57 protein-coding genes, 1 tRNA gene and 1 pseudogene (1 of these 59 running past the window's edge) are annotated in these 56,522 nt (G+C 60.3%); 26 read left to right on the forward strand and 33 right to left on the reverse strand.

The genetic code is table 11. The features are described 5' to 3' along the window. Positions 1-88: 88 nt before the first annotated feature. Both HYT87_15670 and HYT87_15675 read right to left on the reverse strand, forming a co-directional pair. Complete coding sequence (locus HYT87_15670) at positions 89-1,024, reverse strand: hypothetical protein (protein ID MBI2061178.1); 936 nt, start codon at positions 1,022-1,024, stop codon at positions 89-91. A 169-nt stretch (positions 1,025-1,193) separates the two neighbouring features. Then, the gene (locus HYT87_15675) at positions 1,194-1,547 is read right to left on the reverse strand and encodes a DUF4236 domain-containing protein (protein ID MBI2061179.1); all 354 of its coding nucleotides are present in this window, start codon (positions 1,545-1,547) and stop codon (positions 1,194-1,196) included. Between the two features lie 135 nt (positions 1,548-1,682). Here HYT87_15675 and HYT87_15680 point away from each other — a divergent pair, with 135 nt between their 5' ends. From HYT87_15680 to HYT87_15700, 5 genes are all read left to right on the forward strand, one after another. Then, the gene (locus HYT87_15680; protein MBI2061180.1) at positions 1,683-1,895 is read left to right on the forward strand and encodes a helix-turn-helix transcriptional regulator; all 213 of its coding nucleotides are present in this window, start codon (positions 1,683-1,685) and stop codon (positions 1,893-1,895) included. A gap of 872 nt (positions 1,896-2,767) precedes the next feature. Beyond that, positions 2,768-3,727: a protein rep gene (locus tag HYT87_15685; GenBank protein ID MBI2061181.1), complete on the forward strand. Its 960-nt coding sequence runs from the start codon at positions 2,768-2,770 to the stop codon at positions 3,725-3,727. A gap of 281 nt (positions 3,728-4,008) precedes the next feature. Further along, positions 4,009-4,194, forward strand: coding sequence for a hypothetical protein (locus HYT87_15690; protein MBI2061182.1), 186 nt, complete (start codon positions 4,009-4,011; stop codon positions 4,192-4,194). A 3-nt stretch (positions 4,195-4,197) separates the two neighbouring features. Continuing rightward, positions 4,198-4,455, forward strand: coding sequence for a hypothetical protein (locus HYT87_15695; protein MBI2061183.1), 258 nt, complete (start codon positions 4,198-4,200; stop codon positions 4,453-4,455). 31 nt (positions 4,456-4,486) lie between these two features. Continuing rightward, positions 4,487-4,687 carry a helix-turn-helix transcriptional regulator gene (locus HYT87_15700; GenBank protein ID MBI2061184.1) on the forward strand — a complete coding sequence of 67 codons (201 nt, stop codon included), beginning with the start codon at positions 4,487-4,489 and terminating at the stop codon, positions 4,685-4,687. Positions 4,688-4,726: 39 nt separating this feature from the next. On the opposite strand, the gene HYT87_15705 is transcribed toward HYT87_15700, so the two are convergent. Then, a complete protein-coding gene (locus tag HYT87_15705) occupies positions 4,727-5,005 on the reverse strand; it encodes a hypothetical protein (GenBank protein MBI2061185.1) in 279 nt (92 codons plus the stop codon). A 19-nt stretch (positions 5,006-5,024) separates the two neighbouring features. Then, positions 5,025-5,198 (reverse strand): hypothetical protein, encoded by a 174-nt coding sequence (locus HYT87_15710; GenBank protein ID MBI2061186.1) that lies wholly within the window; start codon positions 5,196-5,198, stop codon positions 5,025-5,027. A gap of 52 nt (positions 5,199-5,250) precedes the next feature. Between HYT87_15710 and HYT87_15715 the strand changes: the two are divergent. Continuing rightward, positions 5,251-6,321: pseudogene (locus tag HYT87_15715) on the forward strand (site-specific integrase). Positions 6,322-6,478: 157 nt separating this feature from the next. After that, a tRNA-Leu gene (locus tag HYT87_15720) sits at positions 6,479-6,561 on the forward strand. Between the two features lie 276 nt (positions 6,562-6,837). On the opposite strand, the gene HYT87_15725 is transcribed toward HYT87_15720, so the two are convergent. Continuing rightward, complete coding sequence (locus HYT87_15725; GenBank protein MBI2061187.1) at positions 6,838-9,051, reverse strand: GAF domain-containing protein; 2,214 nt, start codon at positions 9,049-9,051, stop codon at positions 6,838-6,840. A gap of 395 nt (positions 9,052-9,446) precedes the next feature. Continuing rightward, entirely contained in the window at positions 9,447-9,815 is a 369-nt protein-coding gene (locus HYT87_15730; GenBank protein MBI2061188.1) for a response regulator, read from the reverse strand. Positions 9,816-9,976: 161 nt separating this feature from the next. Between HYT87_15730 and HYT87_15735 the strand changes: the two genes are divergently transcribed. From HYT87_15735 to ftsY, 8 genes are all read left to right on the forward strand, one after another. Then, on the forward strand, positions 9,977-10,663 hold the full coding sequence (locus HYT87_15735; protein MBI2061189.1) for an endonuclease III: 687 nt from the start codon (positions 9,977-9,979) through the stop codon (positions 10,661-10,663). A 121-nt stretch (positions 10,664-10,784) separates the two neighbouring features. Beyond that, complete coding sequence (gene maf / locus HYT87_15740; GenBank protein ID MBI2061190.1) at positions 10,785-11,405, forward strand: septum formation protein Maf; 621 nt, start codon at positions 10,785-10,787, stop codon at positions 11,403-11,405. Between the two features lie 11 nt (positions 11,406-11,416). After that, positions 11,417-12,256 (forward strand): YggS family pyridoxal phosphate-dependent enzyme, encoded by an 840-nt coding sequence (locus HYT87_15745; protein ID MBI2061191.1) that lies wholly within the window; start codon positions 11,417-11,419, stop codon positions 12,254-12,256. Beyond that, complete coding sequence (gene proC, locus HYT87_15750) at positions 12,253-13,071, forward strand: pyrroline-5-carboxylate reductase (protein MBI2061192.1); 819 nt, start codon at positions 12,253-12,255, stop codon at positions 13,069-13,071. Before HYT87_15745 ends, proC begins: the two co-directional genes overlap by 4 nt. A gap of 1 nt (position 13,072) precedes the next feature. Beyond that, a complete protein-coding gene (locus HYT87_15755) occupies positions 13,073-13,369 on the forward strand; it encodes a YggT family protein (GenBank protein ID MBI2061193.1) in 297 nt (98 codons plus the stop codon). A 28-nt stretch (positions 13,370-13,397) separates the two neighbouring features. Then, entirely contained in the window at positions 13,398-13,904 is a 507-nt protein-coding gene (locus HYT87_15760) for a DivIVA domain-containing protein (protein ID MBI2061194.1), read from the forward strand. Between the two features lie 137 nt (positions 13,905-14,041). After that, on the forward strand, positions 14,042-14,698 hold the full coding sequence (gene tmk, locus HYT87_15765) for a dTMP kinase (protein MBI2061195.1): 657 nt from the start codon (positions 14,042-14,044) through the stop codon (positions 14,696-14,698). A gap of 8 nt (positions 14,699-14,706) precedes the next feature. Beyond that, complete coding sequence (gene ftsY / locus HYT87_15770) at positions 14,707-15,618, forward strand: signal recognition particle-docking protein FtsY (GenBank protein MBI2061196.1); 912 nt, start codon at positions 14,707-14,709, stop codon at positions 15,616-15,618. On the opposite strand, the gene HYT87_15775 is transcribed toward ftsY, so the two are convergent. Beyond that, entirely contained in the window at positions 15,615-16,133 is a 519-nt protein-coding gene (locus HYT87_15775) for a TraR/DksA C4-type zinc finger protein (protein ID MBI2061197.1), read from the reverse strand. The genes ftsY and HYT87_15775 overlap by 4 nt on opposite strands. A gap of 159 nt (positions 16,134-16,292) precedes the next feature. Between HYT87_15775 and HYT87_15780 the strand changes: the two genes are divergently transcribed. After that, the gene (locus HYT87_15780; GenBank protein ID MBI2061198.1) at positions 16,293-16,958 is read left to right on the forward strand and encodes a methyltransferase domain-containing protein; all 666 of its coding nucleotides are present in this window, start codon (positions 16,293-16,295) and stop codon (positions 16,956-16,958) included. A 6-nt stretch (positions 16,959-16,964) separates the two neighbouring features. Here the strand turns inward: HYT87_15780 and HYT87_15785 are convergent, their stop codons facing one another. The 4 genes from HYT87_15785 to HYT87_15800 all read right to left on the reverse strand — a co-directional run bounded on the left by HYT87_15785 (position 16,965) and on the right by HYT87_15800 (position 22,341). Beyond that, positions 16,965-18,428 (reverse strand): DUF342 domain-containing protein, encoded by a 1,464-nt coding sequence (locus HYT87_15785; protein MBI2061199.1) that lies wholly within the window; start codon positions 18,426-18,428, stop codon positions 16,965-16,967. Positions 18,429-18,869: 441 nt separating this feature from the next. After that, positions 18,870-20,270: a hypothetical protein gene (locus HYT87_15790; protein ID MBI2061200.1), complete on the reverse strand. Its 1,401-nt coding sequence runs from the start codon at positions 20,268-20,270 to the stop codon at positions 18,870-18,872. Next, the gene (locus HYT87_15795) at positions 20,267-21,784 is read right to left on the reverse strand and encodes a GMC family oxidoreductase (GenBank protein ID MBI2061201.1); all 1,518 of its coding nucleotides are present in this window, start codon (positions 21,782-21,784) and stop codon (positions 20,267-20,269) included. Before HYT87_15795 ends, HYT87_15790 begins: the two co-directional genes overlap by 4 nt. Beyond that, entirely contained in the window at positions 21,781-22,341 is a 561-nt protein-coding gene (locus HYT87_15800; protein MBI2061202.1) for a hypothetical protein, read from the reverse strand. The genes HYT87_15795 and HYT87_15800 overlap by 4 nt, the downstream gene beginning before the upstream one ends. On the opposite strand from HYT87_15800, the gene HYT87_15805 reads away from it, so the two are divergent. After that, positions 22,340-23,362 (forward strand): polysaccharide deacetylase family protein, encoded by a 1,023-nt coding sequence (locus HYT87_15805; GenBank protein ID MBI2061203.1) that lies wholly within the window; start codon positions 22,340-22,342, stop codon positions 23,360-23,362. The genes HYT87_15800 and HYT87_15805 overlap by 2 nt on opposite strands. Before the next feature lie 24 nt (positions 23,363-23,386). Further along, entirely contained in the window at positions 23,387-24,766 is a 1,380-nt protein-coding gene (glmU, locus tag HYT87_15810; GenBank protein ID MBI2061204.1) for a bifunctional UDP-N-acetylglucosamine diphosphorylase/glucosamine-1-phosphate N-acetyltransferase GlmU, read from the forward strand. Positions 24,767-24,893: 127 nt separating this feature from the next. Here the strand turns inward: glmU and HYT87_15815 are convergent, their stop codons facing one another. Next, positions 24,894-25,583 carry a hypothetical protein gene (locus HYT87_15815; GenBank protein MBI2061205.1) on the reverse strand — a complete coding sequence of 230 codons (690 nt, stop codon included), beginning with the start codon at positions 25,581-25,583 and terminating at the stop codon, positions 24,894-24,896. A gap of 59 nt (positions 25,584-25,642) precedes the next feature. After that, the gene (locus HYT87_15820) at positions 25,643-26,725 is read right to left on the reverse strand and encodes a LytR C-terminal domain-containing protein (protein ID MBI2061206.1); all 1,083 of its coding nucleotides are present in this window, start codon (positions 26,723-26,725) and stop codon (positions 25,643-25,645) included. Positions 26,726-26,753: 28 nt separating this feature from the next. On the opposite strand from HYT87_15820, the gene thiL reads away from it, so the two are divergent. From thiL to HYT87_15835, 3 genes are read left to right on the forward strand one after another with little or no spacing between them, the layout of a single operon-like run. Further along, a complete protein-coding gene (thiL, locus tag HYT87_15825; GenBank protein ID MBI2061207.1) occupies positions 26,754-27,740 on the forward strand; it encodes a thiamine-phosphate kinase in 987 nt (328 codons plus the stop codon). Continuing rightward, complete coding sequence (locus tag HYT87_15830) at positions 27,728-28,825, forward strand: DUF21 domain-containing protein (protein ID MBI2061208.1); 1,098 nt, start codon at positions 27,728-27,730, stop codon at positions 28,823-28,825. The genes thiL and HYT87_15830 overlap by 13 nt, the downstream gene beginning before the upstream one ends. After that, positions 28,822-30,075 carry an HlyC/CorC family transporter gene (locus HYT87_15835; GenBank protein ID MBI2061209.1) on the forward strand — a complete coding sequence of 418 codons (1,254 nt, stop codon included), beginning with the start codon at positions 28,822-28,824 and terminating at the stop codon, positions 30,073-30,075. The genes HYT87_15830 and HYT87_15835 overlap by 4 nt, the downstream gene beginning before the upstream one ends. On the opposite strand, the gene HYT87_15840 is transcribed toward HYT87_15835, so the two are convergent. From HYT87_15840 to bioA, 7 genes are all read right to left on the reverse strand, one after another. Then, positions 30,050-30,859: a hypothetical protein gene (locus HYT87_15840; protein MBI2061210.1), complete on the reverse strand. Its 810-nt coding sequence runs from the start codon at positions 30,857-30,859 to the stop codon at positions 30,050-30,052. The genes HYT87_15835 and HYT87_15840 overlap by 26 nt on opposite strands. 206 nt (positions 30,860-31,065) lie before the next feature. Next, positions 31,066-32,145: a hypothetical protein gene (locus HYT87_15845; protein MBI2061211.1), complete on the reverse strand. Its 1,080-nt coding sequence runs from the start codon at positions 32,143-32,145 to the stop codon at positions 31,066-31,068. A 40-nt stretch (positions 32,146-32,185) separates the two neighbouring features. Next, positions 32,186-33,196 carry an aspartate-semialdehyde dehydrogenase gene (locus tag HYT87_15850; GenBank protein MBI2061212.1) on the reverse strand — a complete coding sequence of 337 codons (1,011 nt, stop codon included), beginning with the start codon at positions 33,194-33,196 and terminating at the stop codon, positions 32,186-32,188. After that, the gene (locus tag HYT87_15855; protein ID MBI2061213.1) at positions 33,196-34,269 is read right to left on the reverse strand and encodes a 3-isopropylmalate dehydrogenase; all 1,074 of its coding nucleotides are present in this window, start codon (positions 34,267-34,269) and stop codon (positions 33,196-33,198) included. Before HYT87_15855 ends, HYT87_15850 begins: the two co-directional genes overlap by 1 nt. Before the next feature lie 22 nt (positions 34,270-34,291). Further along, a complete protein-coding gene (locus HYT87_15860; protein ID MBI2061214.1) occupies positions 34,292-34,792 on the reverse strand; it encodes a 3-isopropylmalate dehydratase small subunit in 501 nt (166 codons plus the stop codon). Positions 34,793-34,796: 4 nt separating this feature from the next. Beyond that, on the reverse strand, positions 34,797-36,092 hold the full coding sequence (locus HYT87_15865; GenBank protein MBI2061215.1) for a 3-isopropylmalate dehydratase large subunit: 1,296 nt from the start codon (positions 36,090-36,092) through the stop codon (positions 34,797-34,799). A gap of 77 nt (positions 36,093-36,169) precedes the next feature. Next, a complete protein-coding gene (gene bioA / locus HYT87_15870; GenBank protein MBI2061216.1) occupies positions 36,170-37,660 on the reverse strand; it encodes an adenosylmethionine--8-amino-7-oxononanoate transaminase in 1,491 nt (496 codons plus the stop codon). 125 nt (positions 37,661-37,785) lie between these two features. Between bioA and HYT87_15875 the strand changes: the two genes are divergently transcribed. Further along, a complete protein-coding gene (locus tag HYT87_15875; GenBank protein ID MBI2061217.1) occupies positions 37,786-38,508 on the forward strand; it encodes a crotonase/enoyl-CoA hydratase family protein in 723 nt (240 codons plus the stop codon). A 34-nt stretch (positions 38,509-38,542) separates the two neighbouring features. Here HYT87_15875 and HYT87_15880 read toward each other — a convergent pair whose 3' ends face one another. Both HYT87_15880 and HYT87_15885 read right to left on the reverse strand, forming a co-directional pair. Continuing rightward, on the reverse strand, positions 38,543-41,713 hold the full coding sequence (locus tag HYT87_15880) for a hypothetical protein (protein MBI2061218.1): 3,171 nt from the start codon (positions 41,711-41,713) through the stop codon (positions 38,543-38,545). Positions 41,714-41,800: 87 nt separating this feature from the next. Then, a complete protein-coding gene (locus HYT87_15885) occupies positions 41,801-42,136 on the reverse strand; it encodes a hypothetical protein (protein MBI2061219.1) in 336 nt (111 codons plus the stop codon). Between the two features lie 60 nt (positions 42,137-42,196). Between HYT87_15885 and HYT87_15890 the strand changes: the two genes are divergently transcribed. The 3 genes from HYT87_15890 (at position 42,197) to HYT87_15900 (ending at position 45,329) form a co-directional block, all read left to right on the forward strand. Continuing rightward, complete coding sequence (locus HYT87_15890) at positions 42,197-42,799, forward strand: class I SAM-dependent methyltransferase (GenBank protein ID MBI2061220.1); 603 nt, start codon at positions 42,197-42,199, stop codon at positions 42,797-42,799. Positions 42,800-42,953: 154 nt separating this feature from the next. Then, the gene (locus tag HYT87_15895; GenBank protein ID MBI2061221.1) at positions 42,954-44,222 is read left to right on the forward strand and encodes a right-handed parallel beta-helix repeat-containing protein; all 1,269 of its coding nucleotides are present in this window, start codon (positions 42,954-42,956) and stop codon (positions 44,220-44,222) included. Between the two features lie 30 nt (positions 44,223-44,252). Further along, positions 44,253-45,329, forward strand: coding sequence for a hypothetical protein (locus tag HYT87_15900; protein MBI2061222.1), 1,077 nt, complete (start codon positions 44,253-44,255; stop codon positions 45,327-45,329). Between the two features lie 110 nt (positions 45,330-45,439). On the opposite strand, the gene HYT87_15905 is transcribed toward HYT87_15900, so the two are convergent. From HYT87_15905 to HYT87_15945, 9 genes are all read right to left on the reverse strand, one after another. Further along, a complete protein-coding gene (locus HYT87_15905; protein ID MBI2061223.1) occupies positions 45,440-46,081 on the reverse strand; it encodes an HAD family phosphatase in 642 nt (213 codons plus the stop codon). Between the two features lie 70 nt (positions 46,082-46,151). Further along, positions 46,152-46,325: a hypothetical protein gene (locus HYT87_15910; GenBank protein ID MBI2061224.1), complete on the reverse strand. Its 174-nt coding sequence runs from the start codon at positions 46,323-46,325 to the stop codon at positions 46,152-46,154. Between the two features lie 61 nt (positions 46,326-46,386). Further along, the gene (locus HYT87_15915; protein ID MBI2061225.1) at positions 46,387-46,842 is read right to left on the reverse strand and encodes a type II toxin-antitoxin system VapC family toxin; all 456 of its coding nucleotides are present in this window, start codon (positions 46,840-46,842) and stop codon (positions 46,387-46,389) included. Then, the gene (locus HYT87_15920) at positions 46,826-47,062 is read right to left on the reverse strand and encodes a type II toxin-antitoxin system Phd/YefM family antitoxin (protein ID MBI2061226.1); all 237 of its coding nucleotides are present in this window, start codon (positions 47,060-47,062) and stop codon (positions 46,826-46,828) included. Before HYT87_15920 ends, HYT87_15915 begins: the two co-directional genes overlap by 17 nt. A gap of 327 nt (positions 47,063-47,389) precedes the next feature. After that, positions 47,390-47,791: a hypothetical protein gene (locus HYT87_15925; protein MBI2061227.1), complete on the reverse strand. Its 402-nt coding sequence runs from the start codon at positions 47,789-47,791 to the stop codon at positions 47,390-47,392. Between the two features lie 251 nt (positions 47,792-48,042). After that, positions 48,043-49,113 carry an MBL fold metallo-hydrolase gene (locus HYT87_15930; GenBank protein ID MBI2061228.1) on the reverse strand — a complete coding sequence of 357 codons (1,071 nt, stop codon included), beginning with the start codon at positions 49,111-49,113 and terminating at the stop codon, positions 48,043-48,045. 62 nt (positions 49,114-49,175) lie between these two features. Next, the gene (locus HYT87_15935) at positions 49,176-50,243 is read right to left on the reverse strand and encodes a hypothetical protein (GenBank protein ID MBI2061229.1); all 1,068 of its coding nucleotides are present in this window, start codon (positions 50,241-50,243) and stop codon (positions 49,176-49,178) included. Position 50,244: 1 nt separating this feature from the next. Beyond that, positions 50,245-51,303, reverse strand: a complete 1,059-nt coding sequence (locus HYT87_15940; protein ID MBI2061230.1) for an SGNH/GDSL hydrolase family protein — start codon at positions 51,301-51,303, stop codon at positions 50,245-50,247. An 18-nt stretch (positions 51,304-51,321) separates the two neighbouring features. After that, entirely contained in the window at positions 51,322-52,710 is a 1,389-nt protein-coding gene (locus HYT87_15945) for an aldehyde dehydrogenase family protein (protein MBI2061231.1), read from the reverse strand. 151 nt (positions 52,711-52,861) lie between these two features. On the opposite strand from HYT87_15945, the gene HYT87_15950 reads away from it, so the two are divergent. Further along, positions 52,862-53,254 carry a nuclear transport factor 2 family protein gene (locus tag HYT87_15950; protein MBI2061232.1) on the forward strand — a complete coding sequence of 131 codons (393 nt, stop codon included), beginning with the start codon at positions 52,862-52,864 and terminating at the stop codon, positions 53,252-53,254. A gap of 26 nt (positions 53,255-53,280) precedes the next feature. On the opposite strand, the gene HYT87_15955 is transcribed toward HYT87_15950, so the two are convergent. Both HYT87_15955 and HYT87_15960 read right to left on the reverse strand, forming a co-directional pair. Then, positions 53,281-54,231 carry an alpha/beta hydrolase gene (locus HYT87_15955; protein MBI2061233.1) on the reverse strand — a complete coding sequence of 317 codons (951 nt, stop codon included), beginning with the start codon at positions 54,229-54,231 and terminating at the stop codon, positions 53,281-53,283. Continuing rightward, positions 54,218-56,522: the 3' portion of a hypothetical protein gene (locus HYT87_15960; GenBank protein MBI2061234.1), read on the reverse strand. It continues 1,130 nt past the right edge of the window; 2,305 of the gene's 3,435 nt are visible here — the last part of the coding sequence; the start codon falls outside the window, past its right edge — the gene reads right to left on this strand; it ends in the stop codon at positions 54,218-54,220. Before HYT87_15960 ends, HYT87_15955 begins: the two co-directional genes overlap by 14 nt.

A 56,522-nucleotide genomic window follows, 5' to 3' on the forward strand; every position in this document is an offset into this window, starting at 1 on the left:
CTCATCACGGCAGCAAAGAAGCGTATCGTCGGCGCATTGTGGAAGCAATGTGATCCCACTTCCCCACAGGATCGCAAGGACGAAGTATCTACCGGGGGTTGTAGACATAGACCAGTCCGCCAAACAGTTGAGGGAGGAAGACGGCGCTTCCTTCCCACTGGTACTTGCTCTTGTCTCCAAGCACTTCGAACGATATCTCCTTGGAATCTGCGTACGGAGCCAGTATGTACATCCGCCCTCCAAGGACAATCCCGATGGTATCCGCAGCGATGAGTCCAAGAACTACACCCGCAGAACCGGACAGCACCGTAGAATTCCCGGACTCTGCTGGGAAAAGGGACGTTCCTCCGAACGATAACGTTATCCCACCTATCGCTGGAGGCTCCAACCGCCCCAGATAGATGGTACCAAGATACCCAAACAGCTTGAGATTATTTGATCCGCTCGCTTCGATCGCCGTCCCGCTCTTCGCTGTCGCCTCCACATCCGTTGGCAAATACAGAAAAGTGAGACCCCCGGCGACATGATCGCCGATGGAAGCAAGAAAGTCGGCTCCCATGACCGGACCAGTTCCGATCTTCTCGGAAATTGAGGCTACAACCTTTCCTTGGGAGAAACTCTCAAGCTTCGCTGTTTCGTCTAGCAACCCAATTGCTACTCCGCCTGTGATCGTTGCAATCGTGGATTCGAGGCCCCGCCCGAAAGCATCCGTCCTTCTCCTTCGAGAACGGAAGCCCCTTCGGGTTGGTCGTCTGGAAGCCCGTTCCAACTCCCTCGCCAAGTCGTTTCCGACCACGATCAGAATCTCGTAGCGGGATTCGGACGGGAGCTGCTCAACAGAGTCGGATTCTTCAAGAAGCCCCTCTTTCAAGTCCTTGCAGGTCCATACGTGCATAGGCTTGCAAAGGATCTTGGTTTTCCCCTGCACTTTCTTTGCTCGTCCGACTCCTTTGATGGTGTATCCCTTCTTGGCAAGCAATTCGCGGGTTAATTCTGCCGTGTGTTCATCGTCGGAAGCGTTCAAGATCACAATCTCCGGATTGGTGGCATAAGAGGGGAAGGGGCCAGCGATGACAACACAAAGTATGACGAGGTAGACGGTTCTACTCGTGCGTGGTTTGCGCCGAGGCCAAGCTGGAGATCCCCGTCGCCCACCGATCACGATCTTTGGAAATGGATTGGAGAATTCGCAGTCACGCCAGTCCGAAAAGTTTGAGCATCAACCCGAATAGAATGATACCCACGATCCCCCACACGATGTCAGATCGTGAAACTGGTCGGAGAACGTATTTCCTGAACGCTTCTTCCTCTGGAGTGGTAGTTTCCTTCTCAGGGTCGGTCTGAGAATCCAACCCTAGACTCTTCCATCCTGTCTGTTTCCGGGAAAATAGCCCTGTACCTGGGAAACTTGCTTGCGTGTGAACACCCATCGGGCCGATGCCGAACCGCAAGCCCTTGACGCGGAAACTCGACCCGACGCCCTTCTTGCTCAAGTTCAGCCGTAGTCCGCCACCGAGATTGATCGATTTTCTGAAGTTTAGGCCCATTCGTCCCCCTTTTTCTTGGTCAATTGGTTCGATGCCAACCCCCGATCATTCTGCGCAATACCTCTTGCCTGGACGATAGCATAGGGTTGCCCCGTAGGCAACTCTACGGAATCCCCGTCTTGGTAGCGTCCGCGCGTGGAAGCGGATTACCGGAAATCGCTCGGACGGAAAATCGAGAAGCTACGGCAACGTAGGAAAATGACCACGGAAGGTCTCGCCTGGGCTTCCGACCTGAGCAAGAGCTACCTTGGTCGGGTTCAGCGAGGTGAGCGGCTCCCTTCAGTAGACGTTCTTGCGAAACTCGCCAAGGTCCTGGGATGTAAAGTCCGAGAGTTTTTCGACTTCTGATAGGCCCCCGATTCTCGTTTTCTGTACGCGGAATCGCCTGTTGCCTCGGTGGAACCGGCGCTTGAACGGATCGACCCGGTGCACTGGATCAACACCTGGTTAGCAATCTGAAGCCGGAGGCGCAGAAACGGGCCTGGCGCATCATGAAAGGGGCCTTCCGATAATTGCGATTGAGGCCGGGAGAAAGATTCCGAGCGTAGTGGTTGTGGCGTGGATCACCGAGGCTTTTGTCGTGAAAGTCCCCGACCTCCTCAATTTCGGGTTGTAAAAGAGTGCCTCCGCTGCTTTCTCGCTAATTCTCTTTTTTTCGCGGTTTTCAGAATTTCGGGGGGAAGGAATCGGACTTGTTGATATTCTGTTGACAACGTCGAGAAAACGGGCGGTTAGGTAGCCAAGCCCGGAAAGTGAACCAAGACAAATGGTCATTTCTCAATAAACGTCAACAAACACCCCAGAAAAGTGAAACACGGCGCACCGTGTCTGTTTCCACTCAGGAGCGTGAGGGACGGCGCAAGGTGGCGATGACGATTTGATCCGTTGTTTCCTGCGCGTCGATCTCCCCTATCCCGGAAAATCTACTTCCTGTTTCCTTTGTCATGGGCTGAAGAATCTTTCAAGCTGCGAATTCTTGGACTTTTGCAATATGCACCGTATGTCACGGTACTGAAGCCGTTCGCGGTGAGCCTGCCGAGCCAAACACGGTGTACTTCCAAGAACTTGCCTTTCGACAACCACATGGCGCACGTGCTGGGAAGCGCAGCAAAGCCCAATCTGTAGGAATCCGACGATTTTCAGAAATTGAAAAGAAGCCTTCTCAGGGTAAAGAAAGAGAAAGCAAGCAAATGAATCCGTAAAGAAAAAGGAGGAATTGAATGGCTGAAAACAAAGGCCGCGCGGCATTCACTCCAGCGCGGCCCGAACTGAATCACAATCGGCAAAATAAACCATGGACAGGATCACGTCAACCATCATTTTCCACAACCCCTTACCTTGCATATACCGGTTCTAACCTTGCATTTCTTCCCGATGTAGATCGAGATTGGCATCTGTCAACGTGCGGAGGTCGCCTTGCGACCATTTACGTTCCATCGACCGGGAGGGCCATCTACGTTCACGCTGGGTGTAATTCAAGAACCTGCGCAATTTCCGCCCGAAAGCGGCGACGCCGCCATTGGCGCAAATACCGCCCCGTCCTAATCACGTTTAATCACCCTAGTTTCGTCGTTCTCACCATCCGTCGAGTCCGCTTGGCGGACCTCACCGATGCCGTCGACGCCCTCAAGCGATGTTTTGCCAGACTTCGGAGGTCCAAGGTATGGCCAATCAAGGCCGGTTTTTGGTCGGTGGAATTTACCGTTGATTCCGAATCGGAAACTGCCTTCCCTCACCTCAACATCATTGGTTTGAAGGGGGGATGGATCGTCAAAGCGCGACTCAGGAAAGCTTGGCGCAGGATCACCCGGAAGGAAGGACTTGTGGCCAACGACCTCCCCTACGTAAACCAAATCCATACACCCAAACATCGGCGAAACGTGTTCAAGTACTCAATCAAGCCCTTGCGGATTCGGAAAAGGATTCGGGTCCAAGTCGATCGAGCTATCAGAGGAAAGCGTCTTTTCGGCACTTTTGGCCCGCGATCCTATTTCCGCCTAGCACTACGGCCGAAGTCCCGAAGTGCTTTCTTTCGTCAGACACCTGACGTGAACGACGTTATCGACAGCCTCTTCCTTCCTGTCAATGTGCCTGCCCTCGAAGAGGACATACTCAATTCGCGCGATGACGACAAGGACGAAACCTTCTGGGGTCCAGCGGAACTCTTCGGATTCGAATAACAGGATTGAAAGGTGACTGATGGGCCTAGCGGGTCGGCCCGGCGAATGCCGGAAATGCTACGTTTTAAGATTCAGGGTCTCAGGGTAAAGAAAGAGTGTGGAGACAGATAGTGAAATGAGACTCCGGGCGACGAGCCGCATGAGGGCGGTGCTGTTGTCACAAGATCCGGCCGGAATTGGTGCGGTTTCCGCGATACTGCGGCGAGTCGCACTACCGCCCTACCGAGGGCATGGGAACGCGCCGGTCATCCGGAAATCCGCCCTGGAAGGGCCTTTCTGAAATGGCCAGGAACACGAAACCTACCGAGCCGAGAGAATGCCCGGCATGTGGGCGGGAATTCTTGGTGAGCAAATGGAACGGCAAGAAACGGTATTGCAGCCGGGAGTGCCAAACCCGTGCGGCCAGCCAGCGGCAATACGTGCAGTTCAAGGAGGCTCTCGCCGCCGTGAAGAGGTCAGCCGGGTAGGGTATGGACACCACCACGGAGGTGAGTCCATTCCCGTCTCCGGGCGGCTGTGCCGAGCCGTTTTCAGTTGGACCCATCCAGGCGGAGAAATTGACCGGCATGAGTCGGCATTACTGGCGGCAACTTGCTTACAAGGGGGTCATTCGTTCATTCAAGGTGGGGCGTCGTCTGCTCCTTGATTGGGGCGAGGTGAAAGCCCACATCGAGAAGCACCAAGTTGAACGAAAGGCGGCGACCTCAATCGAAGAGCGGCACTCTTGACAACACGATTGGATATGCTACCGTTGGTAACGTGAGCGCAAGGCGTGTCCGGCAGATTCGGAAAAGGCTTGGTCTCACACAAGCGGAATTGGCTGAACGCCTTGGAACGACACGGACAACCATTTCACGCTGGGAAGCCGGTATCCGGCAGCCATCGCGTATGGTCCTGAATGCTCTTGGTTGGTTAGTGGAGATTTCCGGGAAGTCGCTGAAAGGGGGGAAACGTGCCTAGACCGACGGGCTTTTTTCTCTCCGGGGTTGCGGGGATCGGCTATCCAATGCCCTCCAAGCGGTGCCCGCCGACGGCCCGGATTCGAAGTTGCCCGGACGCAGGAATTTCGAAGTGGATTCGGTGCGCGTCATCCATGCGGGAGCGGAGAGCGGGCCTGCCGCCTATTTCAATTTTCTCCGTATGAAGCGACGGATGGAAAAGGTTTCCACTGGCGAGACAGCAAGCCTTGATGAAACGGGATTTCAGGTTCTTGTCCCATGAGTCCACGGTATCAAGTTCGGCAGGCGGAATGACGATTTCGAAGCGAGCGGTGGACACGTCCGGCGTGGGCCGCGGCCTACCGAGCGGTCTTACGCCACTGTTTCAGTTCTTCAGGCGTAAGGGCTTCCTTGAGTGTGCGGTAACGAACGACCGGGAGCTTATCCAGCATCTTCTTGATGGCGATGGACTCCGCGCGGGTTCGCCCGTAATTGGGAACCTTCGCGGATTTCTTTCCTCTTCCGTTCTTCACGCTTTCAGTGTACTCCCGGCCCGGAAGCCGGTCAAATGGAAGGAGGGAAGTCATGCCTAGACCGAGGCTGAAACCTTGCAAAGGCGTCACACCGCTCAAGGATGGCCGGTACCTGGTCCGGTACGTGGATCAATTTGGATCGGACCACAAGGAAATCAAGGCCACGCTTCAAGAGGCCATGGACCGCAAGCGGGAAGTAACGGAGGCCATCGGGCGGGGGGAACGCCCCTGGATGGAGCGGAAGGACAAGCCGGTGCTGTTCGATGAAATCGTCGCGGACAAACTGGCGGACATGGATGACAAAGGGAGAAAATCGGCGAAAAAGTATGAGGCGGCTTTCCTCACCTTCTGCGAGAAGGCATTTTCCGGGAAGCCGGTGGACTTGATTACCCCCCGTGCCATTGAAGATTTTTTGCGGGCGCTACAAAAGGCGGATGGCGAATTCAAGGGGGCCAACCTGCACGGTCAAGGACGCGAAGGGGCCACGCTGAACCGTTATCGGGCTTTCCTCTCCGGTTGTTTCCGGGTGGCGGTGAAGAACGGGAAGGCGAAGTACAACCCGGTGTCTCAAGTGGACCGGAGGGACGAAAAGCCCCCGCGTGACGTGTACCTGACGGTCAAGGATGAATCCGCGATCCTGGAAAAGTGTCCGGGTTGGCTCCGGCCCGTTGCGGTGCTTGGGTTCGACACGGGGGCGCGGCTGTCGGAGATTCTCGGCATTCGGTGGGAGGATGTGGATCTGGACCGCCGGGAAATCCACTTCCCGGAAACGAAGAATGACCAACCCCGGACGATTGCGATGACGGAGAGGGTGAAAGCGATCCTTGGCAACTTGCGGTACGGCGGGCTGGTGTTTTCCATGCTCGGGCCGCGCCGGTATGGGAATGTTGAACCCGTGGTCGCGTCGGTTCCATTGGGACGTGTGTTCCTCGCCAAGCGGGATGCCGTTTCACGCGCCTTTGTGAAAGCGGCGAAGGATGCAGGTTTCGCGGATTTCCATTTCCACGATACCCGGCATGTGTGCGCTACACGGCTGGCGGAATTGGGCTTTCCTCAAAAGGCCATTGGGGAATGGCTGGGGCACTTGACGCCATCGGTCACGGCCCGGTACATCAACTTTGCAAAGGCGAAAGCTTTCAAGCAGACTATGGCCCGCGCCCTTTCCGGGGAGAAGGCGGGCGGATTGCCCCAAAATGCCGGGTTTTCCGCCCCTACCGGAAGCCTACCGGAAGCGGAAAAGATGGCTTCCGGGATGGCTCCTAACCCATTGATCTTGCTTGGCCGGAGTGGCGGAATGGCAGACGCAGCGGACTCAAAATCCGCCGGTGGCAACGCCGTGGAGGTTCAAGTCCTCTCTCCGGCATTGGCTTCGTCATGCGAGCATTCCTTGCTCGCGAAACAAGGAAGCCAATACGGCCGGCCTCCTGCCGGGCCGCACTTTCTTCGTGAGCGCGGACATCGTTTCCGCCGAAAAGGTTGAAAGTGCGGCGGGCATCCGGCCCGACCGCACTTGCTTCGTCATTCCGACCTTCCATGGTCGGCGTCGGATGAAGCGAGGTAGTCGCGGGCTTTACGCCCGCGTCCCTTCGGCGAGACGACCCCTGAAGGGTGCGGCTCCCTCTGGCAAATGGGCCTCGCTTCAGTCCTGCGGAGGGGGTTCGGTGGGAAGGGTGACGGTGAAGGTGGATCCCCGGCCGGGCTCGCTCTGCACGTCCACTGTGCCGCCGAGGAGATCCACGAATTTTCTGACGATGTAGAGCCCCATGCCGACCCCTCCCCGCGAACGATCGTGCTGCCTTTCCGCTTGGCGGAACATGTCGAAAATGTGGGGCCGGTCTTCGGAGGGGATTCCGATTCCCGTGTCGGCGACGGTGAGCTGGATCTTTCGCTCATCGGGGAAGTGCTGCAGGGCCACCGCCACGTGGCCTTTGTCCGTGTATTTGACGGCATTGTCGACCAAGTTTTGAAAAATATGGCGGAGCTTGAGGGCATCCGTGCGAATCGTGGGCAGATCTTCCGGGTAGTGCCATCCCAGGTCGATCTCCTTCGCGAGCGGCGTGGAGTAGGCGGCACGGAGATCTTCCATGAAGATACGCAGGGAGACGTCCCGTGATTCGGCGCGCGCGCCGCCCGTTTCGATCCGGGTGGCCTCGAGGATGCTGGAGATCATGGCGTGCAGGTCGCCGGCGTAGCGCATGATTTTCGCGAGCGCCGTTTGCTGATTGGTTGTGATGGACCCCAGCAGGCCTTCGCGAAGCATCTTGGCGTAACCAATCAACGCCGTGAGCGGCGTTCGAAGTTCATGCGACATGAAGCTGAGGAATTCCGATTGAACGCGGTTGGCCTGGAGGAGATCGTCCGCCTGCCGGCTCACCTTCTCGTAGAGCCTGGAGTTGCGGATGACCATGCCCGCCTCCGAAGCGAGACTGGACAGGAGGTCCACCTCCGCCTTGGAGAAGGCGTGGGCCGAAAAGGTGTAGACCGAAAGAACGCCCAGCGGTTCTTCCTGGGCCTCAAGGGGAATTCCGATGCACGATACGAGGCCCTTCCGTTCGAATAGATCCCGATCCAGGGTCGAAGGATCCGTCTGCACGTTCGCGACGAACACGGGATTCTTGCCGCCCAAGGCGGAATGACAGTGACAATGGGGCGATTCCAGGCCGTGACGCCGTGCGCCTTTTTCTTCGAGCCCCCGGAGGGCCGCGGGTTCCAGTTTTCCGCTCTCCGGATTGACGAGGCAGATGCAGGCTACGGTGGGAAAGCCCAGGACTCGAGCGGATTCCTCGAGGAGGACATTGAGCACGGCGTGGGGATCGAGATTGGCGCTGATGGCGCGGTTCACTTCCCGGAGTGTCGCCAGCCGCTCGAAGTCCCGCTGCATCTGGCGACGGGCTTCGTCCGCGTCTTTCCTGGCCTTTTCGGCCTCCGCAAAGAGTCGCGCGTTGTCGATGGCGAGGGCCGCGTGGGCGGCGAACTCGCGCGCCCGGCCGAGGTCTCCTTCTGAATACGGGCAGTGAGAAGGGCCGCCGACGAAGGTGACCACGCCGAACGTGTGGCCGCGGGCGGTGAGCGGGACATGCATGGCCGTTCGGGCGTTGGCCTTTCGCATGAGTTCGAGGTGACGGGCGTCCCGCGCGGTCTGTTCGAACAGGGCCGCCGGAATTTCGGGTATCAGCATCGGCTGCCCCGACCGTAACGCGTGTACCACGGGGTGGGACTCCTCGGTTACCGTCGGGGCATAGCCGTGCAGTTCACGAGCCAGGGCGTCCTTCTCCGGATCGTCCCTCGGGACCCAGAGATGGTTGAGCCGTCCTTCATCGTCGAGCCGATAGATCGCGCACCAGTCGGCGATCCGTTTCTCGGCCAGATGGATGATGCTGTGGAGCGTGGCATCGTAGTCGAGCGATTCGACGAGGACGCGGCCGGCTTCCGTGAGGAAGTCCGACCATCCTTCGGCCCGTTTCCGCTCGCGGCGGAATTCCGTTTCGCGAAGCTCCCGCTCGATGGCGGGCAGGAGCCGCGTGAGGTTTGCTTTGGTGACGTAGTCGGCCGCCCCCATCCGCATGGCGGCGACGGCCGTTTCCTCTCCGATCGTTCCCGAGATGAAGATGAGCGGCGTTTGGAGTCCCGATTCCTTGAGGATCGAAAGGGCCTCCGTGCCGCTGAAGTGGGGCATGGTGTAGTCGGCGAGAACGACGTCCCAGGGGCGGGCCTTGAGGGCGGTGGTGAAGTTCTCGGAGGACTCCACGCGATCCCAGCGCGGGTCGATTCCGGCTTTGCGGAGATGGTGAACCACAATCTCCGTGTCCTGCTCGGAATCTTCCACGAAAAGGATTTGAAGCGGCTTGTTCATGGTTTTCGCATCCGGTCTAATCGGCGGGTGGGGATGCTCCCAGACTCGTGCCACGGGCACAATACCGCACATACCCTATTCGCCGAGCAGTCCGGCACCAATGTGATGTAGATCACAAGTGATAGCACGTGTTACTTGGCGCAATTACAGTGCCATCCCTCCAAGAACTTGTTTCGAGCACACGAAAGAACTAGTAATTATTAGATGTTGGATAAATCGCCTTAGGGGCCAATGAATTCTTTCAAACTGAGAGGGTGGAGATGGGGGTACGGGGACGACAATCCTGGTCAGATTGTCACGTGGATTTGACGGGGGTGCGTTCTGTTATATGAATCACCACCCCGTCGAGGCGAGGAGCGGTGAGCGAACCTCCTCGATTCCCGTGATGGTCCGACTCACCTCAGCGGCAGCACGTTCTCGATGTGCTCCCACCAGCACGGTTTCTGAAGATAGGCGCAGGCGCCCGCATCCAGCGCGGCTTGCTCGTAAATTTTTCGCGGAAGGCCGCTGATCACGAGGCACTGGACCGCCGGATCCTGCTTCTTGGCCTCGCGAATGACGTCCAGGCCGCTCCCGTCCGGCAGGTGCATGTCGACGATGATGATTCCGGGCTTCTCCCCCTTGAGCACATGGAGGGCGCCCTTGCGCGTATACGTTTGGGTGACGTCCAGTTTGTGCCGGCTGAGATTCACCGCCCACATGGCGGCGAGGTCGTGATCGTCCTCCACGATGAGAACTTTTTTTCGTTCGGTCTTGTCCTCCACGCGAACCCCCTTTCCCCGGCGGTCCCCACCGGGCCTACGCGAATGGTACGCGTTCGCCGGCACTTGTCAACCTGGGCGGGAATGCTACATTCGCGCGCGTGCCCCCATCACCCCCTCCGGACTCTCAAATCTCAAGTTTCAAATCTCAGAAAAGTGGTGGGATGACCCTGGACGATGCCCTCCGCATCCTCCGAGCCGAGGTTCGGCAGTGGAAAGTGCCGGTCGTCGGTTGGTACTCTCCCGGCGCCGGCGAAATCGCCCCGGGGGTCCGGGCAGAGTCCCGCACACGGTCGCCGTACGCCGTTCTCATCTCCTGCATCCTCTCGCTTCGCACGAAAGACCGGACGACCCACGCCGCCGCTGAAAGACTTTTTGCGGCCGCCTCCACGCCGCGCGATATGCTCACGCTCACGCCGCGGAAAATCGAGAGATTGATCTACCCGGTCGGTTTCTACAGGACAAAGGCAAAAAACATTCTCCGGATCAGCCGAATCCTTCTTGAACGGTGGGGCGGTCGAGTCCCCGATACGATCGAAGCATTGCTGGAACTTCCCGGCGTCGGCCGAAAGACCGCGAATCTGGTCGTCACGCTCGGCTACGACAAGTACGGCATCTGCGTGGATACCCATGTCCATCGAATTTCGAATCGATGGGGCTACGTGCAAACCCGAAGCCCCAATGAGACCGAAATGGCTTTGCGCAAGAAACTTCCACGCCGCCATTGGAAAACATTCAACGACCTCCTCGTGACCTACGGACAGAACCTCTGCGTGCCCATTTCGCCGTGGTGCTCGAAGTGCAGGATTTCGTCGTTCTGTCGGAGGGTTGGCGTCAAGACGCACAGGTAGTCCCGCACTTTCCACACCATCGCGGACTTCGTGTCCGCCGTAAAGGTTGAAAGTGCGGCCGGCATCACGCCGGGCCGTCTTTCCAACATGGGCCATTCGTCTATAATGCCGCGGAATAGGGATGGGCAAAATCATTCTCGCCTCGAAGTCGCCCCGGCGGTCGGAACTGCTTGAAAGCATGAAGATTGCCTTTGAGGCGATCCCCAGTGCCGTTCAAGAGAGTTTGAAGGAGGGGGAGGATCCGAAGGACGGTTGCATGCGGCTCGCCTTGGCCAAGGCGTTCGACGTCTGTGAAAAAGTCGACGGTCAGTCGGCGGAGGAATCGTGGGTGATCGGGGCCGACACCCTGGTGGTGGTGAACGGAACCGCCCTCGGCATTCCGAAATCGTACGACCAGGCGCGGCACATGCTGCGGATGCTCAGCGGGCGCGAGCACTGGGTGTTCACCTCGTTCGCCGTGGTCAACTCGGTCACGCGGGGATGGGAGGCGGAGTTGGTCGGAACGCTGGTGAAGATGAAAGAGGTGGACGAGCAGGAGATCGAGCGGTACCTCCAGACGGGCGAACCATTCGACAAGGCCGGGGCCTATGCCATTCAGGGGATCGGGGCGTTCATGGTGGAGAAGATATTCGGCTCGTACACCAACGTGGTGGGGTTGCCCATGGCGGAACTCATTCAGGTCCTGATCAAGATGGGCGCGATTCCGGGGTTCCCGGGGAAGCACGAGGAGGAGAAGAAGTGAGCACGATCCCGATGCCGGCCGTCCGGCCTTCCGACATCGCCGGGAGGCTGCGGGAGGTTCGGGAGAGAATCGACCGGGCGGCGCGACGGTCCGGCCGATCGGCCCACGACGTCCGTTTGGTCGCGGTCACGAAGACGCTCGACGCCGCCGTGGTCCAAGCGGCCTGCGCGCTCGGCCTTTCGGACTTTGGCGAGAACTATATTCAGGAAGCCGCGAAGAAAGTGGCGATCCTCGTGGGGGAAGGCGCACGCCCGACGTGGCACTTGATCGGCCACCTTCAGGCGAATAAGGTGAAAGCCGTGATGGGAACGTTCGCTTGGATACATTCCGTGGATCGGATGTCGTTGCTCGACGATCTCGCGCGTCAGGGTCGGGCCGAAGCCGCCATGCCGGAACTCCTTTTGCAGGTCAATCTCGAACAGGATCGCGCGAAGAGCACCAAATTTGGATTTGAGCCGGCGGAGTTGGAAAATGCCCTCCATGCCGCCGCGGAGCGGCGCCTCCCCGTGCGGGGCCTGATGACCTTCCCGCCCTATTTCGAAGATCCCGAACGAGCGCGCCCGTACTACGCAAGATTGCGGGCCTTGCGCGAGGAACTGGCCCGCCGCGATTGGGGCGAGGGGATCGAGATCCGGGAACTCTCGATGGGAATGTCGAATGACTTCGAAACCGCGATCGAAGAGGGGGCGACGATGGTGCGTGTGGGGACGTCCTTGTTCGGCGCCCGGATGGCAGAGCCGTCCCGCGACGGCCAGGACGGCCCCAAGCGGGGCGGCGCCCGGATGGCAGAGCCGTCCCGCGACGGCCAGGACGGCCTAAAGCGGGGTGGGCCGCGGAGGAGAGACGAATGAAAAAGGTCGGACTCATCGGTGGCGGTCGAATGGGCGAGGCCCTCGTGCGGGGCCTCATCTTTTCCAAGTTTCTCCCGTCCGACGCCGTGGGGGTGTGTGACGTGGACTTGCGCCGCCTGGACCATCTCCATCAGGAGTTCGGCGTGGCGACGTTCAAGAGTAACGCGCTGCTGACCCAATGGGCGGACGTCATCGTGTTGGCGGTCAAGCCCCAGATCGTGACCGGGGTCCTCCGGGAGTTGGCCGGCGGGAAGCTGGACGGAAAACTGATCGTATCGATTGTTGCGGGGCTGCCGCTCGAAACGATCAAGGCCGGTTTGTCCCCAGCCGTTCGCGTGGTGAGGGTCATGCCCAACACGCCGGCCCAAGTGCTTGAAGGCATGTCCGTGCTCTGCTTCGATGCCGGTCTTGGAGAAGCAGAGCATGTGTTTGTGAAGCAGATGTTTGAATCGGTCGGCCAAGTGGTGGTTACGGAAGACGAGAAGATCATGAATGTGGCGACGGCGCTCGTGGGAAGCGGGCCGGCCTTTGTGTTTCTGTTCATCGAGGCGGTGGCGGACGGTGCGGTTCGGATGGGGCTGCCGCGGGACAAGGCTTACGCGGCCGCGGCGCAGATGGTGCTCGGCGCGGCCAAGCTCGTGCTCGAAACCGGTCAGCATCCCGGCCAGCTCAAAGACCAGGTGGCTTCCCCCGGCGGAACTACGATCGAGGGGCTGAGCGCGCTTGAAAAAGGCGGTTTCCGCGGGCTTTTGATTGACGCGATTGAAGCGGCCACAAAGCGCTCGGAACAGTTGTCTCCCACCGCGAAGAAGTGAAATGCACAACGTTTTAGCCGGGCTGGCGGTGGTCCTCGATGGACTCCTGACGTTCTATTTCTGGATCGTCGTCGTCGGAGCCCTGATCTCGTGGGTCAACCCTGACCCCTACAATCCGATCGTGAGATTTCTGAGGGGGGTGACGGAACCGGTGTTTCGCCCCATCCGGCGCCTTTTGGGAAGGTGGATGATGGTTTCGGGGATCGACCTGAGCCCGCTGGTGGTCATTCTTCTCATCCAGTTTCTTCAGTACGCCGCCGTGGCGAATCTGCGCGAATGGGCCGCGAAGCTGAATTGAGATCGATTTTTCGTCGAAGGAGGGAACGATGAAACTGACTCCCATGGAAATCCGGCAATCGGAGTTTCGCCGCACGTTCACCGGCTACGATACGGGCCAGGTGCGGGCGCTGCTCGACGTGGTGGTGGAAGAAATGGAACGGCTCATCAAGGAAAATTCGACGATGAAGGGGGATCTGCGGCGAAAGGACATGCGGCTTCAGGAGATGGAAGACGGCGAAAAGAACGTTCGCGAGACACTCCTCACGCTTCACAAGATGACCCAGCAGGTCCGAGGGGACGCCGAGAAAGAGGCGGAGCTGATCGTCAGCCGGGCGCAACTTCAGTCTGAAACGATCCTCAACGACGCCCAGCAGAAATACAACCGGCTGGTGTCGGAACTCCAGGAGATGAGGCGTGTGAAGATTCAGTTCGAGGCCGCCGTGCGATCGGCCGTGGATCAGCATTTGAAGATGCTCGAAGGACTGACCGCGCCGGAAATCGAGCGGACGGAGGACAAGATTCGGTTTTTCACCGGAGCCAAATCGGGCGAGTAGTGGCGTGTAGGGCAAGTCATGGTCGAGATTGCTTCGTCGGGAACTCCTCGCAATGACGGCAACCGTTTGTCCTTGCGAGCGAAGCGAAGCAATCTCATGACGACAAACCCGGCCACGACTTGCCCTACGATCCGGTAGTGGCCTGGGTGAAGACCCCTTCGAGGGGCCGTTTCATCACCTTCGAAGGGATCGAAGGCTGCGGGAAGTCCACCTGCATCCGCCATGTGGCGGGCCGTCTGCGGCGTTCAGGCAGACGGGTGGTGGTGACGAGAGAGCCGGGCGGAACTCCCGACGGACTCTTCATCAGGAAGCTGCTTCTCGAGTCCTCAGACGCGATGGACCCTCGAACCGAGCTTGTTCTCTACTGCGTGGACCGTTGGATTCATTCGGCTAGGGTGATCCTCCCCAGGCTGAGGCGTGGGGGCATTGTGCTGTCCGATCGATACTACGACTCCACGATGGCGTACCAAGGGGCGGGCCGGAAACTGCCCTCTTCTTTCCTTCGTGAGTGGGTCCTGGGCGTGGGCAATCTTCCCCGGCCGGATCTTACCCTGCTCCTCGACTGTCCGGTGGAAACCGGTTTCCGACGTCTCCGGAGTCGTGGGTTTTCGCGAGACCGGATGGAGCGGGAAGCACTTTCTTTCCACCGGAGGGTCCGAGCGGCCTACCTGGAACGAGCAAGACGCGATCCGGAGCGCTTTCGCGTGATCGACTCTTCCCGTTCTCTCTCCAAGGTGCTGCTGGACGTGGAGGGCACGGTGGAGAATCTTCTGCCATCCTCTCGTAGACGGTAGACCATCGAATGGGCTTAATTGAGGGATGGTCGAAGGTCCGCCGGGCCATCGTGGCGAAGTTCTCCGCCCTCGCGGACGGGGTGGCCAAGCGTGATCCCAAGGTCCTGGCGGAATTGGAGGAGTTTCTGATCACCTCGGATTTTGGGCCGGAGGTGTCCAAACGGCTCGTGGAAGAGGCACGGAAACTCCTGGGTGCCGGAGAATCGACCGACGTCCAGACCGTCAAGGGTAGACTGGCCGTGGTGCTCCTCGAAACGCTGAAGATTCCATCGACCGGGGCGGTTGTCGGTCCCAAACCCCGGGTGATCTTTCTGGTGGGCCCCCATGGGGTGGGGAAAACCACCACGGCGGGCCGGCTGGCGCATCGTTTCGCTTCAGAAGGGAAATCGGTGGTGCTGGCTGCGGGTGACACTCACCGCGCGGCGGCCATTGAGCAAGTGCGCCAGTGGGCAGGGCGTTCAGCCTCCACGCAGGGTCGGGTGGAATGCGTGGGTCAGCAGGAGGGTGCTGATCCGGCTGCTGTGATTTTTGATGCTGTGACGCATGCGCGGAAGTCGGCATCGGATTTCGTGATTGCGGACACCGCCGGACGGGTCCACACCCGGCAGCCGCTCATGGAATCTCTCCAGAAGACCCGCCGCGCCATGGAGAAAGCGCATCCCGGTTCTCCGCATGAAACGCTTCTCGTTCTCGATGCGACCGTAGGGCAGAATGCGCTATCCATTGCCCGCAGCTTCGCCCAAGCCGTGCCGCTCACGGGGCTGGTGCTGACCAAGATGGACGGAACGGCCAAGGGTGGAACGGTCTTCGCGCTATGCCGGGAGTTGAGGATTCCGGTCGTCTACGTCGGAGTGGGGGAAGGAGCCGGGGATTTGGTGCCGTTCGAAGCAGGGAGCTTCGTCGGTTCGCTCTTGGATTAAGCTTCTTCCTCGTCGATCTTGGCGCGGGACGCGTGAGTGGCGGATTCGATGACTTCCCGGCGCCGTTGCTCCCCCATCTCGTTCTCAAGACCGGACTGGCACGTTACGCACATTCGGGCAAAGGGCATGATGCGAAGGCGGGCCGTGGGAATCGTGGACGTGCAATTCTCGCAGGCGCCGTATTCCCCCCGGTCGATCCGAAACAGGGCGTCGTTGATCTCCTTGAGTTTCTGGCTTTCGATGTCTCCGAGCATGAGCGTCAATTCGCGCTCGCGGTCGCTGTAGGCCTGATCGTACAAGTCGCCCACTTCCCGTTTCAGAGAGTACCGCTCCTTCTTGGCCGTTTTCAGGATCTGGGTGAGGAGATCTTCCTTCATCTTGGCCAGCTGATGGCGAATTTCGAGGTAAGGTCCGCTGGTCGCTTTGCGGATCTTTTTGGCGGACTTCTTGGCCGTCACACGGGCGGGGGTCGCCGACTTCTTGACCTTGGCCGTCTTCTTCCTATCTTTGCTCATGCTTTTCTTGGAGCCGCGGATTCGGTGGGCAATCCGTCTCAAAATTCCGATGGCGTTCTCCCTTCTGCCCGCGGCATCTGCCCATCTTAGCGGGGAAAGTCCCCATGTCAAGTGGACCCCGGATCGATTCGACGCAGCGGACGCATGGACGGGTTCCGAATGCACGGTATACTGGTGGGCCTGCAACCCGAGGGATACACGATGGAAGGGATTGATACCAAGACGACGCCGGCGGGCGATCCGCCCAGCGGACTCCCGCGATTTTTTCAAAATCTCGAGCGCCGGAGGGCGGAGCGAATCGCGGAGGAACTCGGAGCGTATCTTGGGCCCGGAGAGCGTGTCCTCGATCTTGGATGCGGACCTCTGGTGGTGGCGGATCACATCCGGAGGCGGCTCGATGTTCAGATTGTGGGCCTCGATACTTTCGACGCGCGCAAGGTCCGGCTGCCCCTGGTGCTCTCCATGGGCGACCGTACGCCGTTTAGGACGGGTTCGTTCGACACCGTGTTAATCGGATTTGTTCTGCATGAGTGTTCGGATGCCGGCGTGGCGATCCTTCAGGAAGCGCAGCGGCTCGCGCGGAAGCAGGTCCTGCTGTTGGAGGAAGGGTACGATACGACCCTGGACCGCATTCTCCTGCGCACGATCGACAAGCTTCTGAATCGCCCCGACCCCAACGCCCCGATCTCGCGGCCGCTGTTCCGGCCCTCGGCCGATTGGTCAAAACTCTTCCGGAATCTGGGATTTGAAATCGCCGGCGTGAAATGGATGAGGACCACTCCGCTGTTCCGGACGCGGCAAGTCCTATTCGTCCTCCGCCCGTAGCCGGGATCAACGCTGAACGATCTTGATGTCATTCTTGCCGCTGCCCCCGTAGATCGTAACGCCTCCGTATTCCCGGTCGATGGTGCTCACGGCCGGCCCGATGCGGACGCGTACCCGCGCCGCGAGCTTCTCGGTTACCTTGATCGTCGGCCGATCGGACCCCCGCGTGCCGCCCCCCTGCTGGAGGAGTTGCCTGCGTTCCTCGATCTGCTGCTTCTGAAGATGCAAGGCTCTCCAGTGGTTGACGATCTTCTCGATCTGCGGGCGCTTCTCCTCGGGCACCCAGGATAGGTCCTCCCGGCCGAGGACGTCCTTCGAAATCGTGCGTTCGATCTTCATGAGCTCTTCCGTGACCGTTTTCAGGGTGAGGTTGAGGTCCTTCAACTCTTTCTCGCGCACGAAATCGATCCCCACCTCCACGGACGTGGGCGCGGCCATCTCCGAGCCGAGTTTCTTGACTTCGATTCCCTGGGCGGCCCGAACCTCTCCTCCGAGGATGGCCCCCTTGCCTTTGAGCGCCCGAATCTTTCCGCCACAGGAGACTCTGCTGTCGAGAAGGGCGTTTCCCACTTCAACGTCCCCGTAGACCTCGAGCGTGGCCCGCTCCACGTACATGGCGCGCAAGCTCCCCTTGCAGCGAATCACCGCTTTGTCCTGTCCCATGACGCCGCGCTCCAAGCGGACGTTTCCGCCCGCGGTGATATCCGCTGCTTCGACGACCTCGTGTACATCCAGGTCGCCTTCCACCTCGATCTTGAAACCATTGGCCACGCGGCCGCGGACTTCCAAGTTTCCCTTGCAACGAATGTTTCCGGTGGAGAGGTCCACGTCGCCTTGAATGACGGTCAGCTGGCTGACCTCCATCCGATTTTCGACAATGCGGCAGGAGCCGCCGGTGGTTGCGCGGTATTCGAGAAGTCCGTCTTCCCGCCGGAGGATCTCCACGTTCTTGCCGGCGGCCGGGGATTCATCCCGTCCGGCATGGCCGGGGAGTACACGGCCCGTGACGGTGAACCCGTCGCGTCCCGCGATGGCCTCCCGCTTGGTCGCGATCAGGTCGCCCGCTGAAACCGAGCGGACGGTCGACCGTTCCCTGAAGTCGACCGGCTCATCCGCCGGCGATGGGGCCCGATCCTGGGATCGCGGTTCCGCCCATTTGAATTCGGCGTCGATCCCCTTGCCGGCCGCCTCGCCGCGGGCGATGAGCACCCCTTCGAAAGCTTCCCTCTGCCGGATCTTCTCCAGACAGTCCGCGACGGGGGCGTCGAGGATGCCTCGAACCACTTTTCGATCGTGCACGGCCTCGCTCAGATCCTCCGCCGAGATCGGGCGGGGAAGATTGAGCGGCAGGTCGAGTGGGTTGAAGGTGGCAGTCGCTTCCATCTCGTCAGGAGACACGGTTACGCGAAGGATGAGCGAACGCGAACCGGCTCCCGGCGGCGCGGCGGCGAGATCCGAAAGCTCGGGCATACCTGGCCTGGACCGTATCTTATCAGGGCTGTTCGGTTCGGGCGAGGAGAATCAATGGGGAGATCGGCGCGCCGATGTGATCCAGCTCACGCCTCTTTCATCTGGGGATACTTTGCCCCACGGTTGGGGACGGATCGTGAGCCTTGGCCACGTGGCGTTCCGTCGCATCGGCGCAACGCACGATTCATCGACGGCGTTGGAGAAGTTGCGCTCCCTGCCCGGCGTTTGAGCCTGGCACGTTCTTTGATCTTAGGAGGTTGGCACCCGGCCTTCAATAGCCTCCCATCGTGGTCGGCCTGGAGGGCCGGGTACCGCGCCTTCCATGGCTGGAGGAAAGATGGATCGAGATTTGACCGACGAACGAAGTCTTCGAATCTACCTTGTGCTGCTCACGATCATGGTGGGCGCGATGCTCTACCTGGCGGCCTGACGATGAATAGGCTACAGATCGGCGAAAACCAGCGACTCGAGGAAGGGGAGAGAGAACGTTTCTCGTTTCTCGCCGAACTCCATCAATTTGCGCTGGACCTCATTCAAGCGATCCGGTCCTTCAGCCCGACTGAGGCCCGAAAGATTCTCCGGTGCGTCGAGGACTCGATCAAGCCCTAGACAAACGGAATCCCCCGTTGGACAGATGGCGGGGAAGGCAGGGTCGTTGATGATCCACGGCCCCATCACGAGAAACCCCCCACTTGGAAATGGGCCCATGTTCGGCTGACCGGGCCGGACGCCGAGCGGATATTCCGCCAGCGGGCGGTTTCCAACGTAGTTGATATCGCGCCGGATGCGCGGATCGCTTTTCGCCGTGATCGCGGTCTGCCCGTCGAACACCTCGTCCATGAATCGTCCCGTCATCATCGGATTGACGTTGTAGATCAACGAAGGGTAGGCATCCTGCATCGAGTAGAGCACCGAGCCGAGCCACTCTTCCGGCTGCCAGTACCCGGCCCCACCGATGCTGGTCCACGAGCTGTCGTTGGCGTCGGGTTGGACCAAGACCTGCACGCCGAGGTCGTTCAGGTGCTTGAGATAAGCCGGGATAAACGCGTCCAGGGAAATGCCGATTCCGTACCGATACCCGGCGTAATCGCATGCGCCCACGTCACCCAGCGCGCCCGGCGTGACCTCGATGGTTTGCTCAAACGGAACGAGGTTTACCTTGTCCCACCGGTAGACGATACGGCCCTGGGTATCGAAGAAGAGCGTGGCGTTGGTGACGCGCGTGTCCGAGGCGCTGACGGCGAGCGTGGCGGCATCGAACATCGGCACAAGCGTGGTGGCCATGACCGGCACGCCGTATTTCTGAGCCGCATAGGCGAAGGTTCGCGTGAAGGATTTCCAGCCGTGGCTCGCAAGCTTGTGGACGATGACCTTCACATCGCCGGAGTCGGCGAACTGGGCGGCCGCAATGAAGAGCGATGTCTGTCTCCTGGCGCGGGCCCCCTCGTCGCCGACAAACACCAGCGGGAGCCCGGTGTATTCCTCGAAGACCACCAGGTTGGGTATGTCTTTTCGAAAATAATCGGACGATCGCTTCATCATGCAATCGATCACGGCCGCGTAGGACGCTTCGGATTCCCCTTCTTCCACGTTCACTCGCCGCCCGAGCGCGAAGACCCTCACCTTTGCATCCTGCTTCATCGATCCCAGGACCACGGGATCGAAAAGCTTGGCGCAGTCGACACCCCCGGCGGCCATCGAGGGAGCCTCGGGAATGGCGGAGGCGGTGTACGCCGGCGTGCATGTGATCGGCGCGCTCGTCAGGCTTTCACCCTTCTCGCAACTGAGGCCGAGAGCCGCCAGGATCCAGGAACCAGGAACGAGGAACTGTGAGATATTCATGCCAACCTTTTCTTGATCCCTTCCGCAATCTTCGTCGCAAAAGCCATGATGGTGAGCGAGGGATCGAGCGATAAGGAGGTGGGGAAAACGCTCCCGTCGGCCACAAAAAGATTTTTCACCCCCCGCGCCTCGCCGTTCAAGTCCAAGACCCCGAAATCGGGGTCTTTCGACATGGGGACGGTTCCCATGATGTGCGGCCCCACGGCGATGCAGCGTTTCATGTCGATCCCGTTGACGGCGCTCTCGATGTCCGAATCTTTCCGAACCCGTGTGCCGACGTTGTCGAAGAAGATCACCTCCTCGCAGCCGGAGGCCAGGAACATGCGGGCCGACTTCTTGAAATAATCGCGGGCCTTCAGGGCATCGGGCTCGCTGATGGCGTAGTGCGGGACTTCGCGGCCCTCGGAGTCCAACTCCACGCGGCCACCGACCTCGTCGTCCAAAATAGAAAGCGTGAGGCCGTAGTGATCGTATTTCGACATGAACTCGGTGAGCTCCGGACCGAACCAGGGGCTCAGCGCGGCCATTGAGCCGGGATGGAGGAAGCCGGGAAGAATGAGATAGCCCCCTTCGATGTGGCGGCCTTGGGCATCGCGACGCGTCTTGCGCCATTCATGGACGGCAAACGGCGACGGGATATTGCGATACGAGTGGACGGGGTCCGGGAATTTGCCCATGACCCAATAGTTCGGGTTTAGAAACAGTTGTGCGCCAAGTCGCTTGTGGGCGACGCCGGAGCGGAGCAGGAGTCCGGCCGATCCGAGCCCGCCGGCACTCACCACCACGGCCTTCGCGTGGACCTCGATCTCGTGCGTGGGTGTTTCGGACGCGGGATCGAGGAACGTGCCTTGAATGCCTACGGCCATGCCGTTTTCGGTGATGACGCGACGGGCGCGGCAGTTGGTGAAAATCCTGGCCCCGGCGTTCGACGCCCGGGGGACATACGTGACCAGCATGCTTTGCTTGCGGTTGTACGGGCAGCCCAGAGTGCAGAATCCGGAAGAGGTACACGCCTGACGTGCCTGCGGAACGGCCCCTCCCTCCCATTCGAGCGTCTTGCAGGCCTCGCGGAATCGCTTGTTCTGCTCGTTGAACAGGTATTCCGGAGCGACTTCGACGTGAAGGTTGCCTTCGACCCGGTCGTAGTACGAATAGAACTCGTCGCCGATCCCATGCGGATCGCGCCACTGCTCGAATCGGTCCCGCGGCAGCCGAAAGCTGTCCGCCCAGTATTTGACCGTTCCCCCGCCAAGGCACCGCCCATACGAGAGGATGACGCCTTCGCGCGTGGCCACGAACCCACCCCAGGCGGCCACTTTGAGAAAACTTTCCGTCTCGATTTCGTTGAAATCCTTCTCCGCGGTGAAGAATCCGCCTTCTTCGAGGACAACGACGGAGAGTCCCGCCTCCGAAAGTTCCCCGGCCACCACCCCCCCCCCGGCACCGGAGCCGACGATGCAGACGTCGGCCGTCTCGGTCACCTTCTTGTTGATCGTCCGGCTTGTGTAAATCACGCGTGATAGGTGGATTCCACCAGCCCCGGCACCTCGACGGGCGCGATCCCATACTTGTCCTTCCACGTTCCATCGTACGGGAGATGGGCGAAGACGCGCGGGTCGCCGAAATAGTAGAACGCGCAGACGGATTTGATCGCGTTGTACCCCAGAAGTCGAAAGCCCAGTCCCGACGAGCGCCACCGGAGCAGTTCGCTACGGGCCTGGTCCACGCTCATCCGGGTGAACCGGCTGAAGCGGAAACCTGGGAACACCGGCCACCATTCAATCAACCCGAGGAGGGTTTTGAAATCGCTCGTGATCGCCGGCTCGGCGGCGGACATCCATACGAGGTGGCGGTCGACCCGGTCGACGATGCCGATTTCATCGGGGCTCGGCCACGGTGGCTCGCTTGGAAGAACGGCGTGGGATGCCTTGCGAAGGACTTCGCGATGTTTGGGGTTCAGAAATAGATTCCCGGCGGGTACGGGCGGCGCGGCCGATGTGGTATCATAGCCGGAAGCTGCGAAGTAGGTGGAAATCATTCCCAGAGATTGCAGGAACTCCCTTCGCCTCATGAGGCGAACCTACTCCATCGTTACCGTCGGGTCAATGCTTTCGCTTGGATTGGCGCTGCTGCTGGGACGGCCTGCCGCTTCATGGGGGCGGTCATCAAGCGCCTCCCATCGGGATGCGGATGTTCCAGTGCTGATTTTCGTCCCCGAGGTGGCCGAGACCTCCTATCAGCGCGGGCCATTTAGCTTTCTGCCCGACGGCATCGCGCCTATATTCCTGCGCGACGAACCATCGCTCAATCCGCTCCTCGCGCAAACGGCCGGCCGCATCCGGGGGAAATGGCACGTCTTTCCTTCGCCTGTGATGGCGTTGCGCCTCGACCGCTGGCTGGCCGAGGCCGCGTCGGCGATTTCACCGCGGGAAGGAGCATGGGGAGCGAACCGGGAGGCCCCGAACCCCTATCCGGTAACCACCGTCGCCGTCGAGCGCGGTAGCGCGCGGGTGCGGCGTGTTGCCCTGACCTTTGATGCGTGTTCGGGCAGGCATCCGGCGCTCGACCAACGTGTGGAGGCCGTTCTGACGCGAATGGGAGTCCCGGCCACCATTTTCGTGGGGGGTGCTTGGGCGGAGCATTCGCCGGATCGGGTGCGCCGACTCGCCAGGAATCCCCTCTTCGAAATCGGGAACCATTCCTACAGCCATCCCCATCTTACGCGTGTCACGGATGAACGTCTGATGGAGGAGATTCAGTGGACGCAGGACATCCTGTACAACCTGACCGGCAGTACCCCCAGACTTTTTCGGGCTCCCTTCGGAGAGGTGGACGACCGGCTCGTGCGGGGCGCCGCGCTCCTGGGGCTGAGGACGATTCAATTCGACGTGGCCTCGGGCGATCCCGACCCGCGCGCCACCAGCGACCGCCTGGTGTCGTGGGTGCTGCACAGCGCCCGGAGCGGTTCCATCGTCGTGATGCACATCAATCGAAGGGGCTGGCACACCGCGGAGGCCCTGCCGGAGATCGTCCGATCGCTTCGTCGTCGCGGTTTCCAGCTTGTGAAAGTGTCGGATCTCTTGCAGGGATGAACCCATCCCTGTAAGAAGGCGCCTATGTCGATTTCGGCTGTAATCCTGGCTGCGGGCAAGGGCGTCCGCATGAAATCGGATCTCCCGAAGGTTCTCCACCCCCTCTGGGGAAAGCCACTCGTTCACTATCCGGTGCAGTTGGCGAAGGCGCTCCATGCAAGTCCCATCAGCGTGGTCACGGGGTATCGACCGGATGGAGTTCGAGCCGCGTTGAAGAGTGGCGGCGTGTCCTTTGTTCACCAGAGTCCCCAAGGGGGAACGGGGCACGCGTTGATGTGCGTTGGGAAAGCGTGGGGTCGTTTCAAATCCCCCGTGCTCATGCTGCTGGGCGATGTTCCCCTGCTGAAAGTGGAAACGCTGCGCGAGTTGATGCGCGTGCATCGTGCTCAGAGGCCGGCGGCGACCGTTCTGACCGCCGAAGTGGAGAAGCCGCGGGGATACGGCCGGATCGTGAGAGACGGACTGGGTAGGGTGTCGGCCATTGTAGAGGAGTTGGACGCCCGTGAAGATCAAAAGAACATCCCCGAGATCAATACGGGCATTTTCATTTTCGATCCTTTATTCCTGAATTCCCATTTGTCGCGTTTGGGCAGGGAGAATCAGAAGAAGGAGTATTACGTCACGGATCTTGTGGCAATTGCTTCCGAGGAGGGACTTCCCGTGGAAGCCGTAAGAGTAGCGGATCCCAGGGAGATTCAGGGGATCAACACCCGGAAAGATCTCCTGACCGCGCGGGATATCCTAAGACAGTTCACGGTGGACGATCTGATCGAGAGGGGAGTCACGATCCTGGACGGTCGATCGGTCTATGTTGAGCCGGGCGTGTCCGTCGGCGAGGGGACCGTTCTCCACCCGCACGTTTTTCTTCGAGGGGAGACACGCATCGGGCGGAATTGCGAAATCGAGCCGGGCGCGGTGATTCAGAATTCGGTTCTCGCCGATGGCGTGCGGGTGAAACCCTACTGCGTGATCGAGGAGAGCGTCATCGGGCAGGGTGCGCAGGTGGGTCCATTCGCGCGGTTGCGACCCGCCTCGCGAGTGGCCGAAGATGCCCGCGTGGGTAATTTTGTGGAGATGAAGAAAACAACCCTCGGGCGCGGTTCGAAGGCCCAGCACCTGAGCTACTTGGGCGACGCAACGATCGGGGAGGGCGTGAACGTCGGCGCGGGCACCATCACGTGCAACTACGACGGGAAGAAGAAATACCGGACGATTCTTGAGAAGGGCGTTTTTGTGGGGAGTGACACTCAGTTTGTGGCCCCCGTTCGCGTGGGGAAAGGCGCCTACATCGGCGCCGGCTCGACCATCACGGAAAACGTCCCCCCCGGCGCCCTCGCCCTCTCCCGCGCCCCTCAGAAGAACATCAAGGGCTGGACCTCGTCGCGCCGCAGGCATCGCCGGTAGGTCTACCGTCTTCTCCAATCGCGTAGGCTCTCAGGGATTGAATCCGCCGCGCCCAATGGCGGATCGGGAGATCGCCGCGCTGAAGGAGATCCGGACGATTCGAAACTAGGTCGCGACCTTCGGCGTTTCAGGGAGCGCCGAATTCGGATTCGAACTCGCGGAGGCGGCCGCGCACGCCGAGCGTGTCGGCCCACGAGCGGAGGTAGGCCCAGTCGAGGGTCAGGCGTCGTTGGTCGAAGACCCTCCAAGCGTCTCCAATGTCCGGTGGGCGCGCGGATTTCAGCTTGAGCAAGATAAGGTCTTCGGCCGATATGATGGGTGCTTGGAGTCCCGGCAGTAGTTCCTCGTTGGTTGTGCGGCCAAGCACGCTTCGGAAATAGTCGATCCCCGAAAAAATGATGTCGACATCGACTTTTGAAGGGTAAGGACCCACAAGCGTTTGGCAGGTCACCCCTTCCCAGTTGCCGAGTTGGCCCTCACCCCGCTCTTCGGACAGGTCGAACCATTTGCGGGCCACGGCCATCTTGATGTCCTGGAAGTTGGCGGCGAGAACGACGACATCGACATCGAAGGTGGCTCGGGGCTTGGCGCGGACACCTACGGCGAATCCTCCGGCAATGCCCCAGGGCAATCCCATCTCATTCAGGGCCTCCGACACGCGGATGAGAGCGGTTTTCACCTCTTCGAGTGTGGCGAGTCCCTTCACGTCGGTATCCCGATGGCGATTGTTATAGGCCCGGCCCAACAAGTCAATAAGCGAGGCCGTCTGCTCCGGGGGAGTGAAGTGAATCCATCCGCGTTCGTCCTGGTACGGCATGGGCGATGAATATTATACCAAGTTTGTGCCGAAGGAGAGGGGGGAAAAACGCGCGGAAACTACCCGCGGTCGAGGCGGTCGGCCATAAGCAGAGGTCGGCCGATGGGGTTCTTGGCGAAGACTTTCCCGTGGACGATGACCTTGTCGCCACGCTTGAGTGCGTTCAACGTGCCCAAGGCGTCGCGATTCGACTTCGCGATGTAAATGATCAGATTCACCCGGTTCTCGCCCGAGAAAAACTCGACGTACTCTTCGGGACCAATCCCGTGGTCCTTCATTCCGAGAAAATAGTTCGATTGGTCCATGAACTCGTCCTGCACCCGTACGTTCTTCCCGATGTGGTCTGCCACTTGTTTCATAAGATCAACGGCCCCGATTTCGGTGTAGCCCGCGGGTTCCGGCTTTGGCGCAGGCGAGGACGTTTTGGCGGCTGCTTTCGAAGCGGACGGTGAGGTCGGCGCCGCCCGGGTTGCGGCTGGGCTCGCCGGCTTGGTTGATTTGGGTTTGGCAACCTTAGGCTTGCCGGTGGCGGCGGGCTTGGCCGGTGCGGCCGGCTTGGGCGCAGTGGGAGGAGCCGTTTCGGCAGCCTCTCCGGCGGCTTCCCCCGGAGTGGGAGCACCCGCCGCCTCACGCTCTTCCTCCACCTCAGGGACTTCAGGTTCGGCGCTTGCCGGAGGTGTGCTTGTGACTTTGCCGGAATTTGGATCCGGGGAGGGAGCTTCTTCCGAGGTGGTTGATGCAACGGATTGGGGAGCGGGAGGCTCCTGCGAAGGCTCCGCCGACGGTTCGCCCTGAGCCGAGTGATCATTTCCGACGACGATGATCAGGTCGAACTGGCTCTCCCAGGAAAGCGGCTTGATCGATTGAGTGGACGGCATGAGATCGGCTATTTTTTTCGCGTCGTCCCGGGCGCCGTCTTTGTAGTAGATGACGGTGGAGTCGAAGATCTTGTCCGCTTTGTCCACCTTGGAGACGGTGAATCCGTGCTTCTTGAGAAAACTTCCCATTTGCGCCGCGCGGCCCGTCGTACGCGTACCGTTGAGGACTTTGATGGAAAGGGCGAAAGCCGGGAGAGTGGAGCAACAGACCGTCAAGCCCAGAATTGCCGCCGCGAGCCGGCGGGGAGCGGTGTGCCTTTTCATCCGGGCGGATTCTAGTCAAAATGGAGCCGTGCGTCAAAAAACAATGCTGGGGACGGAGGATCGGTTTGTGGATGCTTTGCGTCGTCGAGCGGCGGGCGGAGATCCGTCGATCCGACTTGGAATCGGCGACGATGGGGCCGTGGTCTCCGGACCGAGGGGAGATTGGGTTTTCAGTGTGGACGCGTGTGTGGAAGGAATCCACTTCGACCCGGCCATCATGCCCCTGGAAAGTATGGGTTCCCGAGCGCTGGGCGCGGCGCTCAGCGACTTGGCGGCCATGGGGGCGACCCCCCGCTACTACTTGGTTTCGGTGGAGATTCCTTCGGCGGGCGCGGAGAACCGCTTGCGAAGGGTGTACAAAGGTTTCAGCGCCCTCGAGCATCAATGGAAATTGCACCTCATTGGGGGAAATGTTTCACGGGGGGATCGACTCTCGCTCCATACGACGGTCATCGGAGAGTTAGGCAAAGATCGCCCCCTCACCCGAAGTGGGGCAAGGCCGGGCGACGGCCTGTACGTGACCGGGACCCTCGGCGAGTCGGCATGGGGACTGCGGCTATTGAAGGATCGCGGCCGGCGGCTGAATCCTTCGGAGCGTCAATCCGTTCAGAAGTTTCTTCGGCCGTCTCCGCGAATCGATGAAGCTCGCTTCCTTCTGAGGCATCGATTGGCGTCGGCCGGGATGGATATCAGCGACGGGTTGCTGCTTGATCTTTCCCGCCTCTGCCGCGCGAGCGGCGTGGGAGCTGCGCTGCGGGAGGGTCGGATTCCGCGCCCGCAGGGAGCGACGGAACGAGAGATGCTCACGGGAGGCGAAGACTACGAACTGTTGGTGGCCGTGCGGCGGAAGGCTGTGGTTAGGCTGAGCAAGGCGGCTTCCCGCGTATTCCACGCCACGTTCAAATCGATCGGGGTGATTGAAGCGGCACCGGGGGTTCGACTACACTATCCGGACGGAAGGATTGTGAACGCATCGCGCTACGGCAGTCTGGGGTGGGATCATTGGAAGAGCTAGCGGCTTCGGTCGGGCCCAAACTTCTGATTCTCCTGGGCCTGCTCCTGCTTTCCTTCCTCTTTTCCGCATCCGAAGCGGCGCTTTTCTCGCTTAGCCCGCTTGATCTGGCCGGCCTCAAGCGCGAACGTCCCGAAGCCTTCACGAAACTCTCCCGGTTCCTTTCCACTCCGCGGCGGGTGCTGGTCACGCTGCTGCTGGGCAACGAGTTGGCCAACGTCGGTGCGAGCGCCGTGGCGACGGCGCTGGTGGTTCAGCAGGTGGGCGAAGATTTGAAATGGCTGGCCGCCGTGATCATGTTTCCGACGGTCCTGCTCTTCTGCGAGCTGACGCCGAAGACCCTTTCGTTGAGGTATCGATTGCGGGCGGCATTGCTCGTGAGGGCGCCGCTTCAGGTGTTTTTCTTCCTGGTATCGCCGGCGGTCGTCTTTCTGCGTTTCATTGCGGATGGCGTCATCAAACTGGCGGCGCGGCGGGCCCCGCCGGCCGATTCAGGCCTGGCGGAAAAGGATTACAAACGGATGGTGCGGCGTGCCGCGCGCGACGGGTCGCTCACCCCGTCCGAGCAGGGCCTGATCGAAGCCACGTTCACACTGGCCGATGTGGGTGTGGGAGAGGTCATGACCCCGCGGGACAAAGTGTTCGCGGTTCCGGTCTCCAGCAGCTACGAAGATCTCCTCTGGGGATTCAAACAGAAGCAGTTCAGGCGGATTCCCGTGTACGAGGGATCGCCCGATCGCATCGTGGGGGTGGTCCATGTGAAAGAGCTCCTGCGACCCGTGGCCGTCCAGAAAATCAAGGAGACGGGGTCCGTGGCCTTGGTGATGCGGCGGCCGCTTTTTGTAGATCGAAACCGAAAACTGGACGAGATTTTCTCCAAGCTGAACCGGGAGAAGACACACATGGCGTTTGTGAAGGGCGAGAAGGGGGAACTCCTGGGGCTTGTGACGATGGACGACGTACTCTCGAGGATCATGCAGGAGGTCTCGGGCCCAAGAAGCGCGCCGGAAGCAGGGGCGGCGCGAGGACCCCACGAAGATTCTTCTCGCCGTCCGTGGAGCGGAGCGGAGGGGGCAGGCCTTAGGTGACGATCGGACTCGTCCTCCTGGTGTCCCTGCTCTTCATCCTGATGGAGGGCTTCTTCTCCGGATCGGAAATCGCGATCCTTTCGTGCGATAAGATCCGCGTGAAACAGAGATCCGCGGAGGGCAGCACGGCTGCTCAGTTGATTCTCGGCTGGATGCAACACCCCTCGCGCCTGCTTTCGACCACGCTGTTGGGGACGAATCTTGCGGTGGTGCTCAACACCGTCTTCGTAACTTCGGTCATCCTGTCCGGGGGATTTCATCATGCCGAGCTGCTGACCACGTTCCTGCTCGGACCCGTGGTCCTCTTGTTCGGGGAAATTCTTCCGAAGAGCGTATTTCAAGCGTATGCCACCCCCATCGCGCTTCGGGTGGCGCCCCCCCTGCAAGCCGTTTCGTGGATTCTGACGCCGCTCATCTACGTCTTGGATCGGTACGGGCGACTCCTGGGCCGGAGGAAGGAAACCCTGCGGATCACCCGCGACGAACTGGTCATTCTCCTGGGACGCCGGGGGGGGGACGTGAAAGACGTCGAGCGAAGAATCATCCACCGCATCTATCGTTTCGCCACGGGCCGCGTGAAGGACGCCATGGTACCGCTGGCCGAAGTGGCGGCGCTCCCGGAGACGGCTTCGGTGGGGCAGGCCGTCGGGCTGATCCTCCACACCGGTCACACGAGAATCCCGGTGTTTCGAGAGCGGATCGATCACCTGGTCGGCGTGCTGAGGTCGTACGAGCTGATTGATCAAGTGGGATCGCCCCATCAACCGATCCGCGCCTTCGTGCGAAAGCCTCTGTACGTGCCGGAGACCAAACCCCTGGTGGGGCTGCTGGAACTTCTGAAGGAGCGCGGCGTGAACATGGCCATCGCCGTCGATGAGTTCGGAGGCGCGGTGGGCTTCCTCACGCGGGAGGACATTGTGGAAGAAATTGTCGGCGAAATCGAGGATGAGTATGACGAGGGGAGGCGGCGTTGGGAGGAGCGCGACGGCGGAACGGCGATCGACGCGCGGATGGACATCGAGCATGTGAATGAGGTGCTCGGCTTGAACCTTCCTCTCAGTGAGGACTACGAAACGTTGGCCGGATTCGTGCTGGATCGGATGGGGCGGGTGCCGAAGGTGGGGGATGAATTCAAGTTCAACGGGATTCAATACAAGGTGACGAAAGCGACTCCCACGCAGGTGAAAGAGGTTGAAGTTCGCGCCCCGGATGGAGTAGGTGAAGTCAGTTCGACTTCAGCCGGAACGTGAGGCTGGCCGTATAGGTCCAGCCGGAAAAGTCGTGCTGGCGCAGGATCGCGCCGGTATTGAGATCTCTGGCGTCCTTGTCTCGCACCGTTCCCTTCCGTCCGTCCAAAGTTAGATAGGTATCCGCAATGCCCCACTCGTCCTCCATCTTGTCCGCGTGGTACCGGTCGAACGTGTCCAGCAGGATCATGGCCCCCCCCCCGTAGTGCCAACCCCGTTTTTCAAACCAGTAGCGTTCGCTTTTGAGTTGGCGGTGGCTGGACCGTGCGATCACTTCATCGGCTCCCGCGATGCCATACGGGATGATCCACTGGTTTCGGAAGACGTGGAGACGCAGGCCCAAGTCTGCTTGGATGGGAATCGCAGAAAGCGAATACAGATCCCGGGTACGGAGCGAATAGTCCCAGTCGCATTTGGGGAGGGGCTGATCTTCGGCCTCCGGCTTAAAGCCCGGTGCGCAACTGGGGTCGTCGGAGGGCAGGGGGGAGGTTTGTTCCTGGAGGCCGAATCCCGAGGCGTACATGTAGCCTGCGGAGAGGCTGAGAGAAACTATTCTGTAAATGAACCAGCCGGTCGTAAGGCGGAAGGTTGTCACCTGTTTGTCGGGGTCTTGCGGCGCCCTGTGGTCGTTGTAGAATTTCTGGAAAGTCTTGTCTTCCGGGAGGAAAACCCCGCCGCCGATTTCGGTGAGCGTCGGCTTGAGGGAGAATGCGTAGGACGGACCCGTCGAGAGGGCAAGGATGAGGGCGGTGGCCGCCAGTCTCTTGGAGTGCGTCCGTAAACTCACCTGTCGTAGGGGAGGACCTTCAGGTCCTCCCTTCTTGGGAGCAGCTAAAGCTGCTCCCCTACACGCTTGGAGGAGAGGGAACTCCCTCGCCCTGAAAGGCCATGTTACATGCCGCGCCATCCTCGGCGCGGCGACATTCCATGGCCCCAGACCATCCATGGTCAGGGGGAGAGGGTGGGGGTGAGGGTTTTCAGCCAAGCACTTGGTCATGGTTTCCGTCTGCGCGCGAGGAGAACCGGTACGAGGATCAGCCAGGACCAATCGCCCGGGCCGCCGGAACCCGGCATTGTCGAGCAGCCGTTGTCGCCGGGGAAAATATCTTTGGGCCCGATGGCGGGCACGGGAATTCCAATTCCTGGCGCGGGCCCGCCTTCATTATTGGCGCGATCCACCGCGTACAGTTTCAAGAAATAGACGGTATCCTCTCTCAATTCTTCGCCTTTGAACTTGGTCAGGACGGCTGTCGTTTCGGCGGCGTCCACCTCCACGGAGTCCTGGGAATCCTCCGTGGTGGGGTCGTTGCATTTCGTCTCGAGATTCTGCCTGAGCTTCTGCTGCCGTTCTCCCGTGTAGTTGGCTTGGATGGCGGTGACGAGTGCATCCTTTTGTTTGTCGTGGATATCTTTCTGGCACCTGTCGTCTACGAAGATGCGGTACTTGGCGACGTCGCCGGACTCGCTGGCCTGCCAATTGATCCGGATGGCCTTGTTCAGCCCGCTGACGTCCAACGCCTCGGTTTGCAGTTTGGGAGGGTTTTCGTCGTATGCCACCGTGATGGGGATTTCATGATTCGCGTCCGTCGCAGAAGTCGTCCCGCCTGTCTGGTTGGAAGCCCCCGTCACTTGCGAGTCATTGGTATGCTCGCCCGCTTCAAAGCAGAGTTTGAAGCTGATGGGGGGCCGCTCGGTCGCGGCGGCCGGTTTACCCGACAGCAGGTTGGCCACGGATTCCCGCTTCAGCTGGAATGTCAGTTCGGCATCCTTGGTGGGGTAGTTTGACTTGGCCACATCCTGATACCTTTTGGCCTCATTGTCGTCGCAGGTACCGTCGGTGACCTCCACATAGTACCGAGCTTTGTCCGAGCCGTGATTGGACTTCCACGTGATCGTGATGTGCTCACTGTTGGGTCCCAGGTAGACCTTGCAATCTTTCCCTTTTTGGGCCGAGCAGGCTTCGCTCTGTGCTGCGGGCGAGGCCCCAACGAGTGTAATCTCGGGCTTGTCGGCAAGTGCGGGAGATGCGGTGAGAATGGATAGGAGGGCCGCGAGCGAGAAGCGGACTCTCACGGCAAAGGGGTCAGGTCTTGCATTCGTTCACCTGCTCGCTTCATCGGATCAACAACCTCTCCGCGATCTGGACGGCGTTGAGCGCGGCGCCTTTTCGGAGCTGGTCGCCCACCGCCCAAATGTTGATCCCGTTCTCCACGCTGTGGTCCTCCCGGATCCGGCCGACGAACACGGGGTCGGTGCCCGCGAGATCCTTCGGACGCGGAAACTGGGCCGTCGCCGGATCGTCCAACACCTTCACGCCTTCCGCCTGTTCCAATTCCTTCCGCACATCCTTCGCGGTCGCCTTCTTCCTCGTCTGAATGTTCACGCTCTCCGAGTGGCACCGGAAAACGGGTACGCGCACGGTGGTCACGCTCATCCGGAGATCCGGCAGACCGAGGATCTTGCGGGTTTCCTGCATGACTTTGGTTTCCTCTTCCGTATAGCCGTCCTCGCCGACTTTCCAGTCGAGCGTAATCACATTGAACGCCATGTCAAACGGCCACACCTTGTGCGGCAACGGTTCGCCCCTTGCCCAGGCGCGGGTCTGCTGATCGAGTTCATCCACGGCGCGGGCGCCCTTGCCGCTTACGGCTTGGTACGTGGAGACGACCACGCGTTCGAGGCCGAAGGCCACGTCGATTGGTTTCAGCGGCACGCAGAGAATCGCCGCCGTGCAGTTCGGATTGGCGATGATGCCCTTGTGCTTTTTGATGTCGCCGGGATTGACTTCGGGGACGACGAGGGGGACCTGCGGGTCCATCCGCCAGGCGGACGAATTGTCGATGACGACCGTACCCGCCTTCACCGCCCTTGGAGCGTACTCGCGGCTGATCTTCGCGCCGGCGGACATCAGGGCGATGTCGCACCGATTCCTTTCGAAGGACTCCGGAGTGAGTTCGATAATGGTCTCCTCTCCGCCGTTGAATTTCACTTTCTTCCCCGCGGAGCGTGCCGAGGCGAAAACTTTGAGGGAGCTTACGGGAAACTTTCGCTGATGGAGAACGTGGACCATTTCCTGTCCGACCGCTCCGGTAACCCCCACAATGGCTACGCTGTGCCCGTCCACTAAAGCCTTGCTCCTTTGGCCACGTAGTCTGCGATCCGGTCGCCAACCTGTTCGGTGGTCATGCCCATCTTTCCTGCGGACAGGTTCTTGATGTCGTCGCGCAATGCCTTGATCACGGCCACTTCCACGTTCTGTGCCGCTTTCGATTCGCCGAGAAAATCGAGGAGCATCTGGCCGGCGCAGATACACGCCAGCGGGTTGATCACGTTCTTACCCGTGTATTTCGGCGCGGATCCGCCGATCGGTTCGAACATGGAGGCGCCGCCCGGATGGATGTTCCCGCCCGCGGCGATGCCCATGCCGCCCTGAATCATCGCGCCGAGGTCGGTGATGATGTCGCCGAACATGTTGTCCGTCACGATCACGTCGAACCACTCGGGATTCTTCACCATCCACATGCACGTGGCATCCACATGCGCGTAATCCGGCTTGATGTCCGGAAACTCTTTCGCCACGTCGTAGAACGCGCGTTCCCAGAGGTCGAACGCGTAGGTCAATACGTTGGTCTTCCCGCAGAGCGTCAACTTATGGTCCTTTTTTCGCTTCCGGGCGACCTCGAAGGCGTAGCGGATGCAGCGTTCGGCCCCCTTGCGCGTGTTGATCGATTCCTGGACCGCGACTTCGTCCGGCGTTCCCTTCTTGTGGAAGCCGCCCGCGCCGCAATAGAGCCCTTCGGTATTTTCGCGCACGACGACGAAATCGATTTCCTTCGGCCCTTTGTCGGCGAGCGGCGTCTTCACGCCGGGATAGAGTTTCACGGGCCGCAGGTTGATGTAGAGGTCGAGCTCGAACCGCATTCGGAGAAGAATGCCTTTCTCAAGAATGCCGGGCTTCACATCCGGATGCCCGATGGCCCCGAGAAAGATCGCATCGAACGTCTTGAGTTCGGCCACGGCGGAATCGGGGAGCGTCTCGCCGGTCTTGAGATACCGCGCGCCGCCGAAGTCGAATTCGTGGAAATTGAGACGGAACCCGTTATCTGAGGAAGCGGCCTTAATAACCTTAACTCCCTCGCGCATGACTTCGGGGCCGGTCCCGTCGCCGGCCACTACGGCAATGTTGTATGTCTTCATGGTGGACCTTCCAGGGGTGAGATCAGGCCGCTTTCCTTGCCGCCAGCTTTCTCTTGACCCACGGCATCAACCCGCCCAGTTCCACGAGCTGCTGCATGAAGGGAGGTAGGGGCTGGGCGCGGAAGACCCGCCCGTCGAGCTTGATGATACCTTCCTCGGGCACGACCGTGATGGTTTGGCCGGCCTGCACGGCCTCCACCAATTCGGGGCACTCGACGGCGCACATCCCGATGTTGAAAGAGTTGCGGTAGAAGATCCGCGCGAACGACTTGGCCACGATGCAGCGGATCCCCAGGCCCTTGATGGAGATCGGGGCGTGCTCGCGGGAGGATCCGCAGCCGAAGTTCTTTCCGCCGACGAGGATGTCGCCCCCCCGGGCCTTCTTGGAAAAATCCGGATCGGGGATTTCCATGCAGTGACGGGCCAGTTCTTTTTCATCGGTAGTGACGAGGTACCGGGCCGGGATGATCTGGTCCGTATCCACATCGTCTCCGAATTTCCAAACGCGTCCGGTGTAGATCATGGGATCAGGCGGCTTTCTCGCCCGCGGCATCTTCCCACGGGGCGAAATCCGCGGGATGGCTGATGGACCCCGCGATGGCCGTGGCCGCCACCACGGCCGGATTGGCGAGATAGACTTTCGCGTCCTTGTGCCCCATCCGGCCCGGGAAGTTTCGATTGGAGGAGGAGATGCACACATCGTCCGGTCCGAGGACGCCCATGTGCCCGCCGAGGCACGGGCCGCAAGTGGCCGTGGACACGCTGGCGCCGGCATCCGCGAAGATTTCGATGAGTCCCTCCCGAAGGGCCTGCTTGTAGATGTTCACCGTGGCCGGGATGACCATCATTCGCACCCCACGGGCGATCTTTTTCCCTTTCATGATCCGTCCGGCCAGCCGGAGATCTTCGATGCGCGCGTTGGTGCAGGATCCGAGAAAAACGTACGTGACGGCGGTCCCTTTCAGCTCTCCCACAAAGCGAGTGTTGGAGGGGAGAGAGGGGCAGGCCACCACAGGATCGAGCCCTGAGATATCCCACTCCAGAGTGTCGGAATAGCGCGCGTCCGAGTCGCTGGGAAAAATCTTAAATGCTCGCTTGGAGCGGCGTTGAACGTAATCGGCGGTCGTTTCGTCCGCCGCGACGATGCCCGATTTTCCACCGGCCTCAATGGCCATGTTGCACATGGTGAGGCGCCCTTCCACGGAGAGTTGTCGGACGCCGGGTCCGGTGAATTCCATCGCTTTGTACCGGGCGCCGTCGTCCCCCACTTTCCCGATCGTGTAGAGGATGAGGTCTTTTCCCATGACCCAGGCGGGCATCGCGCCCTTGTAGATGAATTTCATGTTCTCGGGAACTTTCATCCAGAATTCTCCCGTGGCGAGGACGGCCGCCAAATCGGTGCTGCCGACCCCCGAGGAAAAAATGCCGAGTCCGCCGTAGGTGCAGGAATGCGAATCGGCGCCGATGACGATGTCGCCCGGCACCACGAGCCCGAGTTCGGGGAGGAGCGAGTGCTCGATGCCTCCCTGGCCTTCGTCGAAAAACAGCGGCAGGTCATGCTTGCGCGCGAACTGGCGCGTGATACTCCCTTGCTCTGCGCTGGCGATGTCCTTGGCGGGGATGAAGTGCGACATGACGAGGGCGACTTTGCCGCGGTCCCACACGCCGTCGAGGCCTTCCTTCTGGAGGGTGCGGATGGCAATCGGCGCGGTGACGTCGTTTCCCATCGCGAGATCGACCTTCACTTCGATGAAATCGCCGGGCTTCACACTCTCGCGCCCGCAGTGCGCCGCGAGAATCTTCTCTGTAATCGTCATGCCCATAAGCTTTGTATCTTAGCGGAGCCAACGCACTTTGAGAAGCGGGTAGAGCCAGTAGCGTCGAACGACCCGTCGACGGGCTATCCCAGCACTTCCAAGACGGATCGATCAACCGATCGTGCCAGTTTTCGGATTTCGGAGGGCGTGATGCTCAGGGGCGGCATCAGGACGATGACGTCGCCGAGGGGGCGGAGGATCACGCCGAAGTCGCGGGCCTTCATGCAGACGCGGTAGCCGACGCGGTCTTTGACGTCGAAGAGATCCCGCGTGGCCTTGTCCTTCACGAGTTCGATCCCCACCATGAGGCCGCGTTGGCGGATTTCGCCGACAAACCGTGAAGAGTGAAGTGTGATGAGTGAAGTGTGAAGAGCGCGGATCTTGTTGGGAAGCGATTGCAGGACCTGCTTCTTTCGGAACACATGGAGACTCGCCAGCGCGGCGGCGCAGCCGAGAGGATTCCCCGTGTAGGTGTGTCCATGATAGAAGGTTTTTTGTTCCTCGTATGCGCCGATAAAGGCTACATAGACCGCATCCGTGGTGAGCGTGGCCGCGAGAGGGAGCACCCCTCCCGTGATGCCTTTGGCTATACACATAATATCGGGTGAAACGCCTTCATGCTCGGCGGCGAACATTTTTCCGGTTCGACCGAACCCCGTGGCTACTTCATCAAGGATCAGCAGGAGACCATGGTCGTCGCAAAGTTTTCGGATCCGCTTGAGGTAGCCGGGAGGGTGAACCACGATTCCCGCGGCGCCCTGGACGAGTGGCTCCATGAAAACCGCGGCGAGTTCAGTGTGATGTTCGCGGAGCGTTTTCTCCAGGACTTTGTAGCATTCAAAACGACAGGGGAGATCGCGTTCGGCGTTGAATGACTTGCTGCTCCTGTGAAGGGCGTTGGCGAACTTGTCGAAGCCCATTCCCTTGTACCCCACCGGACACCGGTGGCAATAGGGCGAGGGGGCTTTGATGGTGTCGAACAGGAGCGGTTTGTAGGTTGCGTGAAAAAGGTCGATGCCGCCAAGGCTGACGGAGCCGATGGTATCGCCGTGATACGCCTCCGTGAGCGTAAGGAATCTTGTCTTTCTTTTCGGTTCGGGGACCTTCCTGGTGGGTCCCATTTGCTGCCAGTACTGATACGCCATCTTGAGCGCGATCTCGGCCGCCGTCGCGCCGCTATCCGAGTAGAACACCTTGGAGAGTCCGGGGGGAGCGAGTTGGACGAGTTCTTTGGCGAGTTGAATCCCCGGCTTGTGGGTGAGTCCGAGGAAAGTGGAGTGATCGAGTTGGCCGAGCTGATCCTTAATGGCTCGATTGATCTCGGAGACGTTGTGTCCATGCACGTTGCACCAGAGGGATGACACGGCGTCCAGATATTTGTTTCCGTCTTCGTCATATAGATAGTTTCCCTTCGCTCGCTCGATGATGAGGGGATCGGCGGCGTTCCACTCGGCATGCTGGGTGAAGGGATGCCAGACGAATTGCTTGTCCATCTCCTTCCAGTTCGATTGGCACTTGCCGTTCTTGCGCCGCCCATCCTTGGGACGGCGCCGATGCGGCAAGTACCGCACCATCCGTGGCTGGCTTCTCTTTTTCATCCGCGGCCCTTTCCGCTATGCTACAAGGACCGCGAAAGGAAACGTCATGCCAATCATGCGCGGCATTGTACCAGACACACAAGTTGAAGGAGGCAAGACTCATGGGAGCGAAAAAGATCCACTACGAACTTCGAGATTCGGTCGCCGTGCTGCGGTTGGACGACGGGAAGGCCAATACGATCGAGTCCACTTTCCTTGCGGAACTCAACGCGTGCTTGGATCTGGCTTTGAAGGATGCCAAGGCCGTCCTCCTTGCCGGCCGTGAGGGGATTTTCAGCGCCGGGCTGGATCTAAAAATCCTGCCGACGCTCCCCATGGATCAACTCAAGCCGTTTCTGCGGATGTTTGGGGAGACGATGCTCCGTGTCTGGCAGCATCCGAAGCCGGTTGTCGCCGCCATAACGGGCCATGCCATCGCGGGGGGCGCCGTGCTCGCCCTCGGATGTGATCGGAGGATCGGGGCACAGGGGCCGTTCAAGGTGGGCCTGAACGAAGTGGCTATCGGGATCGTACTTCCCCCGTATGTCGTGGCCATGGCGAAATCAGTTCTGCCCGAACCGGCATGGTCGGGCGCCATGCTGTTTGGCGATCTGTACGATCCGCTCACCGCGGTGGGGAAAGGCTACCTCGACCGGGCTCTGCCGGCGAGCCAGGTGTTCGATCAGGCCTTCGAAGATGCGAGGAGACTGGCAGGGTTACCCGAGCTTGCCTTCGCGATGACGAAAAAAGCGATGCGTGGGCCGGCCGCCGAGACAGCGTGGGCCTTGGAGGAGTCCCACATCGACGCCTTCCTCCGCACCGGCCCCTTCGCGGGGAGACAGTGACGAAGCGTCAGGTCTTTGCCGGTCGGTCCTGAAGTCAGTTCTTCGGAAAGAAGGTACAGTCGCCCGTTGCGAGGCAGGGGTCGTCGGAGATTGATTTCCCGTCCGCCAGGAAAAATGCGGCGGCCTGCTGGAGGATGAAGTTGTCCACGTTGAACTCTTTGCTCGGATTCGACGGACCGAAGCAATGCTGGCCGGTGGACCGCATGTAGGGAATCCGCATTCCGGAGACGCCGTTACGCGTCGATTTCGTCGCCCGCAACGGAGACTGACCCTTCGCCCTCAAATCAGGGGCCTTGTACTTGTCCGTCCCGTTGTCGAGGTCGTCCAGATCGAATAGGATTTCTCTGTCATCATTCCAAGGCGGACCTGCGAACAGTTTGAGTCGTTCGGCTCCCTGGGCGACGCCATTCCTCAGAATCACTTCGTTCTCGGTGAGTCCGCCGTACTCCGCCTTGGGCGAGAGCACGTCGATAATCCCCGCTGCGCGCGCGATGTTGACGCCCGTGCCGATCGGGACGTTCATGTCTCCCACGGTGTTCACGACGAGGACGGGAACCGCCCAATCGTCCCTGGGAATGTCCTTTTCGTAACTGAAGTCGAGAGGTGACTGGAAGTAATGGGGGGCGTAAGCGACGGGATCGCCGGGGTCGATGGCGGTCTGGGCGATGGAAACGAAACGGCGGAAATCGGGGCGGTTCCGTTTGAATCCGTATCCGGAGTGGAGCGCCACGAGCCGGCTCCCGGCTTCGTATCGGGCTCCCTGAAATACGAAGGGGCTTTCCACGCGCCGGAAGGTGGCTTTCCGATCGGAACAGGGCGCGGTTCGAAAGTCTGGGCCGGGACACACGCGAACTTCCCACGCATCACCGGCGAGGAGGGATTCATCCGTATCGAGAGAAGGCGTTTCCTCGGGAGGCTTGACCTTTCCCAAAGTTCCGAGCAGATGACGTTTTTCCGAACCGTTCAACGCATCGGAGGCTACGGCCAGCCGAAATCTCCGAGTGGACGGGACGATCTGCCAGTCCCATTCGCCGTTGGTGAGGTTGTGGAGCTCCACGCGGTCGCCGGGCTGAATCTGATCGGTGACGAGAAACGGGAGGTGAGCCTGTAGATATATGTTGAGAGCAAGGTGCTTGATTTCGATCCGTCCATCCGACGTGGGGTTTCCGGAAATCATCGGTCCGAAGAGCGGCATATAGATGGCTTCGATTGCGCGGGGCTGCACGGTGCGGATGGCAACGTCGGCCAGACCGGCGGCGCCGGACATCGGGGCGGAGGCCACGAGCGCGGGTTCGATGCCGCTCATGAGGCCGGAGGTGATTCCGCCCAATGAACAACCGGTCATGTAGTATTTTCGCCCCATTCCGACCGGACCGCCGAAATCCACCCTCCCGTCGCCGTTGAAATCGCCCGCGATCTCCGGTAAGCCGTCGCCGTCGAGGTCCTGCTTTGATCGGGCCGCTCCGTCCCACGATCGCATGATCCGCACGAGCTGGAGGTAGTCCACCATGGTTTGCCGAAGGGCGTCTCGCGTGTGGAACAGGTCCGGCGTGAAAAGGTCGCCGGCCGATTCGGCGAAGCCATCGTTGTTCAGGTCGCGTGCGCGGCCTTTGAGAATCACGTTGTCGAAGAAGGGTTCCATCGCCAGGCCTTTGAGCAGAGCTCGAATGGTTTCGAGGTTGATCGGGAGATTGGCGCTTTCGCCGAGAATGACGGCCATCCCGCTGCTGAACGCATCCACGCCACAGGTTGCGAATCCATGTTCGGCCATCGGTCCCATCTGGAGAATCGCGGCGATTCTCGAACCCCCGTAGCCATGAGGAAGGAATACGAGGGGAAAGGGCTGCGAGCGTCCCTCCTTTTCCTTCGGAACGGCGCAGAAGAACATGCCACGCCCTCGCCCCACCGTGGCTCGTCCCGCCGGCGCGTCAATATCGAACACCTCATCCTCGTCCGCGGGGTAGTCTTTTTCGGCGATGCCGTCTTTGTCCACCATGAAATCGGGACTGAGATGCGTTCCCGCGATGAAATAGTCGATGGAGTCCCATGGGCGGAAAAACTCCTCGAGGAAACCTTCGGTGTCCGGCGTGTCGACGAAAAACTTCAAGATATCCGGATAGCCCTTCGCGATGCTGTCGAAGAGGCCGCGGAGCGTAGAGGCGGGCATCCGATGGACGTTGGTTACACCGAGTGAGGAGTTTGGACGGCTGAAGAGCGGATCGATTTCGTATTCGGCGGGAAATGCCGTACTGAGCCATGCCATTGGGCCGTGACCGTAGAGGCCGGCGCGGATGAGCTCCATCTCGCCGGTGGCATCCTGCGTGGTGAAGGGCCAGGCGAAAGCGACATCGGACAGGGAAATCCCGAGGTTGGCGCGGTCACCCGTTCCCGGCACGGTGGCGACGGAAAGGGCCTCCGGGAGGGCTGTGAGCGAGGGAGTCTGGTTGGCGTGATTGATGTAGCGGAAGGGGGAGCGGATTGGATTCCCATCGGCGCCCAGGAGACGCCGGGTGAGGACGACCGCGTAGGTCGTCCGCTGATCGAGCGGCAGGACAGGGCGGGCCACCAAAGTGTTGGTTTCCCGCTCGTAGAAGGCCAGCAGTTCATGATCCTGATCCACGGGGCGTTTTGAGGGATCCCAAACGTTCGGGTGATCGAGGACGCCGTCGAAATCCACATCCTCTCCTTCGTCGAGAATCCCATTGCCGTTGCGGTCCTCTTCCTGAGTATCGAACAGCAAGTTGCTGGCGAAGCGTTTGGGATCGTTTTCAAAGATGCCGAAGGGATCGTCGGCGTCTTTCTTCTTTTCGTCGATCAGGACCGGGAAATTCCCCTGCCCAAGTTCGAGCGGGATGAGGCGGCCGAAATTCGGCGAGCGCTTTTCGATGTTGATGAGATAGATCAGATCGTCGGTGAAATCGTTGTCGGCGATGTGGTGTTGGGCGAAAAGAGTGAGGTCGAGCGGCGCGGAGAAGCGCACGCTGATCGGGCCGAAAGTGCTGAACCCGGAAAGCCTGTTCGCTTCGAGGCGGACGCCGCGCTCGAGGTCGGTGGGAGCGTCGAGAGAGAGGGATACTCGTCGTCCGGTAGGACTTGAAGGGTCGATGCGCGTGGCGATGTCGTTCGGAAACGGGATTTCAGGGAGCGGCTCGTTGAAGAGGTCGAAAATGACGCGCGGACCCGGGCCCTCCTCCGCATCGAGCAAGCCATTCGGCTGGCCGGCACAGCGGAACAAAGCCAGGAACAGGGTGCTGAGGAAGAGAGCTGACCGGTGAGTGCTGATGGCTGTTCGCTATCTTAACTTTGCCCCGAGACCCCAGACGTGCACGCAGAACTTCTGGTAGACGAGGTAATTGTGAAACTCCACTTCCGTTCGAGGCTCAAGAATGAAATCAGCGCTCTTCGATTCGAGGGCGTTCTTGTACGCTTCCATCGCGCTGGCAGGGTCAATGTGGAGAATGTAGAGAATCGACTTGCCGCACTCGCTTCCGTAAACGGGGCCGACGATGGAGTATGTTTCAGGAGTGAGTTGGTGCTGCTGAAGTCCGACGACGATGTTGGGCGCCGCCGCCCGGAACGTTCCGCAGCCGGCCAGGAAGATCGTGGCGAAGAGAATCGCTTTGCGCATGGGATTCAGGCTACACGCTCGCCCTCTCCAAATCAACGCCATGGCGTTAGAATACCGGCGATGAAACTGAATCGCTGGGAATTCCTGATGATGAACAATCCGCTGCGGGAAGCCTCACAGCGGCTCGAGTGGCGTTTCATCAAGGGCAAGGCGGAGATCGGCCCGGTGGAGCGGGTCTTGGAGGTTGGATGCGGGCGTGGCGTGGGCGCGCAGATTGCGCTGCGCGATTTCGATCCGAGGGAATACGCGGGAATCGATCTGGACGAGAGAATGGTTTCGTTGGCGCGGCAACGCGTGAAGGATTCGAGAGCTCGATTCGAAGTGGCCTCGGCGACGGCCCTCCCGTTTGCTTCAAAGCAATTCGATGTAGCCCTCGATTTCGGGATCATCCATCACATCCCCGACTATCCGAAAGCTCTGGCGGAAATCTACCGTGTACTGAAACCAGGCGGGCGATTCCTCCTGGAGGACTTGACCATCGATTTCTTCAATTTCGCTCCCACGAAAATTCTGAAATACGTCCTCGATCATCCGTACGACGAAATGTTCACAGCGGAACAATTCCGTGGGGCCTGCCGGAAGGCCGGCTTTCGAGAAGAGCGATGGCGCAGTCCCCGCGGGCTTTTCATTCTTGCCCACCTGGCCAAACCCTCCAACAAGTAACAGGAAACCTCGCTCGCGAATCCGCCGGATTGCGATTTGACTTGAATGAGCACGGGCCTAGAATGTGGACCTCACAGCTCCACATCACGCGGCATAGCCGACGCTGATCGGGGGAGGTTATTCGGCGAAGGGAGAGGAAAACATGGGACGAGGAATGGGCAAGGTAGTCACGCTCGGGTTCGGAGTATTGGCGTGGGCGGGCCTGTCCGCTTGCGGCGAGGATGACGGCTGCACGCCGGCCGCGGCCGGTGGGAACTGCATCCAGGTCGGGACGGGCGCAGACGTTCAACGCGACCTCCAATCGGCGTTTATCAAGGCGAAGCGCGGGGACACCGTTGAACTCGGCGAGGGAACATTCAATCTGACCCTGGGGCTGACTCTGGATGCGAGCGACGTTACGGTTCGCGGGAAGGGGATGGATAAGACGATCCTTTCCTTCAAGAGTCAGGAGGCCGGCGCGGAGGGCATTCACGCGACGGGCGACAGCCTGGTCTTCGAGGATTTCTCGATCCAGGACACGAAGGGCGATGCGTTGAAGGTGGAGGGGGCCAATGGAGTGACGTTCCGTCGGATGAAGGTGGAATGGACGGGCGGTCCACTGGCTTCGAATGGGGCCTACGGACTCTATCCCGTGCAATGCACCCATGTGCTGGTCGAGGATTCCGTGGCCATCGGAGCGTCCGATGCCGGCATTTACGTGGGGCAGTCGAACAACATCATCGTTCGCCGGAGTCGGGCCGAGTACAACGTGGCGGGTATCGAAATCGAGAATTCGCGAAACGCCGACGTGTACGACAACGAAGCTCGGAACAACGCCGGGGGCATTCTGGTATTCGATCTTCCGGGACTCCAAGTGAAAGACGGCGGGAACGTCCGGGTCTACAACAACAGGTCCATCCAGAACAATACGAAAAACTTTGCGCCCGCGGGGAACATTGTGGCGATGGTTCCCAAAGGCACCGGCATGCTGGTGATGGCGAACGACAACGTGGAGATTTTCGGGAACACGATCCAGGACAACGACACGGCGCAACTGGCTGTGATCAGCTATTGGGTCACTCAGCTCGCGTTCAAGGACATGGATGCCGTCTACGATCCGTATCCGGTGAAGACCTTCATCCACGACAACACCTTCATCGGAGGCGGGGGGAACCCGGACATCACGAAGGAAATCGGCATTGGCATGAAGGTCCTCTTCGGGAGCGAGGCGGTGCCGGACATCCTTTACGATGGCATCAAAGATCCCGCCCGATCGTCCATGGAGATCTGCCTCCAAAATAATACGGATGGGGGCTTTGCGGACTTGCAACTTAATCCCAACGATATCCTCGACCTGTCCGCCGACCGTGTAATCCGCGACGTGGCGGCGTTCACGTGCAGTCGATCGGCGCTTCCGGCCGTATCGATCCCCGGCGTACAGTAGGCGGAGCGGGAATTGGGAAATCGTTGGCGGCTGGGCACGGTGCTCGTCATTCCAGCTGCGGTGTGTGTCGCGGCTCTCCAAGGCTGCTCAACGGAGAGCAGCGAGTCGACCGTTCAGGTCCATTTGAACCGCGAGACGCCGGTAAGACTTTCGTCCTACCGTTTCTTCGTGGGCCGCATGGCTGATTTCCAGCCGAACGAAGGCGTGGTCCCATACGATCTCAACACGCCGCTCTTCTCGGACTACACGCACAAGAGACGATTCGTGTGGATACCTCCTGGCTCGAGCGCCGCGTACGCCGAGAACGGGCCCTTGGAACTCCCCATCGGCACCGTTGTCGTCAAAACATTTTCCTACCTGAACGACATGGGCGACCCATCCGCCGGAGAGCGAATCATCGAGACGCGGTTGTTGGTGCGGACGGCTTCGGGTTGGGAACCGCGAGTTTATGTTTGGAACGAAGCGCAAACGGAAGCGGAGTTGGATCAAGCGGGAAGCATCTTCGAAGCGAATTGGGTCCACTCCGATGGGGAGTCGAAGACCAATCGCTACATCATTCCCGATGCGAACAAATGCAAGTCGTGCCACGTGACCGGGAAGACCGTGACGCTCATCGGCCTGAAGGCAGCCAATCTCAATCGCGACTACGACTACGCGGAAGGTCGGGAAAATCAGCTCGATTATTGGGCGCGGGTGGGGGCCTTGAGCGGCCTGCCATCCGTCAGTCAGGTTCAGAAACTTCCAGTGTGGGATGATTCCAAGTCATACTCGCCCGCCGATCGGGCGCGTGCGTGGCTCGATGTCCAATGCGCGCACTGCCACAATCCGGAAGGCCCGGCCCGTACGTCGGCCCTGGATCTCCGATACCTCCAAGTCGATCCGATTCAGTTTGGCGTGTGCAAGCCGCCGGTTGCGGCTGGACGCGGCGCGGGAGACAAACTCTTCGACATCGTTCCCGGCCGTCCGGACGATTCCATCCTTGTTTTTCGCATCGAATCGACCGAGCCGGGAATCCAGATGCCGGAACTCCCTATCAAGCTGGTTCATCAAGAGGGCGCCGCCCTCGTCCGCGAGTGGATTACCGGCCTCTCCGGCTCGTGCAAGTGAGGGCCTCAAACCGAAGGGGAACCCGCTGCTGGATCTCCGCAGGCATGAAGCCTGCGCCTACCACGGATCCGAAATGCTGGTAGCCGCGGGCTTTAGCCCGCGTCCCACGGTCAAGCAAGCTCTATCTCCTCGAACGAATCGACGATCTGATCTGCTCCTCCCAGCAGGTCGCGCCGGTAGGTGGTGGTGAGCGCAATGCACCCCATTCCTGCCCGCCGTGCCGCTTCGATTCCGTTGGGGGAGTCCTCGATCACGATGCATTCTTTGGGGGCAGTTGCGAGTTTTGCCGCAGCGTGAAGGAAGAGATCGGGGGCCGGCTTCCCCACGTTGCCCACATCCGCCACGGAGTAAACGTGACCGCTGAAACGGCGCCGCAAACCCAGCTTGGCATCTACCATACCCAGGAGCGAAATCTCCATGGCCGTCGCCACGCAGGTTTTGAAGCCATTCCGCACTTCCGCGAAGAAGGCCTCGAAACCTTGAACGTAGGAAATCTCGTTTTGGAAGAGGGTGCGGATGATTTTCACGCGCTCTTGTGCAATCTCCTCGGGTGTTTCGGGCAGGGCGTAAGCCTCTTTCATGACCACCGCGCCCGCGAGGATGGACTGCCCGGACATCCGATGCTTCAGCCGCTCCCTCTCGTATGGGAGCCCGCGCCCCGCAAAGAAGATCTCTTGTCCCCGGTCCCAGAGTTTCTCGCTGTCGATGATCACTCCGTCCAGATCAAAAAGGATCGCTCGAAGGCTTTTCACGGATTGACGTTGCGTTTCAGAGGGCGTCATTCCCCGCGGGCTGGCGGGGAATCCAGGAGGATTGAGACTCCTATCTCTTCTTTCCCTTTTTCTTCAAGAACTCTTCAATTTCACTCTGGAGCTTGGCCGACGCGGGATGGCACTGGCACTTCCTGTTATGTGCAACATGCCACCGCATCCTCTCCTCGTGGGTGGGGTTCTTCGGCATCTTGTTCGCCAGATGCCAGACTTTGTTGATCTTCATGGGCGCTCCGCGAGGCTGAGGAGATGGTTTGACTGCTCGCGCCGCTTGGCCAAGGCGACGCCTACTCCACTGGGGGCAGCACATCCAGAGTGCCCATGATCGTGGCGGACTCGGCCATTCGGCGGTCAAACGTGATCAGCGTATGTGCGCCTGAACCGGTCGCCAACGCGATGTGGAGGGCATCGGCCGCTCGCAGAGACTGGCTCGTGCCCAGGGTCATCAAGAACTGTTCGGCGCGACGATGGGTGTCCGGAGTCAGATCCAGGTGTTGGTACTGTCCATCACGCAGGTCGCGAATGAGGCGCTGGTAGACTCGTCCCGCGTCCCGCGCGGACAGGTGAGACTGGCGAACTCTTCGCCATATCGCGGACGTCGCCTCCGTGATGCTGAGGTCGGAGACGAGGAGGTCGGTCCGGCCTTCGAGGGCGTCCTCCAGTTCGTCGCTGCCGGATTCCGACACGTAGATTTTGATGAGGGCGCTTGTGTCGAGGTAGACGGGACTAGAGACGATCTTCACGTTCCTTGGCCACGGTTGCCGAAAGCGGGGGGCCCTTCAGCGGAACGGTTTTGCGGAACTGGCGATGGCTGCGGAAGGGACGGCGTGAGCCGTCCGTCGGACGGACGAGTCGGGCGACCGGCCTTCCCCGATCCGTGAGCAGCACCTCCCGTCCTTTCGCCACCTCTCGGATCAGCGTGGTGATGTTCTGCCGCGCTTCCCGGATGCCCGCAACCTTCATGAGACCAATGTGCTACAAGTAGAACATTTTGTCAAACGCCGTTCGGCCCCGCCGCCGGCCCTCACGGCCACGGGAACATCAATGAAAGTTCCGCCCCCGAGCCCCACAAATAAATCGAGATGTGATAACGAAAGACCCGGCCCCATGACTTGAATAAGAGCCTCCAACAGAATGCCGATTCGTAGGGGAGCATCTTCAGATGCTCCCTCTTGTCCTTGCCTCCTCGTAGGGGAGCACCTTCAGGTGCTCCCTCTTGGTTGCTCCCTCTTGTCGGGAGGGTCTGAAGACCCTCCCCTACGCATTCCATACGTGTTGACATCTTGGACCTCAACGGGGGTGGGTGCTCACCAAGCGGCGGACGGTGTGGATGTAGTCTCCGACGGCGCGGAGGTCGCGTTCGATCAGCTTGGCCGAAATATAGTCCATGTACCCGGCCTGGACGTGGAGCCTCGAATGAAATCGGGCGAATTTCTCCAAAATGTCGGCTTTCTTGATCTCAGGATACTTCTTCTCCAATCCGGCGAGCTCCTCCTCCTTCCGGCGAGTACCTGAAGTGATCTTTTTCCCGCGATGCGCCAGTAGGGCGTTCGTCGCCCGGTGAGCTGCCAGCCATCCTTTTTCAGCCGCCTGGATCAAATCGGCCTCTTCCATGCCGTTCCGTCGGGCGGCATTGAATTCCTCCGAAGCTTTCTTCTGGAGCCGTTCAGCGAGAAGCAGAAGTTTGTTCATGTCTCATTCCTATTCTACGCCGATAGCCGGATCGCTCAACGCGCGGCCCGGAAGTGTCGGTATGATTTCCCGGTTCGGCAGAGTGCTCATATCCTCTGGAAAGATTGTAGGAGAAGGTGGGGGGAAGTCAATGTGGGGAAGCGGCTGTTCTGTCCCCAGGAATCCGACGCGGGCTGAAGCCCGCGGCTACCAAGGATTCCTTTCCGAGGTAGGCGCAGGCTTCAGCCTGCGGTGGCTGGGCTGAGGAGGACTCAGAACGAGCGGGATTCGCCGTGGTAGGGGAGCCAGAAAAGATTGTCGGGGAGCCCCTTCTCAGCCAACGCGGCCTTGGCCTTGATGGGCGGCTCGTCTTGAGGTTCGTCCGTCAGCCGAAATGTGTTGAAGTGCATGCCCATGCAATGGGCCGCGCCGAGATCGACGCAGGCTTGAACGGCCTCCGCCGGATCGATGTGGACGGGACTCATGAACCACCGCGGTTCATAGGCCCCAATGGGGAGCGCAGCGAGGCGAACCGGCGTGAACCGGCGTCCGATTTCCGAGAAGAACTTTGTGTAGCCCGTATCGCCCGCAACAAAGACGCTGCCGTCCGGGCCTTTCAGAATCCAGCCGGACCAGAGCGTCCGGTCAAGATCCGTGGGTGATCGCCCGGAGAAGTGTTTCACCGGCACGCTGAAGATGGACAACGGACCCAGCGAACGCGATTGCCACCAATCGAGTTCGGTCACCGGCGCGATGTGCTTCTTTTGGAACCAAGCGCCCACCCGGAGCGGAACGAAGAACTGCGGATGATGCTCGATGGAGAGCCGTTTGATCGTCGCTGCGTCCATGTGGTCGTAGTGGTTGTGGCTGATGACGACGGCGTGAATCCGCGGCAGATCCTCGAACCGGATGCCCGGCTCGGCGTGTCGCTTCGGCCCCGTCCACTTGACCGGACTCGCCCGCTCGGACCAGATCGGGTCGGTCAGGATGTTGATCCCCTGCCACTGGATCAGGAATGTCGAGTGACCCACCCACGTGGCGCGGATCTCATTTCCATCGACTGCCTTCGGGGGGACGGTGCGGGTGACGGGAACGTCGACCCATTTCGGCGGTTTTCGGGTGAATCCCCATCGCAGGACCGCGAGTGTGCGGCTCTTGCCCCGGCCGCCTTCGGGATTGAAAAAACGTTTGCCGTTGAAATGATCGGTGAGGGCGGGAGACTTTCCCCATGATACGGAGGCACCGGCGAGAATCGAGGCCAGGACCACCCCCCCCACCCACGCCCTCTTGCCGAGGACGGCTTGGGGCCATGCGATGTCGCCGCGCCAAGGAAGGCGCGGCATGTACCATGGCCTCCCCCGCCAGGGGGGAGGGGAATTATTCGATTCCCTCTTTGCCGATTCGCTCATGGGTACTGCTGGTCCACGCTTTGGAGGAGACCTCGGAGGAGGGCGACGTTGGGTTCGGATTTGGGTTGGCCGGCTGCGGCGAGGTTCCAGTTGAACCAGTTGCCGCGATCGGGTTTTCCCAAAACGCCTTCGAGAGAGAAAAAGTGGAGGCGATCTACGGGGATTCCCGCGGCAAAAGCGGCCAGAACGTCCGCCTCCATCTCAGCGGGCGATTCGAAACCTGCGGCACCGCTGAACACGTCCGGGCTTGCGAGGAAAAGCCCGAGGTCCAGCGCGGCTTTGTCCCCGAACTGGGTCCGAGCCGTCCGGGCGTAACTGTAGACCAGCGCGGGGCCGAGCTTGAGTCCGTACAAGTTCGAGAACATCGTCGTGTAGACTTGGAAGGAGTACTCGTCCCAATCGATCCCTTCGACCGGTGATTCCAGGGCGCGTTGGATGGACGGGTCACCGTCCCCAAAATCATCGAGGATGAAGGGGATGGTGGTCATGAACACCTTGAAGCCCCGCGCGTGGGCGTTGTCGACCATGTTCTTGAAATCGGTCTTGCCCGGCTCGAAATCGGGATCGAGGACTTTGGCCTCATAGAACTTGAGGAGTCCGTCCAGGACGTTCGATCCCGGTTGGGAGAGTGCCGCGAGAAGCTCCCGACCACGTGCAAGCGAGGGTTCGAGATCGACATAGAGCGTATCGACGGGGAGCTTCCTGGATTCGACGAAATCCATCAGTTCATAGAAGAAAGGGATGAAGAGGCCGCGCGTTCCGACGCTGGGCCATCGACCGTCTTCTTCCTTCAGCTCCGGCCAGAGTCGGACAACCACGTCTTGGCGATGCGCGGATTTCACGAGCGATTCCAGCCGCCTGAAATCGGTTGCCCCCAGCGTTACGCTTCGATTCAACGCCAGCCCATGTTCGGCCATGAACGGGAGAACCGACTCGACCTCTTCCTCGGTCTCAAACTCGCTCCAGACGGCGGCGCCGGAGGAGACCGCGGGGATCCGGCCCGAGTTTCCACCGCACGAGAAAAGAAGAATGGCGGTCATCAGCGCGCATTGAAGGGGGGTCATGCTACGGATCAATTCGGGTGCTGAGATAACGCAGGAGAGCTTGGGATGCAATTTCATGGGCGAGACCATTCGGGTGGTGATCGGTCTCGTGGACCCAGAGATCACGGTCCCTGTGCCGAGCGAGATCAGGAAGGAGATTTATGGCGGGGATTTTCTCGGCAGCCAGGAAAGTGTTGAGTCGTCCGACAAGATTGGCGTAGGGATAATCTTCCAGACGAACCAATTCGGGGAAGACGAGGACGGCAAACTCCTGTTGTCGGGACCGGACGAGGTTGCTCAGGAGCAGGACCTTCGTGAAATTGGTGCCTCCCCGGGCCAATTCGTCTTCCGTCAAGCTCACGACATTCGATGACACGGATCGCAGCCGGACTTGGCGCCAAGCGAAGGAGGCCGCCATGCTCCAGGCCAGAATCGCCGGCGGCCTGAAGCTGTCGCGGTACTGGATGCCGATGAGGCGCTGATGATCTTGGGCGAGCTTGGAGGAAGGGAAATCGTTCGTGTTCCATTGAAGGACGACGAGATCCGGATCGAGTCGGGATGCGGCCCGGTGGTAGAGCGCGATCATGCCGTCCGTATCTTCGCCGGAAACGGCCATGTTCAGCACCTGGATGTTCTTACCCCGAATGGCCTTGCCTTCCAGTGCCGAGGCGAGTCTCCTCGCGAAAATGCGCTCGAAGGGCACGCCTTCTCCGACGGTGAACGAATCGCCGAGGAGAACGATCCTGAAAACATCCAGCGGCTTGTTGGCGTCGTATTCCACGTCCCGGTAACCGGCGGAATTGATCCGGTAGGGCACGCAGTTCTCAGCGTCGAATTCGCCATTAGGGTTGCTGTCGTAGCAGTGTTTGAAACTTGTACGTGGAGGGAACTTGTACAGCCCATCCTCGATGGTCAATTCCCCCACGCAGCACCAGTCAGCGGTCTTGCCGTCCTGTCCGACAACGATCCGCGGCCGGTGGGAAACCGCGCTTCCAAGAATCCGGAACGCGATTTCCACGATCCCGAGGGTGACGAGCAGGGAGCCTCCTGCGAGTGCGGGAAGCTTTGCGCGGAAAGCCAATTCAGCGGTGGGAGAAGGCTATTTCTTGACGCTCAGCACCGAGTGGTCGACCATGTCGTCGTACCCCCAGATGCCCATCTCGGCGCCGATGCCGCTTTCCTTGATTCCGCCGTAAAGCACGTCCGGCTCGAGCCAGAGGTGATTGTTCACCCAAACCGTGCCCGCTTGGAGACGCGAGGCCACTTCCTCCGCCCGCTCTCGGTTGGCCGACCAGACCGATCCGCCCAATCCGAAATGGCTTGAGTTGGCGCGCTCGACGGCCTCCTCGACGTCGCGATATCTTAGAATAGGAAGCGCCGGTCCGAATTGTTCTTCGGCAACGAGCGGCGCGGAGTCGTCCAGGCCCGTGACAATCGTGGGGAGAAAGAAATAACCTTTGTCCGCACCACGCTCCCCACCGGCCTCGATTTTCCCGCCCCGCTTTCGGGAGTCCGCGACAAGTTCCGACACGCGTTGCAACTGGGGCTCGTTGTTCACCGGGCCCATCTGGTTGTCCGGATTCAGCCCGTCGCCGACCTTGGCGGCCTTCGCCATTTCGGTGAGTTTGACCACCAGCCGTTCGTAGATGCTCTCATGCGCGTACACGCGCTTAATCGCAATGCAGATCTGGCCTGCGTTCATGAAGGCATTCCGGTAGATGTATTTCGCGGCCTTCTCTACATTGAAATCGTCCAGCAGAATGGCCGCGTCGTTCCCGCCGAGCTCGAGCGTGTAACGCTTGAGCGTATCGGCGCCGTCTTTCACGACGGTTTTCCCGACCTCCGTGCTCCCCGTGAATGAAACTTTCCGGATGTCCGGATGCTTCACGATGGCCGATCCAATGGAGCCAGGGCCGCTGATGCCGTTCACCACGCCGGGAGGGAGCGCTTGCGAGAGGATCTGAATCAATCGGAGCGTGGAAAGCGGTGTGTAGGAGGCGGGCTTGGAAACGACGGTGTTCCCCGCGAGAAGGGCGGGCGCGAGTTTCCAGCAGAGAATGGCGAACGGGAAGTTCCACGGCGTGATCGTGGCGACGACGCCCATCGGCTTCCGCTGTAGGACGACTTTTTCCGAACCGTCGTCTTTCAGCACGGTATTCTCGACCGCAAGGTTCGCGTAATAGCTGAAGAACATCGAGCCGAAGAAGACTTCTCCGCTCGCTTCGAGGAGGGGCTTGCCCTGTTCTTTGGTCAGGAGCTGGGCGAGATCCTGCATGTTCTCCTGAATGAGTTCGGAACACCGTTGAAGGGCTTTCCGACGGGCCGCTTGGTCCTTGCTCCAGTTTTTGAACGCCTTTTTCGCGGCCTCCACGGCCTGATTCACCTGGTCGGGTGTGGCCTTGGGCACTGAATCCACCACCTCAAGCGTCGCCGGATTGCGCACCGGGAATGTTTCCCGCGCGCCGGTACTCTTTCCATCGATCATCATTTCCATGCAATGCCTCCAATCATGGGTTGGACAGGCGCTGAAGCTACCACGCCCACCCGGAGGTCTCAATCCATCCGCCCGGTGGCGGGTTGCACGGCTCTTGGCGCTGTTTGCCGGAGGGTGTAGTGTTGGAGCTGATGAAGGAGGCCACATGTTGACGCAAGCGGAAGTGAAGACCTTTTCGGACAAATTTCTGGGGGCGTGGAACGAGCAAGACGTGGCAAAGGTCGTCGATTGTTACACCCCGGACACGGTTTACCGGGATCCGAATACGCGAGGCGAAGTGAAGGGGAGCGATGGAATGCGGCGGTATCTGACGAAGCTTTTCGCAAGCTGGCAGATGCATTGGTCGCTTCGCGAGGCTTTTCCGCTCGACAAGCTGAACGGCGTGGCGGTGTTGTGGCATGCAAAGATCGGCAAGCCGAACGGCGGACCCTCCGTGGAGGTGGACGGGATGGATCTCGTCGTCATCGAGAACGACAAGATCAAGCGAAACGAAGTCTACTTCGACCGGGCCGTGCTCGCGCCGTTGCTCGGTATGTAGCGGGTTTTGTCCCGGCCGGCGATCGCTCAGTCAGGTGGTCTGCGGCCGTTCTTCTGTCCCCGGATCAAGCCGTGGGACTGAAAGAACTTCTCGACGCGCAGGTTGATCCAGTCGGGGAATTCGATGGGAACGTAGTGCGTTCCATTCGGAATGACCATCAGCTCGGAGCCGGAGATCGCCTTGTGCATCTTGATCGCTCGACTCGCGGGCGTCATGTTGTCGTGGTCGCCGAAAGCGATGAGCACCGGGACTTTCACGTCCGGGAGCACGTCGCCGGCGTCATGTTCCCCGAGAAGATTCAGCGTTCGGTAGTAGACTTCAAAATCCATGTTGATGAATTCTGCGGCCACGGAACGGAAGATTTCTTCGGCACAGGTCTTGCCGACAATGCCGAGGAGTTTCATCCCGTCGAAGGCCCAATCCTGCTTCAGGAGCCAGTCCATCGCCTTCTTCTGCGGGCCGCCCATCCGTTCGAGAAGGGTGATGAATCGGGGGAGCGTGGCGCGAAGGCGGACGTTCTGGACGAAAGAGTCGAAAGGCTTTCCGTCCACCCCGGAGAAGGCCACGATGGCATTGAACCGATCCGCGTGCTCACGGTAGTACTCGAAGCAGACTTGGACGCCCATGCTCCACCCGGCGAAGATGGCGCGAGGGATGTTCTCCTTTTCCATGAGGATCTCCAGGTCGCGGCACTGATTGGGCACGGAGAGGGTGGACAAATCCTTCGGGCGCTGGGAGGTGTACAGCCCCCGGTAGTCCCAAATGTAAATGCGGAAGCGGTCGCCGAAGTAATCGATGAAGAATTTCCATGGGACCCAATTGCCGCCGAGGCCGTTGGCCACAACCAGGGGGATTTTCCCCCGGCCCGTGACGTGGTACCCGATGCGGGTGCCGTCGTAGCTGCTGAAGGATCGGGACTCGATCGGGTATTTCACCTCGATCGGGGCGACGATGGGCGGCTCGCTATGGGTTTTCATCATGGAACGCGCAAGTGTTGCTCTCCAGACACGAATCGTCAAGCAGTTCCCGGCCGTCCGTGCTGACGAAGCGGGCCATCTGTTGGACGATGTAGTTGTCGAGGTTGAAATCTTTATTCGGGTCGGACGGCAGAAAGCAGTGCTGGCCGTGATCGCTGAGGTAGGGGAGGCGGAACCCGGAGACGCCGGAGGCTCCCGGCTGAACGTCGCCTACATTTACTTTGACGCGAAGGGGCGCGAGTCCCTCCGTGCGGAGGTCGGGGGCGTCGAGGTCCGCGTCCTTCCGGCCCGTTTCCTGAGCATCCCATCGGTCGGCTCCTTCATCGAGGTCGTCCAGGTCGAATAGAATCTTTCGCGCATCATTCCAGGGCGGGCCGGCGAAGCGCCGGAGCCGCTCAACTCCCTCCGCGGCGAAATGCTCGACGATGAGGTCGTTTTCGACGCGGTCGGCCTTTCCGCTATAGGCGAACGTGCGGCGGGGAGTGGGGTAACCGATGTCGATGATGCCTGCCGAGCGGGCGATATGGATGCCGGTGTTGACGGGGACGGCGGTGTCGCCATCGGTGGCGACAACGAGAATGCGCTGAATCGGGTCCGTGACCTCGCGGTCATACGAGAAATCCAGCGGGTCCTTGAAGTAATGGGGCGCGGAGCCGCCCGGGTCGCCCGAGTCGAGGATGACTTGTGAGATGGCGGAGAAGCGCCGGATGCGGGGCGAGTTGCGCTTCATGCCCAATCCCTCCGTGATCGCGGCGATCCGGCTGCGGGCCATGTACCGCGCGCCTTGGAAGAGAAACGTGTTCGTTGTCATGTTGATCGGTTCGAAGTCCGCGCAGGGTTCCGAATCGTTCCAAGTCTCGTCTGCATCCGAGGTGCGGCAGAGCCGGATTTCGAGGGGGTCACCGAACAGGAGCGGTTCGTCGTCATTCAGATCCGGCACCGTGTCGGGCGGCTTGCCTTTTCCGAGATCGCCGAGGAGGTGGCGTTTTTCCGTGGCGTCGAGCGCGTCCGCGGCCGCGGCCAGCCTGAACCGTCCGCCCCCGCTCACGACGGCGCGATCCCACTCGCCGTTCCTGAGATTGTGGAGTTCGATGCGTTGGCCCGCCTTGATCTTGTCAGTTCTCAGAAAGACCGGTTGTACGCGACGGTTCACATCCGTGAGAACAAACTTGACCTCGATCGTGGAAGGGTCCGCCGGGTCGGGTGTGCCCGAGATGATGGGACCGAATAGCGGCAGGTATACGGCTTCGACGACGCCGTCCTGCGTCGTTCGTGCTGCCACGTCCGTCAGGCCCGCCGCCCCCGAACTTGCAATCCCCGCGACGAACGCAGGTTCGAGGCCGAGCGTGTAGGCCGTCATGATCCCGCCGTTCGAGCAGCCGTCCATATAGTATTTCGCGCCGTCCGCCAGCGGTCCGCCGAAATCCACGACGCCGTCGCGGTTGAAATCGCCCGCGAGTGTTTCTTTCGTTCCATCGCCGTCCATGTCCATCATTGCCTTGCCGTCCCAGCTCCGGAACATTCGAATGAGTTGGAAGAAATCCACGCCCGTCTGCCTGACGGTGTCGCGTGTATGGAAAAGATCCACGCCCCAGAAATCGCCGCCCGAATCGGCGATGCCGTCGTTGTTGAGGTCCCGCGCGCGGCCCTTGAAGAACACGCCGTCCAGCAGGGGCAGCCAATCTTTGGGGATGACGTTTCGAACGAGGGCCTCCTCATCTTTGGACGGTTTGAAAAGGCCGTGAGCCACGGAATCGACGCCGCAGTACGCAATGCCAAAACGGTTCATCACGCCGGCGAAGCCGATGCCCTCTATTCGATGAAGCGTGTAACCGTGGGAATGCAGGCCGAGAGGGATCGGCCCCGTCTGACCCGGTCTGCGCTTGGGAACGGCGCACACGAAGGTAATGAGATTGTGCCCCACCGTGGCGCGGCCGGTCCGAAGATCGATGTCGAAGGATTCATCGTTGTCCGCCGGATAGAGGGGGTTGACGTTCGGATCCGGCGACGGCTCGCCGATGCCGTCTTTGTCCGTGAGAAAATAGGGCGTGTCCACGAAACCGGCGACGAGGTAGTCGGTGTACTTGAGACTTTTCCGGACTTCTTCCACGAACGGCGCTCCGGTGCCGATGAGCTGGCCGACGAGTTCCTTTCCGTAGTTTTCCACGAGGTTGTCCAGCTCCGCGGCCGGCAGGAGGTAGGGATTTTCGCGGCCGGCGCTGTCCGCGTAGATCCGTTCGACGTGGATGTCGGGCGGGTATTGGTCCTGGATCCAGGCGAAGGGCCCTTTG

The organism is Nitrospirota bacterium (assembly GCA_016180645.1).
Classification (GTDB): Bacteria; JACPQY01; JACPQY01; order JACPQY01; family JACPQY01; genus JACPAV01.

What these genes read in the sequence shown, in the direction of transcription:
- HYT87_15735 (MBI2061189.1), top strand. Translation starts at nt 9,977, where the DNA reads ATGACCCTGGACGATGCCCTCCGCATCCTCCGAGCCGAGGTTCGGCAG.
- HYT87_15685 (MBI2061181.1), top strand. Translation starts at nt 2,768, where the DNA reads ATGGCTGAAAACAAAGGCCGCGCGGCATTCACTCCAGCGCGGCCCGAA.
- HYT87_15945 (MBI2061231.1), bottom strand. Translation starts at nt 52,710, where the DNA reads ATGATGATCGATGGAAAGAGTACCGGCGCGCGGGAAACATTCCCGGTG.
- HYT87_15920 (MBI2061226.1), bottom strand. Translation starts at nt 47,062, where the DNA reads ATGAAGGTTGCGGGCATCCGGGAAGCGCGGCAGAACATCACCACGCTG.
- HYT87_15895 (MBI2061221.1), top strand. Translation starts at nt 42,954, where the DNA reads ATGGGCAAGGTAGTCACGCTCGGGTTCGGAGTATTGGCGTGGGCGGGC.
- HYT87_15780 (MBI2061198.1), top strand. Translation starts at nt 16,293, where the DNA reads ATGCACGGTATACTGGTGGGCCTGCAACCCGAGGGATACACGATGGAA.
- HYT87_15930 (MBI2061228.1), bottom strand. Translation starts at nt 49,113, where the DNA reads ATGCCGCGCCTTCCTTGGCGCGGCGACATCGCATGGCCCCAAGCCGTC.
- HYT87_15775 (MBI2061197.1), bottom strand. Translation starts at nt 16,133, where the DNA reads ATGAGCAAAGATAGGAAGAAGACGGCCAAGGTCAAGAAGTCGGCGACC.
- glmU (MBI2061204.1), top strand. Translation starts at nt 23,387, where the DNA reads ATGTCGATTTCGGCTGTAATCCTGGCTGCGGGCAAGGGCGTCCGCATG.
- HYT87_15950 (MBI2061232.1), top strand. Translation starts at nt 52,862, where the DNA reads ATGTTGACGCAAGCGGAAGTGAAGACCTTTTCGGACAAATTTCTGGGG.
- HYT87_15690 (MBI2061182.1), top strand. Translation starts at nt 4,009, where the DNA reads ATGGCCAGGAACACGAAACCTACCGAGCCGAGAGAATGCCCGGCATGT.
- maf (MBI2061190.1), top strand. Translation starts at nt 10,785, where the DNA reads ATGGGCAAAATCATTCTCGCCTCGAAGTCGCCCCGGCGGTCGGAACTG.
- HYT87_15695 (MBI2061183.1), top strand. Translation starts at nt 4,198, where the DNA reads ATGGACACCACCACGGAGGTGAGTCCATTCCCGTCTCCGGGCGGCTGT.
- HYT87_15745 (MBI2061191.1), top strand. Translation starts at nt 11,417, where the DNA reads ATGCCGGCCGTCCGGCCTTCCGACATCGCCGGGAGGCTGCGGGAGGTT.
- HYT87_15785 (MBI2061199.1), bottom strand. Translation starts at nt 18,428, where the DNA reads ATGCCCGAGCTTTCGGATCTCGCCGCCGCGCCGCCGGGAGCCGGTTCG.
- HYT87_15675 (MBI2061179.1), bottom strand. Translation starts at nt 1,547, where the DNA reads ATGGGCCTAAACTTCAGAAAATCGATCAATCTCGGTGGCGGACTACGG.
- HYT87_15890 (MBI2061220.1), top strand. Translation starts at nt 42,197, where the DNA reads ATGAAACTGAATCGCTGGGAATTCCTGATGATGAACAATCCGCTGCGG.
- HYT87_15820 (MBI2061206.1), bottom strand. Translation starts at nt 26,725, where the DNA reads ATGAAAAGGCACACCGCTCCCCGCCGGCTCGCGGCGGCAATTCTGGGC.
- HYT87_15875 (MBI2061217.1), top strand. Translation starts at nt 37,786, where the DNA reads ATGGGAGCGAAAAAGATCCACTACGAACTTCGAGATTCGGTCGCCGTG.
- HYT87_15885 (MBI2061219.1), bottom strand. Translation starts at nt 42,136, where the DNA reads ATGCGCAAAGCGATTCTCTTCGCCACGATCTTCCTGGCCGGCTGCGGA.
- HYT87_15755 (MBI2061193.1), top strand. Translation starts at nt 13,073, where the DNA reads ATGCACAACGTTTTAGCCGGGCTGGCGGTGGTCCTCGATGGACTCCTG.
- HYT87_15955 (MBI2061233.1), bottom strand. Translation starts at nt 54,231, where the DNA reads ATGAAAACCCATAGCGAGCCGCCCATCGTCGCCCCGATCGAGGTGAAA.
- HYT87_15910 (MBI2061224.1), bottom strand. Translation starts at nt 46,325, where the DNA reads ATGAAGATCAACAAAGTCTGGCATCTGGCGAACAAGATGCCGAAGAAC.
- HYT87_15865 (MBI2061215.1), bottom strand. Translation starts at nt 36,092, where the DNA reads ATGGGCATGACGATTACAGAGAAGATTCTCGCGGCGCACTGCGGGCGC.
- HYT87_15855 (MBI2061213.1), bottom strand. Translation starts at nt 34,269, where the DNA reads ATGAAGACATACAACATTGCCGTAGTGGCCGGCGACGGGACCGGCCCC.
- ftsY (MBI2061196.1), top strand. Translation starts at nt 14,707, where the DNA reads ATGGGCTTAATTGAGGGATGGTCGAAGGTCCGCCGGGCCATCGTGGCG.
- HYT87_15815 (MBI2061205.1), bottom strand. Translation starts at nt 25,583, where the DNA reads ATGCCGTACCAGGACGAACGCGGATGGATTCACTTCACTCCCCCGGAG.
- proC (MBI2061192.1), top strand. Translation starts at nt 12,253, where the DNA reads ATGAAAAAGGTCGGACTCATCGGTGGCGGTCGAATGGGCGAGGCCCTC.
- HYT87_15805 (MBI2061203.1), top strand. Translation starts at nt 22,340, where the DNA reads ATGAGGCGAACCTACTCCATCGTTACCGTCGGGTCAATGCTTTCGCTT.
- HYT87_15760 (MBI2061194.1), top strand. Translation starts at nt 13,398, where the DNA reads ATGAAACTGACTCCCATGGAAATCCGGCAATCGGAGTTTCGCCGCACG.
- HYT87_15925 (MBI2061227.1), bottom strand. Translation starts at nt 47,791, where the DNA reads ATGAACAAACTTCTGCTTCTCGCTGAACGGCTCCAGAAGAAAGCTTCG.
- HYT87_15860 (MBI2061214.1), bottom strand. Translation starts at nt 34,792, where the DNA reads ATGATCTACACCGGACGCGTTTGGAAATTCGGAGACGATGTGGATACG.
- HYT87_15935 (MBI2061229.1), bottom strand. Translation starts at nt 50,243, where the DNA reads ATGACCCCCCTTCAATGCGCGCTGATGACCGCCATTCTTCTTTTCTCG.
- bioA (MBI2061216.1), bottom strand. Translation starts at nt 37,660, where the DNA reads ATGGTGCGGTACTTGCCGCATCGGCGCCGTCCCAAGGATGGGCGGCGC.
- HYT87_15790 (MBI2061200.1), bottom strand. Translation starts at nt 20,270, where the DNA reads ATGAATATCTCACAGTTCCTCGTTCCTGGTTCCTGGATCCTGGCGGCT.
- HYT87_15800 (MBI2061202.1), bottom strand. Translation starts at nt 22,341, where the DNA reads ATGAGGCGAAGGGAGTTCCTGCAATCTCTGGGAATGATTTCCACCTAC.
- HYT87_15725 (MBI2061187.1), bottom strand. Translation starts at nt 9,051, where the DNA reads ATGAACAAGCCGCTTCAAATCCTTTTCGTGGAAGATTCCGAGCAGGAC.